Origin of the sequence: Campylobacter concisus (assembly GCF_002165815.1) — a bacterium.
GTDB lineage: Bacteria > Campylobacterota > Campylobacteria > Campylobacterales > Campylobacteraceae > Campylobacter_A > Campylobacter_A concisus_BH.
Genome location: NZ_NDYN01000001.1, coordinates 1 through 57,481 on the forward strand (window position 1 = coordinate 1; position 57,481 = coordinate 57,481).

Sequence of the window (57,481 nt, forward strand, 5' to 3'; positions counted from 1 at the left end):
ATCTATTATTTAATCATAATAGACTGGCTCAATCGATCACTTGTTTAGATTTCAAAGATTGACTAATAGTTTAACAATTGTAAGTTAAAAGAACTTTCTGCTCTGCGTTCTGCAAAACAGAAAGTGAAGTATATAGAAGTGATGCTTAAAAGTAGATAAAAATCAGGCTATTTTTTTTAAAAGCCCATAAATAAATTTTGAAGTCCAACCTTTTCATTAAAAATAATATCTTTTTTATTTGGATCGTACTTAAATTTACTTACTACTTTTTTGCCATCTTCTTTTAAATATCCAGCAGATATAAGTGTTGGCTCGATAAGAGTCATCTCAGGAAAGAGTGTATCAAAAAATTTAGCCAAAGTCTCATCCGCGCTTAGCTCACCATTAAGTGATAGCTTATCAAAGATCGCAAGCTGACTTTCTCCGCTTTTAAAGCCATTGATAGCAGCATCTAGTTTTAAATTTATCGCATTATTGCCATTTTTAAAGCTTAATGTATCCACTTTCACACTTGGATTTTTCTCTAAAATTTGACCCATTACTTCGTCCAAATTTAGCCCAGCAAAGATACTCTCATTTGTATCAACATTTACATTACTTAGTCTATCAAGTATATTATTTATAGTTGGCACGTTGATATTTGCTATTTTACTATCTAAGATAAAATCTGTAAATTTCACTTTATTATCAGCAACTGCACCTATCTTCACCACATCTTTTGAGCTACCAAGATCATTTGAGACTTCAAATTTAGAGCTATACTCAAAATCATCCAAAGCAACATTACTATCTTTTTCATCTAATAATGCTAGTTTTTTGATCTTAACTTTTGCTATGTAAGGGACTAGTTTGTTCTCAAATATCTTTGAAATTTCAACTGGCACAGTGTAGCTTGTATCTATATCGACACCTTCAACATTAGCTTCTACTTTATTTTCTTCATTAAGACCTTTTAAAACAACTTTTTCAACGCCCAAGTTTGCGCTATTTACATTATCTTTTGCGTCCAGTTTCAAGCCAAATTTCACATCCTTTGTATGAACGTTCATAGTTTGCTTGTCACTAAAGTCGATATCGCTAAATTTAACTTTTACATCTTTATCGCCACTCACGCTAGCCTTTGTTTTGGCCGTTGCGACGACGTTTGACCCAAGAAATGAAGCTACGATATTTTTTATCGCTTCATTTTGTATAGAAATTTTTGAGTCGATATCAAAGCCATTTACAAATGCAAGCACTGAGTGAGAAATCTCATTTTCTACCTTAAAATTTAGATCCTCATCTACATCTTTGCCAGCCAAATTTTTCAAAAGATCCTTTGAAACGATAAGATCAAACGATCCTTTTGAGCCAAAAAAGCCTTTTTGATAGCTGTTTTCTGAAACTTTAAAGCCATTTACATCATTTAGTCTATCAACTATCCTTTGATAGTTCTCCTCGACCTTGTTTGAGGCGAAATAAACAGCGCCTGCGACGATCACGATAACTACGATTAGAGCAGATATCACCTTTTTCATGCTTTTCTCCTTTTTGTAATGTGTTGTAAAAACAACCAGATGCCTAATAACAAGCCAACCATGGCAAGTGGCATGATATAGCCATGCTCGCCAAGATAATTGCTCACACTCATGAAATAATCCCCTGCTTTATAGCTAGCAAGACCGACGATCACCGCCCAAAGCACTGAAGAGATCAAATTTATAACGCTAAATTTATAAAAAGAGTATTTTGTAAGTCCAAGTGCAATAGGCACCAAAGTTTTGACGCCGTAGATAAATTTTTTGATAAATATTATCTTATCGCCATGCTTTTTAGCCAAAATTCCAGCGTAGGCAAGCTTTCTTTTGTGATTTTTTACATAAGGCATAAGTGAGCTTTTATTAAACCTTGCAACGTAAAAGATCAAAGTATCGCCGATCGTGTTTGCCACGGCAGCAACGATTATGCTAAGAGTGATGTCCATCTTACCAGCAAAACTTAATATCCCAGCAGCGATAAGCGCTACCATGCCACCGCCGAGGCTGTAAAAAAATAGCACGACGTAGCCGTAAGTTGAAATTGAGTTTATAATATCTTGCATCATTGCCCCAAAAGTTTAGAAGCTGAAGATATTAGCTGCTCGTATGCGTAGCCACTTTGTTTTAAAATTTCATCCTTTGCGCTAATCACTGCTCCGCCAAAACTAGCTCCAGCGAAAAATCCATCATTTGCAGCGTATGCGTAGATGTCGCTTGAAAATTTAAAATCGCTTACTTTATTATAATTGCGTCCAATATCGCCAAATGCCACTGAAAGCTTCGTATCAAGCGTAATCTTGGCGTCTTTTATGTCGTAGATGATGCTATCTTTAAATATAAATAGCACAAGCGAACTATCTTCATAACCAAGCTGTATGCCGATGCTGCCGCCACTTATACTAACTGGCAAAATTTCACTTGGCGAGTTGATGTTGCCAACAACCATGATGCCATCTCCACCCATGCCACCGACCACAAAACCGACTTTTTTTACACTTGGGAAGATGATCGTCGCTTTTGACTGCTCGATGAGCTCTTTTATAGGAGCGTTTCTAGCACCTCTCATCGTCGTTATAAACGAATTTGCCGAGTCTAGCACGAGCTCCTCGCTGGCAAAGCCAAGCGAGAAAAACATTATTATTGATAAAAGAAATTTCATATCTTGCCGTTATTTCGCAAAATCAACAGCGCGAGTCTCTCTGATGACACTTACTTTTATCTCACCAGGATACTGCACCTTGCTCTCGATCTCTTGAGCGATCTCTTTTGCCACAAGCACCGCCTCATCGTCATTTATAAGTTTAGCATTTGCGATGACGCGGATCTCACGGCCAGCGTTGATCGCATAAGCTTGCTTGATGCCTTCTTTGCTTTTTGCGATGTTTTCGATCTCTTCAACACGTTTTAAGAAGCTCTCAAGCACCTCACGTCTTGCTCCTGGACGAGCTGCACTTAGTGCATCAGCCGCGCAAACAGCAGCACTTTCTATACTTGTCGCCTCTTCGTGACCATGGTGAGCATAGATCGCGTTGATGACAACTGGATGCTCCTTGTAGCGTTTGCAAATTTCAGCTCCAAGATCAACGTGGCTACCCTCGTACTCGTGAGTTAGCGCCTTGCCGATGTCGTGAAGTATGCCAGCTCTTTTTGCTAGCTTCTCATCTCCGCCGCACTCAGCCGCGATGATGCCAGCAAGGTGAGCTACTTCAAGGCTGTGAGCAAGGGCGTTTTGACCGTAGCTTGCTCTAAATTTAAGCTTGCCTATTAGTTTTACTATCTCTGGATGAATTTTATTTAGACCAAGGTCCATGACGATGTTCTCGCCCTCTTCTTGTATGCTTTGCTCAAATTCTTCAGTCACTTTTTTGTGAAGATCCTCTATCCTCGCAGGCTGAATTCTGCCATCCTCCACCAAAAGCTCGATCACTCTTGTTGCGATCGCACGTCTGTAAAGATTAAAGCTGCTTAAGATGATCGCATGCGGGGTATCGTCGATGATGATATCAACGCCAAGAACCATTTCAAGGGTTTTGATGTTACGCCCCTCTTTGCCGATGATCCTGCCTTTTAGCTCATCGTTTTTGATATTTACGACATTTATCAGACGTTCAGCCGCAAATTCTCCGGCAAATCTTGACGTAGCCTGCGCCAAGATATAATTAACCCTCTTTTTAGCCTCTCTTTTTGCCTCTTCTTCGTACTTTCTAACGATGTGAGCGATATCGGCGCGTGACTTCTCTTCGACCTTTTTAAGCACAACCTCTTTTGCCTCTTCCTCTGTTAAGCCAGCAGCGTGCTCAAGCACCCTTATCGCCTCTTCTACTTTGTTTTGATAAGTCGCTTTTAAATTTAAGCCCTCTTCGTAAGTGACCTTCGCATCTCGCTTGTCTTTTTCAAAAAGCTCTTTGCTCTCATTTAAAAGCTCTTGCTCATTTAGCAAAATTTTCTCTTTTTTGGTTAGCTCATCAAATTTACTTGCATACTCTTTTTGAAGCTTTGTCGTCTTGTCATCGTATCTTTTTTTAGCCTCAAATTCAGCCTCTTGCACTGAAATTTTAGAGTTTTTAAGCGTTAGCTCAGCTTCATACTCGATGGCTTTTGCCTTTGCTTTTGCCTGCTCTAAAAATATGTTGTAGTTTGCATCATTTATCTTTTTGGCGTAGAGATACCCTGCTCCAACGCCCACCACACCGGCTCCTAAGCCTATTAAAACCTCTATCATTTATTCCTCTTTTTATATAATTTTTGCTTGGGGTTATATAAAAGTCTGCTACCGCATCGTGCGCCTGCGAGAGCACATCTTTGGTGTAGAAGTCTTTTACCTCTAAGAAAACTATCAGTTTTGGCTTAATGGGCAAAGTGTCAAAAAATCTATCGTAAAATCCTTTTCCGTGCCCTATCCTTGCCATAGCTCCATCAACCCCAATCGCTGGAACTACCGCCATATCGAGTTTAACATTATTCATTTTTTTGCCAGATGGCTGCCTGACATTAAATTTATAAGTTATAAATGGCAGTCGCAATCTTACCATCTCTAAGCTAAGACCTACCATAAAAGGGGCAAAAATTTCACATTTATGTGATAAATTTCGCCTTATTTTAAGCACATCAACTTCGTAGTTAAGCGGCAAGTAAAAGAGCACCTTTTTAGAATTTGTGTAATTTATCAAATTTAAAAGCGTTTTTGCTGCCTTGTGATGTGTGCATTTTGCTCTAAATTTAGTAAGCTTTATCAAATTTGCTCTTGCATTTTTTCTAAATTCGTTTTTTTCTAAATTAACGCTCATTTTATGCTCTTTCTTGTATAATCCTGAAACATTTTTCAAAAGGAAATTTATGACACTAAAACACGTAATTATAACATCACTTTGTCTTTTTGCATTTTTCGGATGCGGTGACGACTCTAACAAAAAGAGCGAGCAAAACACTAGCGAGCCAGCTGTGCAAAGTAAAAATTTAGAAGAAAATGCCAGCAAAGATGAAAATTTAAGCAAAGATACGCTCACACCAAAGATAAGTGAGAGCACACAAAGTGACGAAGTAAAAGATATAAGCCTAAAACTGCTTAACGGCACAACTATGCAGATCACAAAAAGAAGCAACGGCTTTGACGTAAAAGATGGCAAAAAAGCGACACTTTATGTATTTTTCGCCACTTGGTGCCCACCTTGCAAGGCTGAGATCCCATCTTTAAACAACCTAAGTGAGAAATTTAAAAACGAGCTAAACATCGTTGCTGTCTTGCTTGAAGACAAGAGCGAGGACGAGGTTAAAGAATTTGCTCAAAAGTATAAGATCAAATACGACATCGCAGTTGGCGAGGGAAATTTCTTATTTGAAAAGGCGATGGGCGGCATCAAAGGACTCCCTGCATCTGCACTTTTTAAAGCAAATGGCGACTACGCTCAAGGTTACATCGGTCTTGTGCCTGAAGAGATGCTTGAAACTGACATAAATAGGGCTATAAAATAATGCTTGAGTTTTTAAAAAGAGGCTTTGAAAAGACCTTTGGAGCGATAAGCTCGGCTAAGAAGTCAAAAAAGATCGACAAAGAGAGCTTAGAAGAAATTTTACTAGAAGCTGACGTGGCCTATGAGATCGTAGAGGAGATTTTATACTATCTGCCGCCACAAGATGAAGTGAGCAAAGCTGATCTTAGACGCGTTATGAGTAGCTATTTTATCTACGAAAACGAGCGCGTGATCGAGCCTGATAAGCCATTTGTCGATCTCATCCTTGGCGTAAATGGCGCTGGCAAGACGACCACTATCGCAAAGCTAGCAAATTTATATAAAAATAATGGCAAAAGCGTCATTTTGGGCGCTTGTGATACATTTAGAGCTGGGGCGATCGAGCAGCTGCGCCAATGGTCAATCAGACTAAATGTGCCAATAGTCGCCACCCAACAAGGGCATGATCCTTCAGCTGTGGCTTACGACACGATCAGCTCAGCCCTTGCAAAAGGCATCGACCGCGTCATCTTAGACACGGCTGGCAGGCTTCAAAACCAGACAAATTTGGCAAACGAGCTTGACAAGATCGTTCGTATCAGCAAAAAAGCCTACGAAAAGGCGCCTCACCGCAAGATCCTTATCCTTGATGGCACGCAGGGCAACGCTGGCGTCGCACAGGCAAAGGCATTTAACGAGATCGTCTCGCTTGATGGCGTCATCATCACAAAGCTTGACGGCACCGCAAAGGGTGGAGCGCTATTTGGCGTGGCAAGAGAGCTTGAGCTACCTATATTTTATATAGGCGTTGGCGAGAGTATGGACGATATCATCAAATTTAACCCAGACGAGTTTTTAGACGAGCTGATGGACGCCATTTTTGAGTAGGGTAAAATTTCTTAGTAAAATTTGCTTTTTCGCTGCTCTTTTGGCGATTGATTTTCTTGCATTTACTCCAAAAAGTCCCGCAATCATCGAAAATTCGTGGGACAAAGCAAATCATTTTTTGGCTTTTTTCGTCCTTTATATACTGCTCTACCTTGGCTATGAGTTTAAAATTTTTAAAAATTTAGCCCTACTTTTAGCCTTTGGCGTGCAGATAGAACTCGTTCAGGCATTTTTGCCAAATAGGAGCTTTAGCTTGCTTGACATCGTAGCAGACATGATCGGAGCGGGATTTGGAGTGATAGTAGTTGAAATTTTAAAAAGGATATATTATGGCAAAAGCAAAGCCAGTTTTTGAGTGTCAAGCCTGCGGTAATCAACAAGCAAAGTGGCTGGGCAAATGCCCACAATGTGGGGCTTGGGATAGCTTTGTCGAGCTTAGCCAGCAAGAGATAAAGATAAGTAAAGAGATAGCAAAAAGCAGTGGCACACCCAGCAAAGCCATAAGCATAGACGAAGTTGAAATTCAAAATTTCACGAGATTTAGCACCAAAGATAGCGAGCTAGACCTTGTTCTTGGTGGTGGCGTGGTCGAGGGTTCGCTTGTTTTAATAGGCGGCAGTCCGGGAATTGGCAAATCAACCCTGCTTCTAAAAATCGGCTCAAATTTAGCAAAAGACGGCAAAAAAACGCTCTATGTAAGCGGTGAAGAGAGCCAAAGCCAGATAAAAATGAGAGCTGACAGGTTAAATGCTGTGGATAAAAATTTATACCTGCTAACTGAAATTTGCCTAGAAGATATCCTGCTAGAAGTGCAAAAAAGCGACTACAAGGTGCTAGTCATTGACTCCATTCAAACGCTTTATAGCCAAAATATAACCTCCGCGCCAGGCTCGATCACGCAGGTTCGTGAGATCACGTTTGAGCTAATGAGACTTGCAAAGAGCCAAAATATCTGCGTTTTCATTATCGGTCACATAACCAAAGAGGGTTCGATCGCAGGGCCTAGAGTGCTTGAACACATGGTCGATGTGGTGCTTTATTTCGAGGGCGACGCGAGCAGGGAGCTGAGGATTTTGCGTGGGTTTAAAAACCGCTTTGGTTCGACGAGCGAGGTTGGCATATTTGAGATGAGCCAGCACGGACTGGTGAGCGCAAATGAGGTATCGAGTAAATTTTTCACACGCGGCGGGGCGATGAGTGGCAGCGCGATCACTATCATAATGGAAGGCTCAAGGGCGCTTAGCATCGAAATTCAGGCGCTTGTTTGCGAAAGTGCCTATCCAAAGCGAAGCTCGACTGGCTTTGAGAGAAACCGCTTAGATATGTTGTTAGCCCTACTTGAGCGAAAGCTTGAAATTCCGCTTGGGCACTACGACGTCTTTATAAATGTTTCAGGTGGCGTTAAGATAAGTGAGACTGCGGCCGATCTAGCCGTCATCGCAGCGATAATCAGCAGCTTCAAAAACCGCCCTATCAGCAAGGACAGCGTCTTCATCGGCGAGCTAAGTCTAAATGGCGAGATAAGAGAAATTTTCAACCTCGATCAGCGCTTAAAAGAGGCAAAAACGCAGAAATTTAAAAATGCGATCATCCCAAACAAACCGCTTGACACGCAAGGTCTAAAGTGCTTTTACGCCAAAGATATCACGCAAGTGCTTGAGTGGATGTAGGGATAGTTTAATATGGTTTTCTCGCAAAATGACAGTGATCTACAAAGCCATAAAGAGATAATTTATGCTTTTGTGTCAAAAGATAAAAGATTTTTTAGAGAATATCAAAAAGAACTCACGCGAAATTTACCACTTTATCCAAGCTTAGAGCTATTGCTTATCGATTTTGCGGTCATTTTGGTGGAAAATTTTGACCAACTAAGCGAGCAAGATAAGCTAGAAATTTTTGACTTAGTTGAAAACAATATTAAGAACGATGACTATATTAGCACAGCATTTTTGACTGGCTTTATTGAGACGATACAAAATGTTTCAAACAAAGAGCAATATAAGAAAATTGAGAAGTATTTTGGTGAAAATACAAAAAATAAGGCAAAGCCATGCTAGCTCAAAAAGACATTTTTATATATGAAGATTTTTTATATATTTTTATATCAAAAGACATTAGATATTTTGCAATTTATCAATCCGAACTTTTAAATTTTGTTCCAGATACCCCAGGGTTACTTACTTTATTGGAAAATTTTGCAAATGTTACAGTTTATATTTTTAATGAATTAAGTGAGCAGGATAAGCTAGAAATTTTTGACTTAGTTGAAAAAAATATTAAGAACGATAACTACGTTGGCACGGCATTTTTGACTGGCTTTATTGAGACGATACAAAATGTTTCAAGCAAAGAACAATATAAGAAAATTGAGAAGTATTTTGGCAAAGAAACTTTATTGATTGCAAATGAGCTAATAGAATTTTTGGGCATATAAGCTTTTATAAAAACATTTAAATTTAATCATCAAGCACCGATATCCCACTTGGACAAATTTTGGCAAGTGGGTTGTTATATTCTTGGTGGCATTTTTCGCACTTTATAACACCTAGTTCTGCGCTTACTTGCTCTGCATTATAACAATGCGGACAAACCACATAGCTATCTTCTTGCGTATCTACTCCGATAGCTTTAATACTTGGGTCTTGATAGTCATTAAAGATTTTTCTAAATTCGCTTTTATAAATTTTAAAATCAATAAAACCAGCAAACTCAACTACATAATTTCTGAACGTAAAACAATATCTCTTCTCTTTCTCTCTAAAATTTAGATCATCTTCAAAAAATTTATTGTAAAAGTGGTTAAAAGTTTTCATAATTAAAATTTTCTATACTAAAACCAAATCTTTTTATGATTGCACCGGCAAATTCTCTTGTTTTTATCCAAGTTTTGTTTGAATAAACTAAAGTTTTATTATCTATTTTTTCTATTTCATTCCAAAAATCTATTCCAAAATTCTTATCCATAAATGATTTGAAGTGACTTATGATTTCTAGCTCTCGCTTTGAAAAATATATTTTATTTCTAGGATATAACGCATATTCGCAAGCGTTATATACATCTTGCACCAAGTCCTCTACTGTTTCATATTTATCTGTAGTTGGATCAACCAAATACTTATCTTGATGCCATAAAGAAGCTATTCTGCATAAATTTAATAAAAAATATCCCTTTTCTGCTAGCATTTTATTTCTCCAAAATAGAATTTCCATAAATTGGTATGTGTGTTTCATTAGCCTTATAGCCACCAATATTTCTAAAATTATCTAAGTAATTTTTATTTTTATCTTGTATTCTTAAAATCCAACCAGAATTTGAATTTGTTCCAATTGGGGCTTTTGGATCAGGTCCATGAATTCTAATTCTTTCAATACCAGCCTCATCAATAAATCTTATACCATTCCCATTTTTTTGAACCAACATTTTCCAATCTTTTGGAACTCTTGAAATAATTTCATCTACTGTTGCTCCCTCTAGCTTTGTAAAATCTCCAACCAAATTTAAAAATTTATTGTTTTATCGGGGCATGTATAGACGGTTTATTTGTTTTTCACCTTTTATAATATTGTCTAGCTCATATCATTTTCAAATTTATACATGCTGATAAATTCTATCAGCACCATCTTCTTGGATTTAAACCTTTTTTTATATAATATTAAATAACTAAATCTTTTACTTGGTAGTTATTTTTAACTTTTCATTTGGTATAAAAAACTCATTATCATTTGTTGGTATCTTTATAAGTGGTGAAAAATCAACTTTCCAAATATCAACACTATCAACAAAATTATTATCGTATGCAAACATAGTAGCCACACAAAGTGTTCCATCAGCATCATAAAACTCTACGTCCGAAATATGCTTGCCGCCACCAATATACTCATTGCTTTCATAAACAAAGCCAAAGCTTCCCATTTTACCATCATCAAAATAAAAAATTTCATCTGAAAATTTATAATCTTTATTATCATTTTGTGAATTTTTAATTAAAATTTCCACCATTTGCCTAATTTGCGCAGTTATATGTCTAACTCGTAATTTTTTATTATATGCATAAATCTCTTTCATTATTTAGTCCTTATTTAACAATAATGGTACCAATATTATATGTGTCATCTTATTCTCTAGTATCCAAGAGTTTTGCAATCCAAGTATTTCCAAATTTATCATTTCCTAAAAACATTAAAGATTTTATTGCAAATTTTGGTTATTTTTAGACACTTGCTTATATTTATTCCAAGCAACTATGACATTGTGTGCTTTTTTAACGACGATCTGCCAATTTGGGTCTTTAATAATCGCTTCATCATCATTATCATCTTCTGCAATATAATTTCTTAGTTCATCTCTAAAATCATGCAATGAATTTATAAGTTCATCCGAAAAACCTAAAGTGAATGCCCTATTTTCTACAAAGTCATCAAATTTTAAATCATCAAAAAGCGAGCACATCAATTCAACATAAGACGATACTCCACCATCAATATTGTCCTCATTTAGCCAATGCATTTTTTGTTGTTTTATATCAGAAGCTTCTTTTATCCAATAATAAATCCATGGTAAAAAATTTTTCTCAATTTTTAAATCTGTCATATTTATTGTTCCATAATTTTATTAAGTATATTCAAGTCAAAATTTTCCAATTCTATATGACTTTCAAAAGATACCGACGGTTTGTCGCTTTTTATTATATTGCCATTTTTATCATAAAACCTAGTATTTAGCGGTTCAAGCATATAAAATTAGATTATTCTTAAAAAAGATAAATTTCACACGATCATCACTGCAGCTACGGCAAATCCGCCGTCGTGAGTTATACTAAGGCTTGCTTCTTTGATATTAAAGCTTGTATAAATTCTTGGGCTAAATTTTATCTTTGGTGCGTTTCTTGCATCTTTACTTAGCACAATGTCTAAAAAGCCACACTCTTTGCTGATGCCCACACCAAGGGCTTTGCTAGCTGCTTCTTTGGCCGCCCAAAATCCAGCCAAAGTCGCATCATTTTTTGCTAGCGCGATCTCGCTATCACTTAAAAATCTTTTTAAAAAAAGCTCGCCGTGACGAGCCTTTAGTCTTGAAATTCTATCTATCTTAACGATATCGATGCCTATCATTGCACCACAAAATCAGTAAAAAATATGTTTTTGATGTAGCCATCATTTAGCACTTCATTTAGCTTGCCGACGATCTCGTCTTTTAGCCTATCCTTGCCCTTTGCAGTGCTTACTTCTTCGTAAGTTTTAGATGAGAGCGTTCTTATGATGATATCTCTTAAAAGTGCCTTTTTCTTATCAAGCTCAGCAGTTAGTAGCTCGTCGCTTTGCTCTAAATCGATCTTAGTTTTAAGAAATCTTGATCCATTTTCACTAAGTAAATTTACGACAAACTGATCAAGCGGATATATCGGTCCCATGTTCGAATAGTCGTTGCCACCGCGTTTTGCTTTGTTTTGAGCGGGTGCTGGTTGAGTTTGAGTCTGAGCTGGTGTTTGCGCCATATTTGCCTCTTTTGGCTCGTCCGAACTAAGCATCCAAAACGCAAATAGCCCTCCGATAACTAGCAATAAAACAAATATCACGATGATGATTATCATCAAAGCGCCATTGCCACCTTTTTTTGCTTTTTTCTCTTCAACTTCTTCAGCCATCTTTCCTCCTTTAAGTTTTGGCTATAATTATACAAAAAATTCGCAAAAATGAGAAAAGATGATACATAAAACAAACGCCGCTAGGCTTTTAGACAAGCTAAAAATAGAGTATGAGATACTTGAATACGAAGTCGATCTAAACGACCTTTCAGCCGTTCATGTCGCAGCTAGCACCAAGCAAGATATAAAGCAAATTTACAAAACTATCGTCTGCCAGTGCGAGCCTAAAAATTTTGTCGTTGCCTGCTTGCAAGGCGATCTGGAGCTTGATCTAAAAGCACTTGCTCATGCATGCGGAGCCAAACGCTGCGAGCTTATAAATTTAAAAGATCTAGAAAAGATCACCGGCTACATCAGAGGCGGATGCTCGCCACTTGCTATGAAAAAGCACTTTGCCACATTCATCGATGAGCGAGTAAAAGAGCAAGAGTACGTGCTAGTAAGCGCTGGAGTAAGAGGCAAGCAGATAAAGATAGCTCCAAATGACCTTTTGAAGGCTTGTGAGGCTAGTTACGCTGATATCGCCAGGCTAGCCCTTTAAAAACTCTATAAATTTAAACTTCTCGCCTAAAAACTCAGGCGAGAGTAGAAATTTTGCCTGCTTGGTGATATTTTCATAGGCTTGCTTGCTGCCTTTTTCAAGCACCAAAGATAAAATTTCATCCACACCAAAGTCGCAAACTAAGGCATCATTTTGTTTTTTAAATTTAAGCATCAAAAAGCCAGCCAGAGAGAAAGCCTCTTTGACCTGTTTAAAACAAAGGCTATAAGTTAGATCTGAGCTTTTAAAATATGGCGCAAGGTTTGAAATTTCAAACAAAGAAAAAACTTGATGATCCTTAAAAACTCTTAGGCTAAATTCATTTTTTGGCTCAAATTCGCCGTAGTCAAAGCTTAAAAATCTCACCTTTTTAGCCGCATTTGCAAGCTGAAGCGCAAATTTAGCATAGCTAGTTGATATCTCGCCCTTTTTTATGCCAAATTTCTTTGCAAGAGCTAGTAAATTTTGATCCGCTTTTTGCCAGTGAAATTTTAGATCGCTATCCACAAAAAGCATATTATCTGCCTCTATCACCTCGCAGCTAAACGCGTCAAGCAGCTCATTTGAGATGACAAAAATTTCATCAAACGAGCATTCGCCCAAATTTTCATAGTGCCCTACTTTAACCTCGTCACCAAAGCGTTTTTTAAATGTCTCAAGCTGTTTTTTGCGTAAAATTTCATGAGGTTCTATAATGATAAACTCTAAATTTGACAAAATTTCTGGCTCAAGCGTAAAGATGCCCTGTGCAAAATCAGCCAGCATATCGCCCGAGTTTGCGCCGATCTCCACGACTTTGCATGAGCTAGAAATTTCGCCGTTTTTAAGTAGCTTTAAAAAGTAGTTTGCAAGGCAAGCGCCAAATAGGTAGCCAACACTTACATTTGTGTAAAAATCACCCTTTTTGCCGATATCCACGCCAAATTTATAGTAGTTTTCATTGACCCAGATATCAAAAAACTCGCTAAATTTCATAGATCAGGCAGCTTCCAGCCTCTATAAAATGCAAACATCCTGACTGTTATGCCAGCAGCAAGCAACAGCATGGTAAAAAATATATTGGTAAGACCTAGATGATATAGGATAAAGTAAGCAAGCCCCACGCCAAGGCTTATCGTGCCGTAAAGTCCGGTGCGCAAAAACCATGGGACTTCGTTTAGCAAGATATCTCTTAAGATACCGCCGCCAACGCCGTTAAAAAAGGCGATCATCATGACGCCAAAGATGTTGTAGCTATACTCAATGGCAACCATCGCTCCAACGATAGAAAAGCAGATAACATCGATCGCATCGGCAAAGATAAAGACAAATTTCTTCTCCAAACCATCTCTTTTTATATGTAAATTTGTGATCCTAGATGCGACAAGCATAAAGATGACGACGCTTACTGGCATGTAGTGAGTAAATGAATAAACTGCCCTGCCAACGAGCATATCACGCACGATACCGCCACCAAGTGCAGTTAAAAATGCGGACAAAAAGACGCCAAGCCAGTCACACTCTCTTTTTACTGCAAACAAAAAGCCACTAAGCGCAGCTGATGCGATACCAACGTATTCTACAAAAAGTATTAAGCTCATATTTTTTCCTTAAAAATGGGCATTTTATAATGAAATCTCATAAAATTTCATTAATAAATTTTTAAATAATAGTTTATTTTAGGCTATAATAACAAAAATTTTAAATAAGGAAATTTGATGAAAAAAATTCTAACTTTGCTCTTTTTGATCGGCTCATTTTTTGCGTTAAATTTAAACGCTGATGTGATCCAAAATCAAAAATTAAAAAATGCTATCAACATTTTAAACGCTTTTGGCACTAGAAATTTAAAACCAAATACCAAATTTACAGGCATCAAAGCCATCGCCATCATCCCAGACGTAACAAAAGCAGGTGCGATCATAACTGGCTCAAAAGGCAAAGGTGTATTTATCGCTAAAAACGACGATGGCGAGTGGTCAAGCCCATTTTTTGTAAATTACACATCTGGCAGCATCGGACTTCAGCTAGGATATAGCTCAGCTGATATGATCATCTTGTTTAAAAACTCAGAAGCCTACGCAAGCTTATTTAACGCAAAAGATACGATCAGCCTAAAAGCAGAAGCGACTGGCGGCGTTGGTAACGAAGTGGCGATAGCTAGCGATTTGCCTGAAATTTCAGCCTTTGTAGAAGAGCGTGGTAAGACAAGTGGGGCTTTCGTGGGCGTTAGCTTAGATGTGGCAAGACTTAAGATAAACGCACAAGATACAAACGACTACTACGATAGAATGTATGAATTTGAAGATATCTACAACAACAGCCCAAAAGCTAGCAAATACACAATCAAATTTAAAGAGATAATCTCAAAATACTTCTTATAATAACCTCTCATCTTGGCTCTTTTAGAAGAGTCAAGCTCTTTTTTACATTTTAAAGATTTTAGAAATTTAGTTTATAAATTTTGCAAGATTATGGCTTAGCCTTTTGCTAAACCATAAATAGTGATACAAAGCGTTTTTTAGGGATTGGAGAAAATTGAGTCATATATTCAAACGCCTCTTCGTAGTCGCCGTCAGTGTATTGCGCGACTTGCTCGATAAGCTCATAAAGCTCTTCGTCATCCATCGAGTCAAAGCTGCCTCTATTTTCCAAAACCTCTAACAAAACGGCGTCTAATTCTAGCTCGTCGTAAGTCATTTCGTTCCTTAATTCTGATTTAAAAAATGCGAAACTATACCAAAAGAAGCTTATAAAATACTTTACTTAGAATTTGTAATAAATTTTATGCATTTTTTAGTAGAAAAGTTGTAAAATCTTTACATTCATTATCAATTTGATAGGGATTTTGTGGAAGACTTTGAACTATTTTACAAGCATTTTAACGAGTTTTTAAAAGCTTTTGGTCAAAAGGGCTCTGAGATAAAAGAGCAAATTTTACGTGTGCTTTTTGTTAGCAAGTCGCATCTAAATGCTCAAGAAATTTGCCAAAAAATTTATGAAACTTACAAAAATGAAATTTCAATGACTTCGATATATACATTTTTAAATTTTCTTGAAGAGCACCATTTGGCAAATAGTTTTGAGCAAAATGGTGTTAAAAACTATGAGCTAAATTTAAAATCCTCTCACGATCACTTGATATGTGAAATTTGTGGCAAAGTGGTTGATTTTGAAGATGAGATGGTAGAGCAAAGACAAGATCAAATTTGTAGCCAAAGATCATTTAGTGCAGAGTCTCATAAGATGATACTTTATGGAATTTGCAGTGATTGTCAAGCAAAAAATGGGATTTAAATTTATCATTTCATTTTACTTTTTGATAATGAAAGACAAAAAAATTTCAGATTTGTTTAAGTTACAGATTAGATAATACGCAGACAAAATAAAAGGATGAAAATGGATATAAAAACACAAACTTTAGCACAAGTTGCAAGCTATTTTTCGATGATAGCTCACACAAATGGCAGACTAAGAGTAAGGGTTAGCCCAAAGATCAAAGAGCTAAGCAGTAGCGTAAATTTGGCCAGTTTAGATGACATGATAGCTCAAATAAATGGCATAAAAAATGTTAAATTTAACAAGCTAATCGGCTCTGTAACGATCGAATATGATCATGAAATTTTCCCTAAAAATCTCTGGGAGGATCTCTTAAAAGGGCAAAATTTAGAAGAAATTTCAGCTAAAGTAAATGAAGTAGCAAGAGAAGTAAAATATGCTTAACGAGCTTTTAAACACCTCTTATACGAGCGAAAAAAACGCACTTAGGCTATATGAAGGTCTGGCTTCATTTGGCGAAGTATTTGATCAAATCGCAAGTGTGAGAAAAAATGCGATCATCTTGATAGAGAAATTTGCAAATGCGCATGAGTATGAGCTTGTTTGCGAAAATGAAGCTATCTTTTTGCCAGCAAAAAATAAAGAAGATGCGCTGATAGAGACACTAAACTATGAAAATGAGCTAAACAAAATGTATGAAAAATTTTGTGAAAGCTTAGATGATGAGGAGCTAAAAGATCTATTTTTTAGACTTTGGGCTACTTCAAATAACGAATACATCACCTCTTTAAAGCACTGCTTAAAAGAAATTTATAGTGGAGCTGGAGCAAAAAATGAGCTAAATTTAAATGAAATTTCACAAAATTTTGAGCAAAATGGCATAACAAACATTTTAGAAAGCTATCAAAATGACTTTAATGAGATAACTAAAAGCTTGCAAAATATCGCAAGTGGCAAGGCTGATAAAAGCGAGTTGGCAAAGATCACAAACAACCCAAATTTCTCGTTTTTTAGTGGGCTTGCGCTTGGGGCATTAGGCATTTCAGTAGTTAGCAAAAATTTAAATAAGGATGAAGAAGATGAATAATTTACAAAATCAAACAAAGAAAGGATTTAAAATGGCATTACCATTTTTAGCAGGTTTAGCAGTAGGCGGTTTAGCAGTAGTTGCTTGGAGTAAAAGAGATAAGATCAAAGAGTGTGCCAAAGATGGCCTAGATAAAGGCAAAGAGGCTGCAAAAGATCTTTATAAAAAAGGCAAAAACGTCGCAAAAGACGCAAAAGACTTCATGGTTAAAGAAGAGAAAAAAGCAAAACGTGGCGTTAAAAAAATAGAAAAAGAGGCTGAAAAAGTAGTTAAAAAAACAAGAAAACCACGTGCTAAAAAGCCAGCAGCTCCAAAAGCTATCACACCAAACGATATAGCTTAAGGATAGAGAATGCAAGAAAATAGTCTTTTTACACTTTCAAACACAAGGCTTCCATTTGATCACTTCATCAGTGGAGCCTTGATCGCTGGTATGGGTGCGGCTGCGCTTGGCTTTAGCGACTATCTAAACAACAGAGCAACTAAAAAAGATGTCGCTAAAAAGATAGCAAAATACGCCGTAACTGGTGGTTTTGTAGGTGCTGTTGGCATTCACGCTTCAAATTTGATAGCACAAAAAAAATATCTAAACGCAGCAGCTTTTACTGCAGCTGGCATCGGCGGTCTTTTGATAGCTGAAGAACTAATAAAATTGGAGAGTAAATAATGAATAACCCTTATATCAATGAAGAAAACGCAAGCGAAGTAGTGGCAAATGACGCAGCAGCAACTCAGCCAAGTGCGGTTGATAATGCGATAAACAATGCAGCTCAAAATTTACCATTTGTACCTGAAAATTTTAACGCAGCTGGCTTTGTAAAAGGCCTACTTTTAGGCGGCATAGCAGCTTATGTGCTAACCAATCCAAAAGCACAAGAGTGCGTATTTAAAGCGATCATCAAAGGTGGCGAGCTAATAAACGCTGGCATAGAAGAACTAAAAGAGCGTTTTGAAGATGTCAAAGCAGAACTTGACTCACAAAAATAAGGTCACTCTAGCTCACAAGAGCAAAAATAGAGCGAGGTTTATTTGCGAGAGCCTAAACGCTAGAAGCGATGTCAGCGCTATCGAGGCTGCGATCTCAGAGCGAACCGATGCAAAAAGCGTGCGCGTAAATAAATACGCAAAAAGCATCGTTGTTGAGTTTGATAAGAGCTATGAGAAAATTTTAGATTTTATAAAAAGCTATGATTTTCCAACCAAGCCAAAAGATGAGAGCCTGCCTAGCAAAGCAAATATCTACAAAGCTGCTGCTGCACTTGGCGTAACGCCATTTATGAGTAACAAAACTCTAAAATCAGCCGTTACTCTTTACGCCACAGCTCCAAATTTAATAGAAGGTGCAAAAGAGCTAAGGTACGATGGCATCACCTCAAAAGTGCTTGAGGCAACTGCTATTGGCACTAGCCTTGCAATGGGCGATCATTTGGCTGCAAATAGCACAAATTTGATGATAAATATCGGCGAATACATGGAAGAAAGTGCTAGCCACAGAAGTGATGATCTCATAAAAGAGCTAGCCAAACCAAACATCGAAGAGGTCTGGGTCGAGCGAAATTTAAACGGCGAAAAGACGCTTGAAAAGGTAAAAACCGAAAATTTAAAAAAAGGCGACATTGTAGTAGTCGGAGCTGGCGAGACGATAGGCGTTGATGGCTACATCGTAGAGGGCAATGCTGATGTTAATCAAGTCTCAATGACTGGAGAAGCAGAACCCGTGGCAAAAGCTAGAGGCGACCGCGTCATAAGTGGCACTGTTGTCGATGAGGGCAGGATCAAAATTTGGGCTGAAAACGTAGGTAGCGACACCGCAACCGCAAGGATCAAAGAGTACATCCAAACTTCACTTAATGAAAAATCAGCCATCGGCGTAAAAGCTCTAAAACTAGCTGATAAGCTAGTGCCAGTTACACTCTCTCTTGCTGGGCTTTCGTATGTTATAAATAAAAATATGAATAGCGTTGCTAGCGTGCTTCAGGCTGACTACTCTTGCGCGCTCAAGCTTGCTACGCCAGTTGCGTTTAAGTCAAGCATCTCAAAAGCCGGCAGAAACGGCATCCTTATAAAAGGTGCAAAGGCGATCGAGGCTCTAAGCTCGGTTGATACATTTGTCTTTGACAAGACCGGCACTCTAACTCACGGACGCCTAAGCGTGGTTGAAATTTACTCTTTTAAAGATGGCTTTTCAGAGGCTGATATCTTAAATTTAACCGCAAGTGCCGAGGAGCACTACTTCCACCCAGTAGCTGAAGCGATAGTTGAGGCTGCAAACAAGCGTGGATTTAGCCATATCCACCACGACGAGGTTGAATTTATCGTGGCTCACGGTGTAAAAACTGCGATGCATGGCAAAGAGGTGGTCATCGGCAGTAGGCACTTTTTAGAAGATGATGAGATGATAAGCTTTAAAGCTCACGAAACGCTCATAAATAAGGCTTTACAAAGCGGACTAACCTTGCTTTATGTAGGATACGACAAAGAGCTTGTTGGCGTGATAGCTATGAAAGATGATATGAGAGCAAACGCTAAAGATATGGTGGCAAAACTGCGAAGTCTTGGCGTCAAAGAGGTCGTTATGCTAAGTGGCGACATCAAGAGCAAGGCTGAAGAGGTAGCGCGCGAGCTAGGGCTTGATAGGGTCTATGCTGAGTGCTTGCCAACGGACAAAGCAGCGATCATCGAAGAGCTAAAGAGTGAGGGCAAAAAGGTCGCTTTTGTGGGTGATGGCATAAATGACGCGCCAAGCTTAACAAAAGCAAATGTTGGCATCAGCATGCACAAAGGTGCTGATATCGCTAAAGCAACAGCTGATATAAGCCTTTTAAAAGATGATATCATGAGCGTAGCGCTTGCAAAAGAGCTTGCTAATAAAACTATGAAGTTAATTAGCTCAAATTTCCGCTCAACCGTTGGCGTAAATACAGCCATACTAAGTGCCGCAACGCTTGGCATGCTAAATCCAATAGCAACTGCTATGCTTCACAATGGCACGACGATCTGGCTTCTGCTCAACTCAATGAAGGGCGTGAAGATCAAGTCAAAATAAATTTGAAAGGATAGATGGTGTTTGAGAATTTCTTAAACTTTTTAAACGGCAAAATGGATGTAGCCAACGACTTTTTATATGGATATTTTTTGGTTATCATCCTTGTAGCTTCAGGAATTTACTTTAGCTACCTTACCCGTTTTGTGCAGTTTAGGATGTTTTTTGAAGCTTGCAGAGTTCTGGTAGAGAAAAAGGATAAGTACAACAAGCACCATCTAACGCCGTTTCAAGCGCTGATGATCTCGACTGCTTCGCGTGTCGGCATCGGCAACATCGCTGGAATTTCAGCTGCCATCGTAGCAGGTGGTCCTGGAGCACTTTTTTGGATGTGTTTGATGGCGTTTTTAGGCTCAGCTTCAGCCTTTATCGAGAGCACTTTGGCTCAAATTTATAAAACTAAAGATGTCTTTGGCTTTAAAGGCGGACCGGCTTATTACATCAAAAATGGGCTTGGCATAAAGTGGCTTGGCTCTTTGTTTGCCATCATTCTTATCATCACCTATGCTTATGGTTTTAATGGGCTTCAAAGCTACACCATGACCTCTGCTTTTGAAATTTACTACGACAAAGCAGGCAGCAACATCACCTTTGCGCAAAGTGGCTTGCCTATTGGCATCGGACTTATCCTTACAGCATTTACGGCTGTGATGTTTTTTAGCAAGAGCCACATCATCGGCAAAGTTAGCTCATATATCGTGCCTTTCATGGCGCTTACTTACATCTTGCTAGCTATCATCGCGATCGTTTTAAATTTCAAAGAAATTCCAGCCGTTATCAAGTTGATCATAGAAAGTGCATTTGATTTTAAAGCGATTTTTGGTGGATTTGCTGGAAGCGTGATCGTAATAGGCATAAAAAGAGGACTTTTCTCAAACGAAGCTGGCATGGGCTCAGCGCCAAATGCAGCAGCTGCGGCGCACACAAGCCACCCAGTCAAACAAGGGCTAGTGCAAGCAATGGCTGTCTTTATCGATATGACGATATGCATCGCCTCTGGCATGATCGTGCTTTTTTCTCAAGCATATCTTACAAAACAAACTGGCGTAAGTGGCGAAGTGCTAACCGCCCTACCTCTTGTTCAAGCAGCGATGAAAGAGTATTTTGGCGACTTTGGGCTACACTTTACGACCCTTGCAGTAGTGCTATTTGCCATCACATCGCTCATCGGCAACTACTACTACGCACAGGCAAATATGAAATTTCTAACCAAGAGTAAAAATTTAACGCTAGCATTTAAGATCACAGCAGTGATTATGATATTTATAGGCGCTCAGATGAACTTAAAACTAGCTTGGAACATCGCTGATATCACGATGGCAGCTATGGCTACGATAAATATCATCGCCATTTTCTTACTATCAAAAGTGGTGATAATAGCGATAAAAGACTACGAAGCACAAAGAAAAGCTGGTAAAAATCCAGAATTTGACCCAGAGAGTCTAGGCATCAAAAACACAAGCTGCTGGAGCAAAAACTAAAGGAGAAAATTTGGCAAAAGATATAAAGATAAGCGGCAAACTACTAGATCTAAACACCCACAGACAAGTAGCAAAGGTCGGCATGAGCGTCACTTTGGCATCTGTTTGCCTAAGCGCACTTTTTATGAAAAATAGATCTGTTAAAAAATTCCACGTAGCTTCTGGCATCGCATTTACATGCTTTGCGCTTTACCACGCTGGACTTTACGACAACGGCATCTTTAAAAAGATGATCGTAAAAGCAAAAACCGCTTCAAAAAAGGGATAAAATGAGACTAAGCGACGCTGAAATTTTAGACTACATAAACGAGGACCTACCCTACTTTGACTTCACAACGTCGCTTCAAGATATCGATAAAAAAGCCTCACTTGAAATTTACTCGCGTGATGAAATTTGCGTTAGCTGCGTAGATGTGGCAGCAAGCATAGCAAGGCTACTTGGCTGCGAGAGCGAAATTTTTGTCAAAAACTCTCAAATTTGCAAGGCTGGCGATGTGATCATAAAAATTTATGGCAGTTACGAAGATGTGCATAAGGCTTGGAAACTAGCCCAAGTCGCACTAGAATATGCTAGCGCCATCGCAACCTACACAAACAAAATAGTAAAAGCTGCAAAAAGCGTCAATGAAAAATGCGAAGTCTTGGCAACCAGAAAGAGCTTCCCATTTGCAAAGAAATTTTGTGTAAAAGCCGTGCTTGAAGGTGGTGGTGGCATGCACAGACTTGGACTTAGCGACAGCGTTCTTTTCTTTAAAAACCACATAAAAGCCTACGCTAGCTTTGATGAATTTCTATCACATTTGTCAGAATTTAAAACCAAAATGGTCGAGCGAAAGATCTGCGTCGAGGCTGAAAATTTAGACGAAGCAAGCAAGCTTTTAAAAGCAAAATGCGACGTCGTACAGTGTGATAAATTTAGTCCAGAGCTTATCAAAAACGTGCTAGCCTTAAGAGATGAAATTTCACCAAATACTATGATACTAGCAGCTGGCGGCGTAAATTTATCAAATGCAAAAGATTATGCAAATGCCGATGCGATAGTCACTTCTGCAATGTATTCAAAAGGCGTTGCTGACATCAGCGCAAGACTTGAAATTTTGTAAAATTTTACATATAAAAATACATATAATTTATATATAAAATAATAAATATCTCTAAAATTTTAAAATTTATGAGCAAACACACCATATCCTAAATTTAAGCTAGAGTTTTAATTCGCATACAGTGCAAAGCACTACTGAGGCATGCCACTTCTAACGTGCAAGGGGGTTTTACTTCGACTTCGTCTCGTAACTGCGAGCAGACGTGGGATCAAAAGGGAGATAAGGGGACAGCTTCGTAACTCTAGTCCCATTGTCCCCCTTTGGATAAAAAAGCTAGAATTTCTTCTTCCTAACCTCTTCAACTATGGCTTTAGCCATCTCATCTACTTCTGATGTTACTTCATTTGCTTGGTTAGCAATTACCACATTCTCTTTTGTTAGATTATCTATTTGAGCAACTGATTGATTGATCATATTTATACCTTCACTTTGCTCTTTTATAGATTCACTCATCTCATTTATTGATTGAGCTAATACATTTGTATTTGCTTCTATCTCACCAAGTGATTTTTGAGTTCTCTCTGCTAGTTTTCTAACTTCATCAGCAACAACTGCAAATCCTCTACCATGTTCTCCTGCACGTGCAGCTTCAATAGCAGCATTAAGTGCTAGTAGGTTTGTTTGATCTGCTATATCTCTAATGATAGTTATGATGTTTTTGATCTCATCACTTTGTCTTATAACATCAGCTGTCTTTTGAGAGATGGCATTCATTGAGCTAGACATTTGCTCAACTGCAGCAGCACTTTCTTGTAAGCTATTTGCTTGAGTATTTGCTGAGCTTGCTACTTTTGATACTGAGCTTGCTAGAAGTTTAGCTTTTTCTTCTAGTACTTGAGCTTGGTTTAGATTGTCATTTAGCATTTTAGATATTTCTATGCCAAGAGAGTTTATGCCACTTGCTATCTTACCATCATCATCAAGTCTTTTTGTAAAGTCTTGGTTTTTATAGGTGTTTAGTAGATCAAGTACATCTTTGCCATTACTTGAGATTGCATTTTTAAGAGCAAGTTGTAGATCTTTAAATGTGCTTTTTAGTTGATTTAGAGCTGGGTTATTAGTATCAGCTTCTAGACTTGCTTCATAGTTGCCATCTTTTATCTCATTTACAAAGGTGTTGGCTTTTTGGATGAAGGTGTTTTCATGCTCTTTTGCCGTCTGGATAACCTCTATATTTTCATTTATAAGCGATGACATGATGCAAATTTCATCTTTACCTTTTAAGCTTAGAAGTTTGGCTGAATTTGTCTTGTTGTTTAGATATAAGAAAAACTCGCCAAGCCCGCCTTTTACGCTATCGATGCCTGAGATGATATTTTTACCGACAAAAAATGAAACCAAAACAAGAAGCAGTATAAAACAGGCAAGTAAAATAACCATAGAAACAGCTAAATTGCCAGCTTCACTCATATCTTGTAAAGCTTTATCTTTCATATCATTTAACAAGTAAAGCTCATAGCTTCTAAAACTATCGATCAAATTTGTGATGCTTTGAAACCAACTAGCCGCCTCGATCTTGCCAGCTGTCTCATCTGGAGTAGCGATAGCACTTTTGATGATATCATCTATCTTTTTAAACTCATCACTTTGCAAGATCTCTTTTTGCAAGCTATCTGCGTATGTGCCCGCATTAAATTTCACATAGTCATTTATGAGATTTTTGATATTTGCGTTAAATGAAACTAAATTTACGTATGTATTTTTATCGATGTTATGTTTTATAAAGGCACCATTTAGCACCGCCCTTGTGATACCAAAATACTCTTTGATCTTTGAGATGCTAAAAATTCTAGCCAAGTTATCTTTCATATCAGACTCAGAACTGTTTGCTATGGAATTTTCAAATATAAGTGTATTTTCGATCATATCGTGAAATTTAGGAGCTATGAGAGCAAAATTTTCTTTGTTATCTACTTTGGCTCTTATGTTATTAAGCTCGTTTGAAAGCTCATCTTTGTTAGAAAGTTTAGACAAAACGCCATCAACTTTAGCTCTTTGCTCTTTTAAATTTTTATCAGCATCTTTGCCATTAGCTATAAAGCCTGCGCTATAACCACGCTCTTTTTGAAGTTCATGGATAAATTCGCTTTGTTTTATGATATCTTCGGCTGTATTAAGGCTTGATGCAGCTTGGCTTCTAGTCTTAAAAACTCCATTTAAAATATAAATACTTGTTGCACTTAAACAAATAAGACTTAAAATTACAATTAGTAAGATCTTTATTTTTATACTTAGATTATTCACTTTTCATTCCTTTGCATTACAAGATACGATATATAGGCTATTTCTCCTAAAAAACAAAGCGGATTTTATTACTTTAATAATTAAATATAACTTGAAAATATAAATTACATTTAAGCAACAATAAATTTACTTTAATTAGTAAATAGCCTATTTTAGGTAGTTTAAGAAATTTTAATTACAAATAAATGATATTAATTAATAAAAAATATTTAAATTTTCTCTAAATTTTATGAAAATAAATAGATAAATTTTGAAAAGTAGTTAAAGATATTTTATAAGCAAAGATGAATTTAAGCAGGAGATCACTCCCCTGCTTTGAAATTATTTAGAAAATTTTGGCTCAGAAAACGCTGTAAGTTTTGGTGCTTCATCGCCTTGATATTTTCTGATATTTACAAGAGCTGTGTGGCTGATGTTGCCGTTTGCTAGCTTACTTGTTGGGATATCTATGGTTAGCACGTTTGCAGAGCCGTTTTTGCAGATGCCACTATCAAAGCCGTCATACCAAGCACCCTCAGCTAGTTTTACAACGCCCTCTTTGATGTTTTTAGTGACATGAGCACCAGCTAGTACCTCGCCACGAGCGTTAAAGACACACACCAAATCACCAGTTTTTACGCCAAGCTCTTTTGCGTCATTTTCGTTTATCCACACTGGCTCGCGGTTAGCGATAGCATACTTCTCACGAAGTGAAGTTTGGCTTAGCTGTGAGTGCAAGCGGTCAGTTGGGTGGGCGCTTATCATGTGGTATTTTGCAGGTTTGTCTTTCATGCCTAGCCACTCGATCGGCTCAAACCAAGTTGGGTGCGCTTTGCAGTCATCATAGCCCATTTTCTCGATAGTATCTGAGTAAATTTCGATAAGACCGCTAGGCGTTCCAAGAGCGTTTAGCACAGGATCTTCTCTAAATTCACCAAGTCTTACCCAGTTATCACTATCTTGAGATGAGGCAAATGTGACTGGTTTGTTTTCATTCCAAAACTCTTCAAATGGCTTCATGTCGCTTGCAAGCTCAGGGATCGCTTTTACTTGAGCGTAGGCTGCGTCGTAGTACTCTTTGATCCAGTCAAACTCGTCTTTGCCGTTATCTGTGTAGGCGATGGCTAAATTTTTAGCATAAGCCTTGCAAAGGTCAGTGAAAATTTGATAGTCATCTTTCGCCTCGCGGTATTTTTCAACGACTTGTTTCATCGGCACTATGTTCATGTTTGAGTAGTCCCCTGTCATCGTGATGTCGTTTCTCTCATACTCTGTAGTGACTGGGAAGACGATATCAGCCATCTTTGCTGTCGGTGTCCAGTATGCTTCGTGAACGACAACCGTTCTTGGCTTTCTCCACGCTTTTAAATTTGTATTAGTATCTTGGTGATGCACAAGTGGGTTGCCGCCGACCCAGTAGATGAAGTCGATGTCTGGGTAGGTGATCTTTTTGCCGTCGTGATCTATCACTTTGCCAGGGTGAAGCAACGCATCAGCGATACGAGCTACTGGGAAAGCGTAGTTGGTTGCTTTTTGTAGCCAGCTTTGACCTGTGCCTGCTACTGCGGCTGCTTTTGCGACGAAGCGACCGTGTTTGTCAAACTCACCTGTATCAGTGCCGATAAACTCGCCTTTTTCGTTAAATTTACCCACACTCGCGCTATTTACACCGCCGATGACTGCGCCTTTGCATGTTGGTGCGCCGCCGTTTGAGTAGTGGTAGCTTAAGCCAAAGCCTCCACCTGGTAGGCCTATCTGACCGATCATCGCAGCTAGCGTTACCATCGCCCAGTGTGGTTGCTCACCGTGGTGAGCGCGCTGCATACCCCAGCCACTCATTAGCATTGTGCGGTTGCTTACAAATGTATTAGCTAGCTCTTTTAAGGTATCTTTGTCGATACCACAAATTTTGCTCGCCCACTCTAAATTTTTAGGAGTGTTGTCTGTCTTACCAAGTAGATATGGGAGGAATTTATCAAAGCCATAAGTGTAGTTTTCGATAAATTCTTTATCGTATTTGCCGCTTTCATATAGGTAGTGCATCATGCCTAGCATCATCGCTGTGTCGGTGTTTGGCACTGGAGCGATCCACTGAGCTTTGTCGAAGTATTGTGCTGTTTCAGATCTGATAGGATCGATCACGATCACTTTGATATCTTTTTTGTTTTTTAGCTCTTCAAAGTATTTAAAGCCTTGCTCATCAGTCGCTGTCCAAGCTATGCGAAGTGTCGCAAGTGGGTTTGCGCCCCAGATGACTACGACTTTTGAGTTTTCTAGCACTACTGGCCAGCTAGTTTGCTGCTCATAGACCTCGATACTACCTACAACGTGAGGCATGATGATCTGGCTAGCGCCTGTTGAGTAGTCGCCTAGCGAGCCAACAAAGCCGCCACTAAGGTTCATAAATCTATGAAGTAAAATTCTTGAGTTATGCACATTGCCGCTTGATTTCCAGCCGTAACTACCTGCAAAAACGCTTTGTAAGCCTTTTTGCGCTCTTGTTTTTTTAAGCTCTTTAGCAACTAGTTTGATGGCCTCTTCGTAAGGCACCTCGACCCACTCATCGATGCCGCGAAGCTCTGGTTTTGGGCTGTCTGGGTTTTCTAGGTAGCTCTTTCTTACCATTGTGTACTTGATACGACTTTTATAGATCATATCTGGCGTGTAGTGCTGAAGTGGGTTGTAAATTTCACTTGTCTTTTGGATAGGCTCTGACTTTACAGCGATGCCGTTTTTGGTTGTCACTTTTAGCATGCCCCAGTGAGCAGCTGTAAGAGTTTCGCCATTTTTTACAACACCCTTTTTAACCTCATCAGCAAACAAATTTGAAGCTGTTACGCCTGAAAGCAAAGGTGTAGCTGCGATTGCTGTTGCACCTTTTTTTAGAAAATCTCGTCTGTTCTCGTTCATTGTTTCTCCTTTTATTATCTTTAACTTCTCGCCTAGGCAAAGCCAAGGCTCCGACAAACCCCATCGGTTTGATCCCGCACTAAAGATTAAGATCGCAATCCAGCGATCTAAATTTTTGTTTTTCTCACTGAGCAGCCACCCATCGCTCGCATCGCTAGCGATATGCTTCGCTCATTCTCTCCCGCACGGATACCAAGTAGTTGGTATCCTCTAAAGGCGGTCGCTCACCAACTCTAAAGCCTAAGATCGCAAGTCTGCGATCTAAGTTTTGGTTTTCTCCGTTGAGCCAGAAGCAAGCGCTATTAAATTCCGCTCACTCTTACAAATTTACAGTCCGATCACACTGAAAATTTTGGCTCTTTAAAGGCGCTAAGCTCTGGTGCTTCGCCTTTAAATTTTTTGATATTAACAAGCGTCGTATGCGAGATATTTGCATTTGAGAGCTTGCTAGCTGGGATATCATTTGTTAAAACGTTTATGCAGCCATTTTTACAAACACCCTTCTCATCTGGGTCGTACCATGCGCCCTCGCAAAGTCTTGCCACGTTGTAGCTCACATCATCGCTCACCACAGCGCCTGCTAAAATTTCACCTCTCTTGTTATAAACACGCACGATGTCGCCCGTTTTGATGCCAAGTTTTTTAGCATTTTTAGTGTTTATCAAGATCGGCTCACGATCAGCCACCGCGTACGTATCTCTAAGCGACGTTATACCTAGCTGAGAGTGCAAGCGCACGCTTGGGTGTGGGTTTAGCAGGTGAATGCTGGCTGATTTTTTCTTCGCACCCAGCCACTCAGTAGGCTCCATCCACATAGCATGACCCTTGCAGTCGTCGTAGTTCATATTTGCTATAGTCTCTGAGTAAATTTCTATAAGACCACTTGGCGTACCAAGAGCGTTTAGGATAGGATCTTCTCTAAACTCAGCGTGTCTTACCCAAGCCTCGTTCTCTGCGGTTGAATCAAATTTAGTAGGCTCGTTTTTCTCCCACCACTCACTAAATTTAGGCATTTTTACGCCAAGAGCTTTGTTCTCATTGATGACTTTAGCGGCGCTATCGTAGTATGACTTGATGAAATCAAGCGGCTCTTTTGCCCCATCAGTGTAAATTTCAGCTACGCCGTCAGCATAAGCCTTGCTTAGATCAGAGAAAATTTGATAGTCGTCTTTTGCCTCGTTTTGTTTGGCTACGACTTGCTTCATCGGCATGATGTATTGGTTAGAGTAGTCTCCAACCATAGTGATATCATCTCTTTCATAAAGCGTCGTCACTGGAAATACAATATCAGCCATCTTCGCTGTTGGCGTCCAGTAAATTTCATTTACCACAACCGTTCTTGGCTTTTGCCATGCACGTTTTAGCTTATTTAAATTTTGCTGGTGACCAAAAGGATTGCCCCCTGCCCAGTAGATAAAGTCGATGTCTGGATAGGTGATCTTCTTGCCATTATGATCTATCGTCTTGCCAGGGTTTAAAAGCACGTCAGCGATGCGAGCTACTGGGAAAGAGGCTGCTTGCATCTCTTCTATCTCCGCTTTCAACCTCTCATCAGCCACATCTTTTGCATATCCTTTAAATTTACCATCTTTGATGACACCGATATCTGCTGGGTTGATACCGCCAACGACCGTTGCTGTGCTAGTTGGCACGCCGCCACCGCTGTAGTGATAGCTAAAGCCAAAGCCTCCGCCTGGTAGGCCTATCTGACCTAGCATCGCAGCTAAAGTGACTAGCATCCAGTAAGGCTGCTCGCCGTGGTGAGCACGCTGCATAGCCCAGCCACCCATTATCATCGTGCGGTTTTTATACATTTTAACAGCAAACTCTTTTATCACCTTTTCGCTGACGCCACAAATTTTGCTCGCCCATTTTGGTGTTTTTGGCTTGCCATCTTTTTTACCAAGTAGATACGGCAAGAATTTATCAAAGCCAACTGTGTAGCTCTCTAAAAACTCTTTGTCGTAGTTTTTGGTCTTATATAGATGATACGCCATGCCAAGCATCATCGCTGTATCGGTGTTTGGCACTGGAGCGATCCATTTTGCCTTGCCGTCAAAGAAATTACCCGTTAGGCTCTTGATAGGGTCAATTATAATGATCTCTTTATCGCTATTTTTTAGATCTTCTAGGTATTTGTACGCTAGCTCATCAGTCGCCGTCCAGCCAACTCTTAGCGTAGCTACTGGGTCACTTCCCCAGATAACCACCACTTTTGAGTTTTCAAGCACCACTGGCCATGTAGTTTGCTGCTCATAGACCTCTATGCCGCCCATAACGTGAGGCATGATCACCTGCCCTGCACCTGTCGAGTAGTCGCCAAGACCGCCGACAAAACCGCCAGTTAGGTTCATAAATCTAGCCAAAAGCGTAGTTGAGCTGTTGAAATTTCCGCTTGATTTCCACGCTGGAGACTTCGCATAAACGCTAGCAAGGCCTCTTTGAGCTCTTGTCTTTTTTAGCTCTCTTGCAACTAGCTTGATCGCGTCTTCATACTTTACCTGCACCCACTCATCTTGACCGCGAAGCTCTGGCTTTGGGCTATCTGGGTTTTCAAGATAGCTCTTTCTCACCATAGGATGCTTGATGCGGCACTTGTATATCATGTCAGCTGTGTAGCCCCTTAATGGGTTTGGTATGCTGCTTAAAACGCTAAGTGGCTTTGAGCCAGTCACAACGCCGTCTTTTACACTAACATCCATCATACCCCAATACGCCGAGGTTTTAACGCTGCCATTTTGTACTAAGCTTGGTTTTACACTGCCATTTCCACTAAAAGCGCAACCGCCTAGAAATGGTGTAGCAGCTAAAGCCAAGCTACCTTTTAAAAATTTTCGTCTTTGCATTAATAAATACCTTTTTTACTTCTCGCCTAGGCAAAGCCAAGGCTGCGAGCGGAAGTGCAAGCACTCCCTGCACCCACCTAAAGTTACTTGTCCGACTACGCGGACTAAATTTGGTTTTCTCTCTAAGTAAAACCATTAAATTTAAGACCTAGTTTTTGATCCTAAATTTTTGTTTTACTTCTCGCCTAGGCAAAGCCAAGGCTACGAGCAGCCACCCATCGCTCGTATCGCTAGCGATATGCTTCGCTCACTCTCTCCCGCACGGATAACTCTAAAGACCAAGATCGCATTTTTTAGCGATCCAAATTTTGGTTTTTCTTAAGTAAAACCTTTAAATTTAAGCCCCTTTAGCTCGCAAAACTGGTTAAATTCCGCTTGCAAAAGTGCCGTTTATTTGCCTAAATTCACATCAGATGAGTGTTTTTGTAGATATTCGATAACTAGCCACTCGTCTTTTTTCTCTATTGCGGTTCTGCCGATCATTGATTTTAAAAGTGACGGCCATTGATTTGCGTTAAAGTGCGTAGTTTGAGGCAACGCATGGCAAACGCCACAGCTCTCTTTATACATCTTATCAGCTTTTGCAAACATCGCATTTACATCGGTGCTAAAGCCATCTTTTTGAACAAAAACTGTCGTTTCTACCTCGTTCCATTTGCCGTTTTTGCCCTCTTTTATCACTTTGATATCAAAAGGTGCAGTTTTTGCAAATGCAACTGAGATGATCCTCGCGCCATCAGCAAAATAAACTACGTTGCTAACGGCCGGGTTTTGATAGCCTTTTACTTTGATCTGCGCTCTGTCGCCACTTGTTTGCAAAATTTCAACTGCATTGGTTGGTAGCAGCCTGCCTATGCTCTTAGCTGAGTTTGCGTCAGCATATACGTCCTTTACGACATCTGTGTAGTTCATACCCGCACCAAATGCAGCACAAACCACGATGGCTGATAGAATAATTTTTTTCATATTTCTCCCTTCAAAATGAAATCGTTAAAATTCTAGGGGCTTTTTGATTAATTACAAATTAAAATTAAAAATATGCTTTAAGAATAATGCAGAAAAAATTTATTTAAAAATGAGTAGAAATACGCCAGATACGATAAGGCAGAGGGCTAAAATTTCTTTTAAATTTAGCCTCTCACCAAGAAATATAACAGCCAAAATGACAGCTAACACAACGCTAAATTTATCAACTAGTGCCACTTGATATACCTTGCCCGCTTGCATCGCTTTAAAATACATAAGCCACGAAAGCCCAGTTGCCATACCACTTAGTATGAGAAAGAGCCAGTTTTTAGGGCTTAGTGAGCTTAGTGGTTGCCATTTTTTAGCCACGCTTAAAAGCAAAACAAGCATAAAAACGACAACGATCGTTCTTATAAATGTCGCAAAATCGCTATCGATATCCTTTACGCCTAGCTTTGCAAAGATCGCGGTAAGTGCAGCAAAAACAGCCGAAAGAGCTGCATAGATAAACCACTCTGGCATCTTTATCCTCTTAAATTTAAAGGGGCAAATTTGCTTTGCCCCAAGCTAAATTTATCCCTCGTAATCACCAAGCATATCAAGCGTAGGAGCAAAAAAGAGAGCCCCAGTCACTGGCGTACTAAAGTCAAGCAGCCTATCTGAGTTGCCTTTTGGCTCGCCGATAAACATCTTTTTAAGCATAAGTTCAACCGTTGAAAATGTGCTCGCATAAGCGATAAAGTAAGTGCCTGTTTTGCTACCTTCAGTAAATGGCATATTGCCACGCACGACCTTTTTATCGTCGCCTACATTTGCAGCAGCTGAGTGTGAATTTGTAGGTTTTACGCTCTCGTCCATCTCGATGTCATACTCTTTTGAGCGGCCTATCACCTTTTCTTGCTCGCTCACGCTTGTGGCGTTCCACTCTTGCATTTTATGGAAGTATTTTTGCACGAAAACGTAGCTACCGCCTTTAAATTTAGCATCCTCTTTGCCAACTTTTGCAAAAAGATCTCTATCTTCGCCATCAGGATTTTCAGTGCCATCGACAAAGCCAATTATCGCCCTGCCGTCGTGATACTTAAAGCCTTGAGTCTCATCTGTAAGCTCTGCAAATTTAAATAAAACTTCTTTGATATTTTGCGCCATGTCAAAACAGTCAGCCGCATTTAGCGCGCGGATGTGGATGTGGATATCGCCCTTTGTGCTAACAGCTTCATGTTTATCGCCTTTGATAGCTTTAAAATTTACAAGCTCTTTTGGCAATTCTTTTGAAATTTCAAGCTTTTTCCAAGCATCATGACCCACGCCAAGGACGCAATTTACATTTTCATTTGCGCCAAATCTAACTTTGGCAGTTTTATTTAAATTTACAACCAAAGCACAAAGCTTAGCAAAGCCCTCTTTACATGCCTTTTTGTCGCCTTTTAAGACCCATGTTTGAAAGACTGTGTTGTTACCAGGTGTTTGTGTGACCTCTTGTGAATTTACACTCATTTTTTCTCCTTTCAATTTAATTTTTATGCGATATTTTCTAAATTTAGTTGCTCATTTATCTGCTCGTCACTATCGTCAAAGACAAACTCGACCTTATTTGCACCAAAGCTCTTAGCTATCGCCTCAAGCGTGTCGCGAGCTGATTTGTGGATTTTGCTTTGAAGCTGCGAGATAAGGCGAACGCTCATCTTTTTGACCTCATTTCTAGCCTCTTCGATTAGTCTATTTTTATCTTCTTCTGTAAATGTGCTACCAAAAAAGCCATTTAGCGAGTCAGGCAACAAAAATGGTATAAATTTGCCATTTTTTTCATCGTAAAATTTCATATCTGCGATTGAAAATTTATACTTACATGGAGGCATTTTTATCTTGTAGCTAGAGTTTGCGATCTGCATGATCTCAAGTCTAGGGCTAGTTAGATCGTAGATGAAATTTATCTCAAACTCAAATATCATCGAAAGTTTCTTCTCACTCACTAGCCACCTTAGATACTCTTTGCCGAAATTTCCAAACGCATGATCTGTCTTTGTGACGATCTCTTTGCTATACACCTGAAAAACAGATAGTTCGCCGATGCTTTTAAGCTGCGAAATTTCAGTGCTGACTGAGACATTTTCGCTATCGTCTTTTGCCTTTTTTAGCGCCTTGTTTGACCTATAAAATGCAAATGCCAAAATAGCTAGCAAGATAGCTAATATCAAATTTGCGTATTCGCTCATATTTTCTCCTTTAAAGCCCGCATTTTATCCTAAATTTGTAAAGCAAAAGAAATTTATCACTCTGGCAAGGTGATAGGGCTCTTATAAGGCATGTGAGCTCCCACTATCTTAGTAGTCTCGTCCTCCAATCCATCAAGCACCTTTTCTCTCGTTTTGGCAGCTTGGGCTGGATCTATATCATAAGTGATAGATATGCTCGGCTCGACCTCTTGCACTGCTAGGACGTGAAGAAGGTCAGCTATAAAGATGATCTTGTCGTTATCTGACTCAAAGCTTATCATGTTGTGCCCTGGAGTGTGGCCGTAGGCTGGGATAGCCATGATCTTTAGTGCCCCGTCAAATAGTGGCTTTTTATGGTCAAAAAAGCTCTTATCATCCTTGTAAAGCGATAAAATTTCTTTTGTCCTCTCATCTTTGCCCTTCATCCAGTAGTCCCACTCCTTTTCATCTATAAGAAGCCTGGCATTTTTAAATGTCTTTTTGCCGCCATCTATGAGCCCACCTATGTGATCAGGATGAGCGTGCGTGATGATGACGTAGGTTAGATCCTCTGGCTTTATATTTCCAAAAGTTTGCAGATCATACTTTAAAACCTCCAAGCTATCTTCATAGCCACTATCTATGAGCGCCGTGTAGTCATCGCACTTTGCAAACATTACGTTGTGTTTGTTTGGTAAATTTTTAGTATTTGCCACAAGCTCTTTTTGCGCCTCATCTTTGGCTATTAGCTTATCTACTGGCGCATCAGTCGTCTTTAGTGAAAACACATAAAGCTTGCATCCACCCATAGATCCTATCCATACTTGATCGTTTTGCTTGCTAACCACCTCATCATCGGCACAAAAAGCCAAAGTGCAAAACAACGCAAGGCTTAATAAACACTTTTTCATATCTCATCCTTGAATAAATTTGCGAAATTTTAGTCCTGTAAATTTAATGAAAAATAATAATCCTTTAAAAAAATATATAAATAATAGTTTTAAAAATGGTAATAAAAAAAATTATATTTAAATAACTAATTTTAGATGAACTCTTTTATAAGATTTCTCTTTAAACGTAAAACTAGCGTAAATAACGTATATTTTTGTAAATTTAGCCTACGATTTTTCATTAAATTATTATTATTTTAATTAATAATTTATTTTAAGAATTTTAGAATTGGTTTAAATTTTATGTAAAGGACGAGATATGAAAAGATCCGTTTCAAGCAAAAAGTGTATCCTTTTAAGCGTTGCTTGCTGCACTCTTTTGCTTGCTAATCAACTAAGTGCTAGTGAGCAAAACAGAGGTAAATTTGGCGATATAAAAAGCTGGCAGAGCGATGAGTACAAAGCCGACTGGGGTTTAGTGAGTATGAACGCAGCCGTTGCGTATGCTCTTGGAGCAACTGGCAAAGGAGTAACGCTTGGTGTGATGGACTCTGGAGTGCTACTTAGCCATCCAGAATTTAGTGATGGCAGGGTAAGTGCGCTAAAGGTTTCTGGTAGCTACTATAAAGATGGTCAAAGATACCCTGACACCGCGTATGGCAACTCGCCATTAGTTGGAAAAGGTAGCGGAGATAAAAATAAAAAAGACTTTGGTGACTTTAAAAAAGGCGAGGAATTTAGCATAGATGGTGACTGGATAGCTGGAGTAAATGACTCTCACGGCACTCACGTAGCTGGCAGCATAGCTGCTTCAAGAGATGGCGTTGGCATGCACGGCGTAGCATTTGATGCAAGACTTATAATGGGCAATACTGGCGGCACTGACGGTATGACATATGGTCCAAATCAAGACTACAACTTCTTTTTAAAATCCTACGAGGGACTAGCAAAGAGTGGAGCTAGAGCGATAAATAACAGCTGGGGCTCAAACCGTAAATTTTACAAAGCCTACGAAGGTGCTACTGGGTATGATGGCGGCAATAACCTAGATATCAAAGATCTTGATGCTGCATATAAAAGCTACTATCCATTTGTAGTAAATGGCAAAAATTTCTTAGATGCAGCCTATGAGGTCGCTACAAGATATGGCGTCATCCAAATTTTTACTGCTGGCAACAGAGACGGGATGAAAGAGTCATATACAAGAGCGATGCTCCCATACTTTAGACCTGATGCTGAGAAGTACTGGCTAAATGTCACTGGTCAGCTAGAGGGCGACACGCAGCGCTACAACACACCTGGTCACTCAAAATGGTGGAGCGTAGCAGCGCCTGCAAAGCCTATATACTCAACCGTCGTTGATCTAAAAACTGGCAAAGCAGACTACGGCACAAAAGGCGGCACATCAATGGCAGCTCCACACGTCACTGGCGCACTTGGTGTCATCATGCAAAGATACCCATATATGAATAATGCTCAGATAAGAGAGGTACTACTAACTACTGCAAGGCAGATTCATGATGATTTCAAAGAGCCAGCTGATACTAGAAGAATTTCAGGCTTTAGTGCTGCGCTTGGAGTGCCTGATGAGCGCTGGGGCTGGGGCGTAGTGGATCTATATAAGGCGATGTTTGGACCAGGTCAGCTTCTAGGAGTGTTTGATGTAAATTTAAATAGCGATGATATCTACTCAAACAACATAAGCGATGTGGCTATCAAATTTAGAAAGACAGAAGATGATGCAGAGGTTAAAATTTGGACCGAGCGCAAGGCTGAGCTAGAGAAAATAGCAAATTTAACACCAGAGCAAAAAGCTGAACTTGAGATAGGTAACGCTAGAGAAAGAGCAAGAGAGCTAAGGGCAAGTGAGGGCTACGAAGGTACTCTTATAAAAAGAGGTCAAGGCACACTAAGCCTAGCAGGAGACAACTCTTATACTGGCAAAACCATAATAAAAGGCGGCAAGATCACAGCTCTTAATCAATCTCTAAAATCAAGCGACGTGATAGTAGAAAATGGCGGCGCACTAGAAATTGTAAGGCAAATGAGCGTGCCAAAGGTTAGTAGAAATAAATTTACCTTGCAACTATCTTTAGGAGAAGTGACCAAAAAAAGCTCAAATGACGTAGTAAAAGCCACTATAAAATCAGGCGGTAGCTACATCGTCTCAAACGGCGCTTCAAATTTGGATCTAAACTTTGAGAAAAACTCATTTATAAACATAAGTGAGCCAAGCTTAGAGATCATGCAAAGGCTCTATAACGACAGCACAAAATCAAAGACATTTACTGCAACTGGAAATTTCAAAGGCTATGAAGATACCCTTTCAAAAGAGTATGCATTTTTTGATCTTAGCAAAAACTATAGCGACAACAAGCTAGAGTTTACTCTTAAAAAATCAAAAAATACAATGACAAGCATCGCAGCTAATGACAACCAAAAGAAAGTTGCAGAGCTCATAGAAAGTACAGCAAGCAAGCCAGCGCTACTTCCTTCGCCATTTAGAAGCAGGCCAGCAGTTATCACAAGCGATCTTTATAGACACTTCATCTACACTACACCAAAAGAGGCAAAACAAACTCTAAAAACATTTGCAAATGAGGCAAATTTAGCTCAGCACAATGCATTTTTACTAGAAAGCATTATGCTTAAAAATGCAATTATCAACCACGAATCTGACCCATTTGGCATAAGAGCAAGCGACTCAAATGGTATGAAATTTTGGTCAAATACCATGTTTGACGCTATGAAATTTAATGACATAAAAGCAAACTCTATGACACAGCTTTTTGGATTTGACGGCAGTGTAAATGACGCATTTGTACTTGGCGGTGTTCTTGGTGCTAGCACAGAAAAAGTAAAAGAAGACGGCGATGATGCCTATAAGACAAAAGGCAAAAGCATCGGTATCTACGGCAAAAGCGAGATCGCTAACACTAAATTAGACCTTGGCGTCCTATACACAGATGCTAAGCGCAAAACTCAAAATGGTGCAACAATCGCAAGCTTTTACTCAAACGATCATATAAAAAGCAAAGAAAAAGCGCTTAATGCTTATGCAAATTTAGCCTTAACTAGCTTTAACACAGAAAATTTCTCGCTAAATCCTTATGTGGGTGCAAGCTATCTACGCATGAAAACTGATAGCACAAGCCAAAATGTAGGAATTTTCAAAATGGATGTTGATGAAAAAACTAGAAATTTAGGTATTTTTAGCCTTGGTCTAAACCCTAGCATACCATTTAGCCTAGGTAGCACCAAGATGAAATTTGAAGCTGATCTAGCATACAACAGACTAGTTGGCGACACAAAACCAACTATCGGTGTAAATGTCGCAAATGCTGGATATCTAGAGCTAGAGGGCAAAGAGGTTAAAAACCTTGGCACAGCTAGCCTTGGCATAAAAGCAAATGTCTATAAAAATGTAAATTTAGGCCTTTCTTACACTGGAGCTTTTGCTAAAGATGTAAGATCAAACAGCGTAAATGCTAAATTTGAGATATTGTTTTAGTTGATTTAAAGCTCGCTGCTTTAAATGGTAGCGAGCTTTTGAATTTAGAAGAGTTGAGTGAAAGAAAAGCCATTTTTATTAAGCGTATCTTTGATCTTTTCTTGATGCTCAAGACCCTTTGTCTCAAGCGTGATAGTGATGCTTGCATCGCCATAGTCAAGCTTAGTAGAGAAGCGATCGTAGTCGATCTTAACGATGTTTGCATTTGCTGATTTTAGGCTATCAGTTAGGCTCATGAGCGCTCCTGGCTTATCTACAAGTGTGATTTGCAAGGTCATCTTGCGGTGAGACTTGATAAGACCCTTTTCGATGATGATAGAAAGCACCTGAACATCGATATTTCCGCCACTTAGCACCACGCCTATCTTTGCGCCTTTTTTAAATTTGATCTTATCATGCATAAGTGCTGCCACGCCAGCTGCGCCAGCTCCCTCAACTACGATCTTTTGCGTCTCTAGCAAGAACAAAATCGCAGTTGCGATCTCCTCATCATCGACCTGAACAAACTCATCCACGCACTCAACGATATTTTTAAGCGTTATCTCGCTCGCATCACGCACAGCGATGCCGTCAGCTATGGTGCGAACTGACTTTGAGTTTATGCTCTTTTTAGCGCCGTAGCTGTTAAACATCGCTGGAGCGCCCTTTGCGCCGACGCAAACGACTTTGGTTTTTGGATTGACTTGTTTTATACAGCTTGCCACGCCGCTAGCTAAGCCACCACCGCCAACTGGCACTACAACCATATCAAGGTCGCTTATCTCATCAAGCATCTCAAGACCCACAGTGCCCTGCCCTGCCATGACGTACTCATCGTTAAATGGATGAACAAAGGTCATATCTTTTTCTTTGGCGTAATTTACTGCAAATTCATACGCCTCATCAAAGTTATCACCTTTTAAGATCACTTCAGCGCCAAGATCCTTTGTGCCAGCTACCTTTAGAAGTGGGGTTGATTCTGGCATGACGATGCAAGCATGCACGCCAAATTCTTTTGCACTTATCGCCACGCCTTGAGCGTGATTGCCAGCGCTTGCGGCCACGACGCCACGTTTTCGCTCCTCCTCGCTTAGGCTAGCTATTTTATTGTAAGCGCCCCTTATCTTGTAAGCTCCAGTTCGCTGTAAATTTTCTTCTTTCAAATAGACATTTGCGCCTAAAATTTTGCTAAGTTTTGCACTTAGCGCAAACGGGGTTTTATTTACAAAGTGACCGATCGTTATCTTTGCTTGGATTATTTTGTTTAATGAAACCATTTTTAACTTTCCTTTTAAAATTTATCTTTTGCCCTTAGTAATACGCCGCACTCGATGTGACACGAGTCTAAACCATGAGTTACAAGGTCGCATTTTACTTATTCTTCAGTTCGTTGAAATAAATCAACCCCTTAATTACCTAAATATCTATTCTTAGAAACATATCCACTCCACAAAAATTGAATTATTCAGGATAGTAATATAAACTTAGCTTTTTATTTATTAAAAAAATTGGTTTTTCATACATTTTACATCTGCCTCATGAAATATCTTGCAGTGAGAGATGACTGGCATTTTATCAGATCTTCTGGAACACCGGTGAAAATCACTTGCCCACCTTCACTTCCTCCACGAGGCCCCATCTCAATAATCCAGTCTGCCTCCGCAATCATTTCCAGGCGATGTTCAACGATAATTACCGTATTTCCTCTGTCAGCCATCTTTCGAAGAACCTGCATTAGATTCTCAATATCCTTATAATGAAGACCTGTTGAAGGCTCATCCAAAATATAGATATTCCCTTTTTTATTGAGTTCGCTTGCCAGTTTCAGTCGTTGGTTTTCTCCGCCAGACATACTGTTTGTTGACTGTCCCAGCGTCATATAGCCAAGGCCTACATCTCGAAGGCCTTTCAGTTTTTTGCTAATTTCCGGGTCATCAAAGAATTCCACAGCCTGATTTACGGTCAATGACATGACTTGTTCGATATTTTTCCCATTATAGCAGTAGCTAAGGGCCGTTGGATTAAATCGTTTCCCTCCACATTCTTCACAGACGATTTCTACCGGATCTGCAAATGCAATTTCCGGTTTAATAACGCCTCGTCCTCCACACACAGTGCAGGCCCCCTTTGAATTGAAACTGAACCATTCCATACCAATATCATTTACCTCTGCAAATTTTTTGCGAATCATATCACCAATACCAGAATAGGTCGCAGGTGTTGAACGTGAAGAGATACCAATTGGTTTCTGATCGATTACGACAGCCTCAGGATACTTCTCGGTAAGTTCACATCGAATCAGACTAGACTTTCCTGAGCCAGCCACACCACATACTGCCGTGATAACTCCCATCGGAATATCTATGCTAACATTTTTCAAATTGTGAAGTTTGGCATGTTCGATATGTAGGCTCTCTATCCACTCTTTTGGTGTTGTATTTAGTTTGATTTTCTGACGCATCGCCTTGGCAGTGAGCGTATCTGTCTTTTCAAGATCCTCCACTCCACCTTGGAAAACAATTTGACCGCCATTCACGCCAGCAAGCGGACCAAGCTCGATAATTTCATCCGCCAACCGGATAATATCACGGCTATGCTCCACAACAAGTACTGTATTATGCTTATCTCGAAGGCTTAGGAGCAGTTTTGCAATCCGATCCGCGTCCGCGGGATGTAACCCTGCAGTCGGTTCATCAAAGATATAAGTAATATTGGACAGACTACTCCCTAGATGACGGACAATCTTCAGACGCTGAACTTCACCACCTGAGAGCGTATCTGTCCGTCTCCCAAGTGTCAGATAACCTATACCTACATCTATCATACGCTGCAGGGTTTCAATAATCTGTCTGGATATAGATTTTCCGACCGGGTTGTCAATTGTTTTCAGCACACCAATCAGCTCACTTACTTGGATATCCTGCATATCTGCAATGTTATAACCGTTAATCTTTGAAGCAAGAGCTGCAGGGTTCAGACCAGTCCCCCCACAAGTTGGACAAGGCCCATCTACTATATACTTCGAAATCTCCTGTTGCAATCCCTTCTTCAGCTTGGATATGTCACGGTTTATATAGAGCCTTTTAAACCGTGGGACAACCCCTTCATAATCCACCTTATAAGTTCCTCCGGTACCATTTCCAATCATGGTGATTACTTCATTATTGTCCTCACCATACTTTAACAAATTCCATTCTTCATCCGTAAAATTTTTCAATTTCTTATCTGAATCAAGCTTTGAATGCTGCGTATACAGTACATTCTGCCATCCAGCAGCAAATTGGCTGAAAGTAAGACCTCTATCACTAAGTGTTCCTTCTAGATTAAATAATCTATCCTCAATCAAGGTCAATCTTTTCCCCAAACCAGTGCAATCTGGACACATCCCATGAGGATGGTTAAAGGAATAGGCCATCGAACCACCAGCACTCGGATTTCCAACACGGGAAAACAACAACCTAAGTAGTGGTGCTACATCGACTGCGGTCCCAACCGATGACCTTGAATTAGTTCCCATAGGTTTCTGGTCAACAATTATGACAGGCGTCAAACCTTCAATTGTTTCAAATGCCGGACGCTCATAATTCGGCATTTTGTTCCTGAGATAATAAGAATAACCCGCCTGCCACTGTCTTGAGCTTTCCACCGCAATTGTATCAAAGGCAAGTGAGCTTTTCCCTGATCCTGAAACACCTGCTAATACAACCAACTTACCTTTTGGGATTTTTATATTAAAATGCTTCAGATTATTCTCCGAAACACCTATAATTTCAATATAATCATTCATAGTACAACCTCAATAGAATAGAAAACTTAATCATTAATAAGCAATACGCCACACTCGATGTGATGAGTGTTGGCAAACTGATCAAAGAGCGCAAATTTTATCACTTTATGGCTTTTAGTAAGCTCATTTAGATTTTCTTTTAATGTCTCTGGGTTGCACGAGATGTAGATGATGTTTTTGAAATTTCTAATGAAATTTATGACGCTTTCACTTAGTCCTGCGCGAGGCGGATCGACAAGAACGTGCGAGAAGTTAAAATCGCTTAAATTTATCTCTTTTAGCCTATTAAACTCCCTAACGCCAGCAAATGCGCTCATCAGCTCATCAGCGTCCATGCGTAAAAATTTGATATTTTCTGCCCCATTTAGCTCGCAGTTTTTAAGGGCATTTGCGATAGAGCTTTTTGAAATTTCAGTGGCAAGGACGTTTTTAAATTTAAACGAAAGTGGGATGGTAAAATTTCCATGTCCGCAGTAGAGCTCAAGTAGGTCAGCGCCACCCTCAACGCACTCTTTTGCCCAAGCTATCATCTTCTCATTTACCGCTTTATTTGGCTGGATAAAGGCATTTTCACTTAGGCTAAATTTATAAATTTGCCCATCAACTTTTAGCTCATCAACTAAATTTAGCTCACCACTTAGCAGTTTTTGACCGCGAGATCTAGCTAGGATCATCACATCAAGCTTGCTAGCTAGAATTTTCATCGCCGCTTCAAACTTATTATCAAGCTTTTTGTGATAAAGAAGCGTGACTAAGGTGCCGCTTTTACAGGCGATAAACTCCACTCCAAAGAGCTTTGTGCGTAAAATTTCATCATCTTGCAAGCTCTCAAGTAGCCTTGGCATGAGATGTGAAATTTGCTCGCAAACCTTTGGGCACTCATCTATGAAGACTTTTTTGCCTTTTTCGCTTGCGTGCATAGTATAGCTAAGCTTGCTACCCTCGTGCCAGATGCCAAACTCAGCCCTCGTGCGGTAGTGCTTTGGGCTTGAGCTAAAAACATCAAATTTACCCTCGTAAAAGTGGGAGAAATTTTGCTTGATAAGATCAGTTTTAAATGAAATTTGCTCACTATAAGGGGTAAAAAGAGTGCATGATCCGCACTCTTTTAGGTATTTGCAGTCCAAATTTATGCTGCTTTCTCTTCGACTTTTTTACCGACAAATCTAACCAAAGCCCAGATCGCTAAAAATCCGCAAGGAAGTGCGATCCAAACGCTAAGACCAAGTGCGACCGGCAAGTAGCCAACAAGCACACAAACCGCACAAACGCTAAGTGCGTAGATCATCTGCGTTGAGACGTGATCGATGTGGCTACATCCTGCGCCCATTGATGAAAGTATCGTAGTGTCTGATATCGGCGAGCAGTGATCACCAAAGATAGCGCCAGTTAGAACGCTTGAGATATTTACGATCATATAAGCGTGCATCGCATCGCCATCTAAGCCGTAGTTTTTGCCCACTGCATAAGCTAGCGGGATAGCAAGAGGCATCAAAATGCCCATCGTGCCGTAGCTGGTGCCAGTTGAGAAACTGATAAATGAGCCAAGGATGAAAACAGCCACTGGCAAGATAAATTTAGGCGTTGAATCACTTAGTAGATCAACCAAATATCTTGAAGTGCCAAGCTCTTTTATAACCGCGCTAAGGCTCCAAGCAAGAAGCAAGATGACGACCGTGATGATCATAGTTTTCCAGCCCTTTACCCACGTGCTAATAGCCTCTTTTACATCAAAAATTTTGCGCCAAACGCCCATGACGATAGCTACTATGCTAGCGAGCAATGCTGCTTGAAATAGCGATGTAGCAGAGTCAGCTGCGCCAAAAGTATCTTTAAATGTTGAAAATGAAAGTGGATTTGCAAGGGCATTTTTAAGAGTATCGCCCTCAAGTGCAGCAAGACCGCTAAAATAAAAGCTAGTAAATGCGCCGATAACTAGCACAAGAAGTGGCACTATCGCATTTGAAGCGCTTAGTTTTACACCCTCTTTTGGCTCAAGAGTTTTATCTTCAAGGTCTTGAATTTGAGTTTTGCCTGAGTGAAGCTCGCCTCTTCTAGCGCGTCTTTCAGCTGCTAACATAGGGCCATACTCGCGCTGCATCAAGGCTGTGCAGACGATGAAAAACAAGATAAAGAGGTTGTAAAATCTATATGGAATGGTCTCGATAAATATAGAATAAGCGTTTATGTCAGTCTCGCCGATAAGCTCGTAGCCCTTTTCGATGAGCGAAACCTCAAGTCCGACCCATGTAGAGATGATAGCGATACCAGCAATCGGTGCTGCAGTAGCGTCGATGATGAAGGCTAGCTTTTCGCGGCTGATTTTAAATTTATCGCTTATTGGTCTCATGATAGGACCAACGATTAGGGCGTTTGCGTAGTCATCAAAAAACACAAAGATACCCATAAGCCAAGTTGAAATTTGAGCTGAAACGCCAGTTTTTGCCTTTTTGCTAAGCCAAAGAGCAACCGCTTTTGTGCCACCCATCTTTGTGATAAGTGCGACCACGCCACCTATGCAAAGCACTTGAAGCAAGATGCCTGAGTCGGTCTTGTCAGCCATCGAGTCAACGACCCTTGAAACGATGCCAGTAAAGCCTTTTACGATGCCCATAAAGACGTTTTCATTGATGATATTTATGAGAAACGTTCCGCTAAAAACACCGATAAATAGCGACAAGATAACGTCTTTTGTGATAAAAGCAAGCGCTATGGCCACAACTGGCGGTATAAGCGTGAAAACGCCGTAAATTTGTGCGTTTCTTTTGGCGACTTCTGGATCAACGCCAAAAAGAACGGCACTAAAAAATAGTAACAATAAAATTTGTCTCACATAAACTCCTTAAAATTTTTCTATCGCAAGTCCAGCCCAAGTCTGCGTGTTTGCCATGACTTCGACCCTGTTTATATTTACGCTCTCAGGCATATTTAGACAATTTACCAAAATAGTCGCGATATCCTCAGACGTGATAAAATTTGTATTTTCATAAAGACTATCCGCCTTTGCCTTATCTCCTCTAAATCTAACCTCGCTAAATTCAGTCTTGCAAAGCCCTGGCTCGATGTTTGTCACTCTGATATTTGTGCCAACTAGATCGTTTCTTAAATTTAGACTAAACTGCTTTACAAAGGCCTTTGTAGCGCCATAAACGTTACTGCCAGGATACGGCCACGAGCCAGCTGTTGAGCCAAGATTAAAGATATAGCCCTTTTCTTGCTTGTAAAGTAGCGGCAAAACCGCCTTTGTAGAGTAGATAAGACCCTTTACGTTGGTATCTATCATCGCCTCAAAGTCCTCTACCTTCGCATCTATCGTCTTTTCAAGTCCAAGCGCCATGCCAGCGTTATTTACAAGCACTTCTATGTCCTTAAATTTATCAGGCAAGCTCTCTACCGCCTTAAAAACAGCCTCTTTATCGCGTATGTCAGCTACGATGATATGCGTATCGCCAAGCTCGCTTGCAAGCTTTTTTAGCCTATCTTCGCGCCTTGCAAGAGCGACTATCTTATAGCCCTCTTTAGAAAGTCGTCTAGCGATCGCCTCGCCAAAGCCAGATGTCGCACCTGTCACAAAAGCTGTCTTTTTCATATCTCTTCCTAATTAAAATTTGGTTTTAAACCAAGCTCTTCTAAAAATTTAATATTTTTTTCGTTTTTATCTTTAATCGCATAATCAAGCGCGTTAAATCCAGCATCGTCAGTGGCATTCATATCGGCACCGTTATCTATCAAAAGCTTTAAAATTTCTGGCGTCGCGTGAGCTGCTGCATGCATGAAAACGCTTCTGTTTGTATGCTCCAAACCACACGTATCCTCTACTTGCATCATGCCTAAATTTATCATATTCATCTTAGATTGCTCGTCGATGTAGCTCTCGTTCGCGTTTGCCCCGCTCTTTAGCAAAAGCTCACAAAGAGGCGCATCCTCAAACTGCACAGCATAAAAGAGCGCACTTTTGCCAAAGAAATTTTTGTGATTTACATCGGCTCTATTTTTAAGCAAAATTTTCACATTTTCTAAATTTTTAAGAGCAAAAAATAGCGGCGTTTCATCGCCTAAATTTACGTCAGCCCCGCGCCTTATGATCTCTTCTATCATCTCGCTACTTTTGTCATTTAGCAGTGCGATATCAAGTAAATTTGTAAGCTCAGCGGTGGTGAAATTTTTAGAATAAAGCAAATTTGCAAGCTCGTCTTGGCTTAGCTTTTGAGCCATCATCTTTTGCTCAGAAGTTAGAGCCTTAGCCTTATTTACCTTTTTGCCGACACTAAAGCTTAAAAACTCATTTATCACGCTAGTTGCGTAGTAAGCGGCACTTGCACTATCAATGCCTAAAGCCTCATAAAATTTAACTAGCGGAGTTTGAGCGTTTTTATAGGCTTCGCTGAATTTTTTATATTTTAAGAAGTTAAACAAGCTCTCATTCGCCCAGTACCTAAAATACTCCATCTGAGCATCTTTTTGAGCCTCAGCTATCTCTGGCTTTGCAAGCTCTTTTTGATAGATATCAGGGGCAAATGAAGCTTTTAGCAATATCCATCTAAATTTATTTAAATTTTCTCTATAAACGCCCTCGCCAACGCAGCTTTGAGACTCACTTCTCACAGCCACACTCGCATCAAAAAGTTCTTTTACCTCTTTTAAATTTAAAAGCGAGCCATCACAAAAAAATAGCCCCTCATTCGCGTAAGCAAGCTCGTTTGGAGTAGTTTTAAAGATCTCTTTTTTAGCAAGGTCACTGCACTCTAATGCGTGTAAATTTACAAAAAGAAAACTGCTAAAAAATAGAAAAAAAGCTACTTTTTTCATCAAAGCTCCTTAAAATTTCGCGATATTGTAACAAATTTATATACTAAACTCGCTTATTTCATTAAAATTTAGGTATTTATAAATTTGATCTTTGTTTAAACTAAGACTATCTCTTACTATTTTTTTATACTCGCTAACGCTTGGCAAACGCCCAAGCAGCGCGCATACAGCGGCTAGCTCGGCACTTCCTAGATAGACCTTTGCGCCCATGCCCATTCTGTTGTCAAAATTTCTAGTCGAGGTCGAAAAAACAACAGCATTGTCATTAACTCTTGCTTGATTTCCCATGCAAAGCGAGCAGCCTGGCACCTCTGTCCTAGCCTCCAGCCTTCTAAATATCTCATAAACGCCCTCATCTTCAAGCGTCTTTTTATCCATCTTTGTTGGCGGAGCGATCCAAAGCCTAGTAGTAAGCTTGCTCTCACGCTCTAAAATTCTAGCAAGAGCCCTATAGTGGCCGATATTTGTCATACAGCTACCCACAAAGACCTCGTCGATGTTGTGCGCTCTTTTGCTATCAGCTAAAATTTCACTTAGCGTCGCCACATCGTCTGGGTCGTTTGGACAGGCGAGGATCGGCTCATCTATCTGCGACAAATCAATCTCTAAAATTTCAGCGTAACTTGCATCCTTGTCAGCTCTTAAAAGAGTTGGGTTTTCTAACCATTTTTGCATCTTCTCTTTTCGCCTGGCAAGCGTTTCACGGCTCTCGTATCCTGCTTTTATCATAGCTTCAATTAGCGCAACGTTTGAGCGAACATACTCCGCGACGCTTTCAACGCTTAAATTTACCACGCAAGCCGCTGCCGAGCGCTCAGCCGAAGCGTCACTTAGTTCAAACGCCTGCTCCACTTTTAGGCTCTCAAGCCCTTCTATCTCTAAAATTTTACCCGCAAAAATGTTCTTTTTATTCTTTTTCTCAACGCTTAAAAGCCCTTTTTTGATAGCAAAATATGGTATCGCATTAACTAGATCTCTAAGCGTCATGCCCTCTTTTAGCTCGCCTTTAAATTTGATCAAAACTGACTCTGGCATATTTAGCGGCATCATTCCAAGCACCGCTGCAAACGCCACTAGGCCGCTACCTGCTGGAAAGCTAATACCAATAGGAAATCTCGTGTGACTATCGCCGCCCGTGCCAACGCTGTCAGGCAAGACCATGCGGTTTAGCCACGAGTGGATGACGCCATCACCTGGCCTTAGGCTCACGCCACCACGTAAATTTATAAATTTTGGCAGGCTCTCGTGCATCTCAAGGTCACTTGGCTTTGGATAAGCAGCCGTGTGGCAAAAGCTTTGCAAGACAAAATCCGCGCCAAAACTAAGGCTAGCAAGCTCTTTTATCTCATCTCTAGTCATCGGCCCTGTGGTGTCTTGCGAGCCAACGGTCAAAATTTCAGGCTCCACGTAGGCGCCAGCTCTCACGCCATCCACGCCACAAGCCTTGCCAACCATCTTTTGAGCGAGCGTATAGCCACCGCCTAGCTCTTTTGGCTGATCTGGCTTTATGAAAATTTGCTCTTCGCCAAGCCCCAAGGCCTCTCTAGCCTTTTTGGTCACTTGCCTACCTATTATCAAAGGTATCCTGCCACCTGATCTTATCTCGTCACTTAGGGTGTTTGGGCTAAGTTTAAAATTTGCCACGAGCTTTTTTTCGTTGCCTGCAAGCTTATAAATTTCACCTTTAAATGGATAAATTTCTATCTCATCGCCCATTTCTAGCTCATTTACGTTTACAACTATCGGTAGTGCGCCACTATCTTCAGCGGTGTTGAAAAATATCGGAGCTATGGTCGTGCCGATCACGATGCCACCAGTTTTTTTGTTTGGCACGCCCTCTATCTCATCGCCCAAGTGCCACTGGATAGAGTTTATACCGCTCTTTCTGCTGCTACCAGTGCCAACCACGTCGCCAACGTATGCCACGCTCTTGCCAAGGCTTTTTAGCTCTTTTAGGATTTCTAGCCCCTCAGGCATCTTTTTAACCAGCATCGCCTTTGCGTGAAGCGGTATATCAGCCCTTGTATAGGCCTCGCTTGCAGGGCTTAGATCATCTGTATTTGTCTCGCCAGGCACCTTAAAAACCACTGCATTTATGCACTCATCAAGTGGCTTTTTATGCGTAAACCACTCAGCATTTGCCCAAGAAAGAAGCACCTCTTTTGCAAATTTATTGCTATTTGCTAGCTTTGCGATCTCGTCAAAATGCTCATGCACCAAAATGATATTTTTTAGCTCATTTGCCGCAGCTTGCGCGATAGTTTCGTCGCTATTTTTTAGCGCTCGCACCAAAATTTCCACGTTATATCCGCCAAGCATCTTGCCTAAAATTTTAATGGCACAAACTGCGTCAAGGCCGTCTATTTTAAGCCCTTCTATCACCTTGCCAAGAAATTCTGCCTTTATCTTTGCTGCGTCATCAACACCTGGATTTACGCGGTTTGCGAGCAAATTTATAAGAAATTTTAGCTCGTTTTGCGCCTTTTCATCACCACTAGAGTTGCCAGCAAGTTTTATCAGCTCGCAAATTTCGCTTGTTTGCTTGGCATTTAGCGCAAGCGGTGGCACGCCCTCTTTTTCTCGCTCACTCACGTGTTTTTCGTAGTCGGTAAAAAAGCTCATAAATTTCCTTTGTGATTTTGCCAGTTTTAGTCCAAAATCGCTGATTTTGCTTGCATTTTATCAAAAAGCAAAACAATCTAAAGTAAAATTTGCCCAAAATTTCAAATTTCAAGGAGCAAATGTGTCAAAAGCCTACTTAAAATCACCCATTGGAATTTTAGAGATCATTGCTAGTGAAAATGGAATTTGTGAGATAAATTTTGTAGATAAATTTGAAAAAGTTGCGGTAAAAGATGAAAATTTAAAGCTTTGTTTGGATGAACTGGAAGCCTATTTTAACGGAGAGCTTAAAAAATTTAGCGTTAGACTTGATCTAAAAACAACCAAATTTAGAGCCAAAATTTATGAAAATTTGCAAAAAGTGCCGTACGGCGAAACGACCACATACGCAGCTCTTGCACTTGCCGCTGGTCACAAGAACGCTTACCGAGCAGCAGGCTCAGCAAATGCCAAAAACCCACTGCCTATCATCATCCCCTGCCACAGAGTGCTAGCCAGCAGTGGCCTTGGTGGCTACTCAGGCGGCGAAGGTTTGCCAACTAAAATTTGGCTTTTAGAGCACGAAGCAAAGCATAAATAAGCCAAATGCAATATAAATTTTGCTTCAAAGCACCCCTTAAACCGACGAGCCAACCTCTTTAAATTTATCAACAAAATGCGATATCTCATCGATCACTTTTTGCCTTATTATTGGATAGTTTTTATTTAAAGGGCTGATCTTAGGCAGTATCTCGCCTATTTGTGTTCCGCTTTGACTAACAAAGCCACTCTTTAAAGACGAGCTTATAAACCTTCTTGCTCCAGCCTCATCTAAATTTAAAGAGGCGATAAGCTCGTTCGCCTCTTTTTTCATCACACCTTTTGCAAATTTAAAAAACTCTTCTATCACGCTGGCTCGGTCTTTAAATTTATCCAAGTTGCTTTGGTTTATAAAATCAACTATCAACCCCTCTTTTGAGCGATTTTCCAAGCTCGAGCGGATGATACGACGCACCTCATCAGTAAGGGCTGCTTTATCTTTTATCTTTTTATTATGCTCAAATATCAAACCCAAAATATAGTCTAAATTTATCTCCTGAGACTTTAGTAGATCAACCTCAAATACCACATCATCCCAGTTTATCCTCTCTTTTTCCTTCTCTTCGCCAGCCTTTTCTTTTCTTAGCCACTCTCTTATATCATTATACGTTCCGCGGTAGTCTTGCAAAGCCCTTGCGTTTGGCACTTTTATGCTTTGCATCTCTTTGATTTGTTCATCACTTAAGCCAAATTTATCCCTAAACTCACAAACTGCTTTTTCATCGTCTAAATTTACATCTTGCAAAGCCCTTAGAGCCACAAATTCATCGTAGTTTTGCAAAGCATTTTCCACCCTTAGATACTCTCCAAAAAGCTTTACAAATTCTTTCTTATCTTTTTGCGTCTCTATCTTAGTAGGATCAGGAAATTTCGCCTCTAGCTCGCTTACTACATCCACAAAGCCCCTTCTTGCCTCGCCAGATACCGCATCTGTAAAGCCATCCATATACTCTTTATAGCTTTTTTCGAGTATGACGCTTTTGGTGCTGCCTTTACCAAAAAGAGTTATAGCATCTTCTGTCGCTTTTTCTAGATCTCTAAATGTCACGATATTGCCAAAAGTTTTTGTAGCACCATAAATTCTATTTGTCCTAGAGTATGCTTGTATGAGCCCGTGATAGCGTAAATTTTTATCCACAAAGAGCGTGTTTAGACAAGGCGCGTCAAATCCTGTCAAAAACATGCCCACAACTAAAAGTAGATCGATCTCTTGCTTCTTTGTGCGCTCGCTTAGATCTCGGTAGTAGTCTTGAAACGACCCACCATCAACGCTAAAATTTGTCTTAAAGTAGGCATTGTAGTCTTTTATCGCGCTGTTTAAAAACTCTTTTGAGCTAACGTCCATCGACTCTGGCTCAAAGCCCTCATCAGCTATCTCGCCAACCATATCTTGCTCTTCGTTTTGTGAAAAAGAAAATATTGTCGCTATCTTTAAAGCTCGCTCTTTGTTACTTTGTAAATTTTTAAATGCTTCATAATAAAGCTTTGCTGCATCTACCGAGCTTACTGCAAACATAGCGTTAAAGCCCTTGCTACTTGCGTTTAAGCGGTGGGTTTTTTGATGAAATTTCTCTAGCACATACTCTGAAATTTCTTTGATACGCTCAGGGTGCAAAAATGCACTTTTATTCTCAGCCGCACTTAGCTTTAGCTCGTCTTTTTCTGTCTCTATGCTCTTAAATTTAGGCACGACGTTGTTATAATCAACCTTAAATTTAAGCACCTTCTCATCTCTTATGGCATCAACTATCACATATTCATGAAGCGAGCTTCCAAAGACACTTTGCGTAGTCTCTGCTCCGATGGCATTTTGAGGAAATATCGGCGTTCCAGTAAAGCCAAACTGATAAAATTTCTTAAATTTCTTCTTTAAATTTTTCTGCGCTTCGCCAAACTGAGACCTGTGGCACTCGTCAAATATAAAAACAACCTCTTTTTGATATATGCTTAGATCATCTTCGTTTTTCATCAGATTGTTTAGCTTTTGTATGGTTGTTACGATGATCTTTCCGTCATCTTTTTGAGTGTTTCGCTTTAGTTCTGCTGAGCTAACTGAGCCATTCACGCTATCTTTTGAAAATTTTTGATACTCCTTCATAGTCTGATAGTCAAGGTCTTTTCTATCCACTACAAAAAAGACTTTATCTATAAATTCAAGCTGCGTAGCAAGCCTAGCTGCTTTAAAACTAGTTAGCGTCTTGCCAGATCCTGTCGTATGCCATATAAAGCCGCCACCCTCTGGCTTTGCGTAGCATTTAGCATTATGCGAGCTATTTATCTTCCAAAGTATGCGCTCAGTCGCTGCTATCTGATAAGGACGCATTATGAGCAAGGTGTTATTTGTGTCAAAGATGCAGTATTTGCTCAGTATGCTAAGAAGTGTATTTTTCGCCAAAAATGTAGCTGTAAAGTCCTTTATATCTTTTATGGCTTCGTTTTTTGAATTTGCCCAGTTTATAGTAAAGTCAAAGCTGGTTTTATCCCGCTTGGTTGTATTTGCAAAGTATCTTGTATCTGTGCCATTTGAGATGATAAAAATTTGCAAGTATTTAAAGAGAGAATTTGATGAGTTAAAGCTCTCTTTGGAGTAGCGATGAATTTGATTAAAGGCTTCTCTTATCGCCACGCCTCGCTTTTTAAGCTCTATTTGCACAAGCGGCAAGCCATTAACAAGTATAGTGACATCATATCTGTTGTGCGATGAGCCAGTTTGCTCAAACTGATTTATCACCTGCAAGCTGTTTTTAGCGATATCTTTTTTATCGATAAGGCAGATATTTTGTATATGTCCATCATCAAAAACAAAGTCATATATATGATCATCTTGTATCTTGCGGGTCTTTTCCACTATGCCATCGTTTGGTTTATCGATATACTCTTCAACTAGCCTTTTCCACTCTGAGGGGCTAAATTTAACGTTATTTAATCCCTCTAACTGCTCTTTTAAATTTAGTAAAAGTGCTGTTTTAGAGCCTATATCTTTTTTATCATAGCCTTGTTTTATAAGATCAGCTATAAGCTCACGCTCCATATCCGCTTCGCTTTGGTAGCTTGAGGGCTGGATTGTCTTTTCATAAACATCCAAGACTATAAAATTTTTACTCTCAGCTATCGGCTTGATTTCGGTCATTTTCTTCCTTTGTTAGTTTCTTATTTAAAATGGTATATTGAGCTAATTTCCTGAATTAAAAATCCTAATACTCTTTTGTCGTTATCGTTTGGCTCAACACTCTCTTCGGCAGAATGTTTAGAATGACTTGAAATATTAATCAGTCTTGTTTCATACGGTTTTGAATCTCCGTCTGGAGTATTCGGCAAGAGATCGCCCCAGCTTTTATAACCAAGAAAAGTAGAAGTCTTTTCCAAAATATTTCTTAGAAAATTAAAATGGTACTTCTTGATTTGATTGCTCTCAATGGCTTTTTCTATCTCGGCTTTTAAATACAGATGATAAGCAAAGGGCGAATCGTTTTCTTGTTCTTCTAAAATATACACCCCGTCTTCATTGTTTTTTAAAACAAATTTATAGGCATTTAGTCCATTGTGCAAAACATTATAAAATAGGGGATTATGCGTAGTAATGATAAATTTTATATCAGATTCGCTCTCCTTTATTCTCTCAGCTAAATTCACAGCTATTTCTATTAGATTGTTCTCGTCCAGCGAACTAACTGGATCGTCTATAAAAATATATTTTAGATCATCAAATTCGTGAGTTGATCGGTTGTCTACTTCAGCAATATTTAATTCATCTATTACTTGTTTTATTAATACATAAAAAATACTCCAAACAAAAATACTTTCTTCTCCTTTTGAAATTTTAATATTATCTTCGGAGGCATTGTCATCTATAAAAGAAAAAGAAACTTCTGAAAATTCTGCATCAAATTTAGGTTCAAGTTTTTTACCCGCATAAAGCTGAAAAGTATCAATAACCTCTTTATCCAATCCTTGTTCTTCAAATATCCATCTAGTAAAAGAATTTGGCTGTATTTTTAATTTTGGCTCAGCATCATTATTCCAATAAAATAAATCCTGCGTAAAGGCATTGTAATAAATAATTTTCTTTTTATCGGAGTAGTCGTTTTCGTCAGTTCTTGGTTCTATTAAATTTTTAAATTCTACAGATAAGCGGGTCTTGCCCGTACCATTAAAAGCATAAATTAATTGTGCTTTTTTATTCAAATTTTTAAGCTTATTTGCTATTTCGTTAAGAGTACCAGCAAACACCACTATATCTCCTTTTCAATTTCTGTAAAATTTAATAGCTTTTCTCTGTAATACTCATACTGCTTTTGCCTTAACTCTATCTCGCACGGTAGACCCTCGGCTATAGAGTTTACGAGCGTGTCAAATTTGTCGAGTATTTCGACGATTTTGCGCTGGGTTGGTAGTGATGGTATAGGAATTTTATATTCCAAAATAGCATTCTTATTTCCTCGTGGCATTTTTGCGCCTTTTGCATTTTTCATATTATAATCGAAAAATTTATCATCAGCCAAAATTTGATACAAATATCTAGAATTGACACTTTCATCGTTTAAACGCAAAACCAAAACGTCGCCACTTGCTCCACCGGTGCAGTCAGCTTGCCAAATTTTCTTTAAATAAGGGCGAATATTACCTATCAAAATATCTCCGATTTCAAATTTAGTCCAATTTCCACTACTAGGAACGCATTTTGAAGGTATTTTTCCGGCTTTATCTTGGAGTAAATTTTCAACACTTACATAATTTAATTCATTCAAAGCACTAAAGCTAATTCTACTACTTGAATAATCTGCAATTTTTCCAAGCATTTTTAGCTCACACCCCCCCCCATTTTTATTGAGCTCGTCAAAGCTTAAGAGGCGGTCGCGGTAAAATTCGTATTGCTTTTTTCTAGCTGTAAGCTCTGCTGTAAGCTCTGCTGTAAGCTCTGCTGTAAGCAGCGTGAAACAGTCCAAAATACGGACTATTTCACGCTGTACTTCTATCCGAGGTACAGGAATTTTAACTTTATCAATATCGCTTTTGTTGAGCGCAGGAATACTTCCTCTAGCAACCAAAATATCCATATTTTTCTTTTCAATCGACTTTAAAAAATAGAATATAAATTTAGTTAAAACATACTCCTCGTCTTTTGAAGTATAAGGATAGCATAATCCACCAGCCCAAAATTTACAATCAATAAATTTTACAAAACCCGCATATTCGCCTCGTGAGGCAATTGTAAAAGCATTGGCTTCATTATTGTACTTATCATAAAAGCCGTAGTAGTCCCTACTTGAATTAACAACGGGATATGCTCCTTTGTCCACTAAATCTTCTTGTTTAAGCGTACCTTTTGCTAAACTATTGCAAATATCCCCAAGCTCTCTAAATTCAACCCCATTCGAACAAAGCTCATTTATAAGATCAAAAATTTTACTCATCTCTCGCCATCCAGCTCTATCTGCGCGATGATCTCGTCTATCTGCGAGCGTAAATTTGAGATCTTAGCCACGGTCTCTTTTATCTGTAAATTTAGCTCATTTATATCTATCTTTTCGCGTGTATCTTTTGGCTCGACATAGGAGCTAACTGCTAGGTTGTAGTCATTTTGGGCGATAGTGTCATTATCCACCGATGTAGCCACGTGAGCGATCTCTTCTTTGCTAGCAAAAATTTCTACTATCTTTTTAATGTGCTCATTTGTTAAAACATTATTATTTGTTCTTTTCTCAAAAAACTCACTAGCGTCTATAAACTGCGTTTTGTTTTCACTTTTGTGCTTTGAGAGCACAAGGATATTTACAGCGATCGATGTGCCGTAAAAGAGATTTGGCGCTAGGGCGATGATGGTTTCGACGAAATTTTCTTTTACAAGATACTCACGTATCTTCTTTTCTGCGCCACCTCTATAAAAAATGCCAGGAAAGCTAACGATAGCGGCTCGCCCCTTTGCAGAGAGGTAGCTAAGAGCATGCATGATAAAGGCAAAGTCTGCCTTGCTTTTAGGTGCTAGCACGCCAGCTGGGGCAAATCTAGCATCATTTATAAGCGTGGGATCATCGCTGCCGATCCAGTTTATAGAGTAAGGAGGGTTTGAGACGATGGCGTCAAATGGCTTATCCTGAAGCTTTGGGTCTAAAAGCGTATCGCCAAGCTCGATGTGAAATTTAGAGTAGTTTATGTTGTGTAAAAACATATTCATGCGAGCAAGGTTAAATGTCGTGTGATTGATCTCTTGTCCAAAAAAGCCCTGCTCTACCTCATGCTTGTCAAATCTCTTTTTAGCTTGCAAAAGTAGTGAGCCTGAGCCACAAGCTGGATCGTAAATTTTATTTACGCTTTCTTGTCCATGCATGGCTAGCTCAGAGATGAGCTTTGAGACATTTTGCGGAGTGAAAAACTCACCACCTGACTTACCGGCATTTGCGGCGTAGTTTGAGATGAGAAACTCATAAGCATCGCCGAAAAGATCAATGTGGTTATCTTTAAAGTCACCAAAATCAAGCCCAGCAACTCCATTTAAAACAGCAGCAAGCCTTCTATTTTTATCTGCGACGCTATTGCCAAGCCTGTTGCTTGTCGTATCAAAGTCAGCAAAAAGACCTTTGATGTCTTGCTCTGACTCAAACCCAGCGGCTGAGCCCTCGATGCTTTTAAAAATTTGATCCAGATCGGTATTTAAATTTTCATTATTTGAGGCATTTTTTACGACATTTTTAAAAAGCTGACTAGGATAGATAAAGTAGCCTTTTTCTTTTATAATGACCCTTTTTTGCTCGTCATCTATCTCATCATCGCCCATGCTAGCGTAGTCGATGCTATCATCCCCGGCCTCTATGTAGTCGGTAAAATTTTCGCTGATAAATCTATAAAACAAAGTTCCGAGGACATACTGCTTAAAGTCCCAGCCATCAACAGCACCCCTTACTTCATTTGCGATGCTCCAAATTTGATTTTGTAAGGCTCTGCGTTGTGCCTCTTCGCTCATTTTATCTCCTTTAAATTTCCTTATAACCAACTATATTTAGCCCAAAACCGGCTAAGCTTACAAATTCTTTATTTTTATTTGAGCTTAGAAGCTCGATATCCTTTACGCCAAAGTGATTTAAAATTTGCGCTCCGATGCCGTAGTCTTTGCTTGTGTTTGAGTTGTCGCTATCTAAAAAGATCAAAATTCCACCATTTTGGCTTAGAAATTTGATAGTTTTTAAAAGCTCTTCGTATTTTGGACTGCTTAAAAGCTCGTGATCGGCAAGGATCTTTTGAAATTTGACATTTGCCTTGCTCTTTGGCTCGCCAAAAAGATAGGCTGAGTGGATTTTGCCTTTGTGATCGGTGATATCGTATCTTATAGCCGCGCAGTCTGCGATCTTGACGTCACTTTTTTCGCCAACTCTTATGAGGCTTTCATGGCTTAGCCTATACTCAACCAGGTCAGAAACGCTGATCATATTTAGTCCAAATTTCTCACAAAACTCCTCCAAGTAATCACGCCTTGCCATTGTGCCATCTTCTTTTACGATCTCACATATCGAAGCCATCGGACTAACGCCAGCAAGCTTGCAAAGATCGACCGAGCCCTCGGTGTGACCTGTGCGAACGAGCACGCCGCCATTTTTGGCGATAAGTGGGAAAATGTGTCCAGGACGCACAAAGTCCTCAGGCTTTGAGCTGGCCT

At 39.6% G+C, this 57,481-nt stretch carries 55 protein-coding genes and 1 pseudogene (1 of these 56 cut by a window edge); 20 read left to right on the forward strand and 36 right to left on the reverse strand.

All coding sequences use genetic code 11. From position 1 onward, the window contains the following. Positions 1-176 precede the first annotated feature (176 nt). From B9N65_RS00005 to B9N65_RS00025, 5 genes are read right to left on the reverse strand one after another with little or no spacing between them, the layout of a single operon-like run. The gene (locus B9N65_RS00005) at positions 177-1,517 is read right to left on the reverse strand and encodes a DUF945 family protein (protein ID WP_087582286.1); all 1,341 of its coding nucleotides are present in this window, start codon (positions 1,515-1,517) and stop codon (positions 177-179) included. After that, the gene (locus B9N65_RS00010) at positions 1,514-2,080 is read right to left on the reverse strand and encodes a DedA family protein (protein ID WP_180385100.1); all 567 of its coding nucleotides are present in this window, start codon (positions 2,078-2,080) and stop codon (positions 1,514-1,516) included. Before B9N65_RS00010 ends, B9N65_RS00005 begins: the two co-directional genes overlap by 4 nt. Further along, a complete protein-coding gene (locus B9N65_RS00015; protein WP_087582288.1) occupies positions 2,080-2,676 on the reverse strand; it encodes a lipid-binding SYLF domain-containing protein in 597 nt (198 codons plus the stop codon). The genes B9N65_RS00010 and B9N65_RS00015 overlap by 1 nt, the downstream gene beginning before the upstream one ends. A gap of 9 nt (positions 2,677-2,685) precedes the next feature. Further along, positions 2,686-4,239, reverse strand: coding sequence for a ribonuclease Y (gene rny, locus B9N65_RS00020; protein WP_087582289.1), 1,554 nt, complete (start codon positions 4,237-4,239; stop codon positions 2,686-2,688). Next, a complete protein-coding gene (locus B9N65_RS00025; RefSeq protein ID WP_087582290.1) occupies positions 4,160-4,804 on the reverse strand; it encodes a 5-formyltetrahydrofolate cyclo-ligase in 645 nt (214 codons plus the stop codon). Before B9N65_RS00025 ends, rny begins: the two co-directional genes overlap by 80 nt. A 49-nt stretch (positions 4,805-4,853) precedes the next feature. On the opposite strand from B9N65_RS00025, the gene B9N65_RS00030 reads away from it, so the two are divergent. Genes B9N65_RS00030 through B9N65_RS00055 form a run of 6 tightly spaced genes read left to right on the forward strand, consistent with a single transcriptional unit; the run spans position 4,854 to position 8,789 of the window. After that, positions 4,854-5,489 (forward strand): TlpA family protein disulfide reductase, encoded by a 636-nt coding sequence (locus tag B9N65_RS00030; RefSeq protein WP_087582291.1) that lies wholly within the window; start codon positions 4,854-4,856, stop codon positions 5,487-5,489. Then, the gene (gene ftsY, locus B9N65_RS00035; RefSeq protein ID WP_087582292.1) at positions 5,489-6,355 is read left to right on the forward strand and encodes a signal recognition particle-docking protein FtsY; all 867 of its coding nucleotides are present in this window, start codon (positions 5,489-5,491) and stop codon (positions 6,353-6,355) included. The genes B9N65_RS00030 and ftsY overlap by 1 nt, the downstream gene beginning before the upstream one ends. Beyond that, positions 6,348-6,710 carry a VanZ family protein gene (locus B9N65_RS00040; RefSeq protein WP_087582293.1) on the forward strand — a complete coding sequence of 121 codons (363 nt, stop codon included), beginning with the start codon at positions 6,348-6,350 and terminating at the stop codon, positions 6,708-6,710. The genes ftsY and B9N65_RS00040 overlap by 8 nt, the downstream gene beginning before the upstream one ends. Continuing rightward, positions 6,685-8,025, forward strand: coding sequence for a DNA repair protein RadA (gene radA, locus B9N65_RS00045; protein ID WP_087582294.1), 1,341 nt, complete (start codon positions 6,685-6,687; stop codon positions 8,023-8,025). Before B9N65_RS00040 ends, radA begins: the two co-directional genes overlap by 26 nt. Before the next feature lie 12 nt (positions 8,026-8,037). Continuing rightward, complete coding sequence (locus tag B9N65_RS00050; RefSeq protein WP_087582295.1) at positions 8,038-8,412, forward strand: DUF7674 family protein; 375 nt, start codon at positions 8,038-8,040, stop codon at positions 8,410-8,412. Beyond that, a complete protein-coding gene (locus B9N65_RS00055) occupies positions 8,406-8,789 on the forward strand; it encodes a DUF7674 family protein (protein ID WP_087582296.1) in 384 nt (127 codons plus the stop codon). The genes B9N65_RS00050 and B9N65_RS00055 overlap by 7 nt, the downstream gene beginning before the upstream one ends. 22 nt (positions 8,790-8,811) lie before the next feature. On the opposite strand, the gene B9N65_RS10935 is transcribed toward B9N65_RS00055, so the two are convergent. From B9N65_RS10935 to fliL, 7 genes are all read right to left on the reverse strand, one after another. Next, positions 8,812-9,168 carry a hypothetical protein gene (locus B9N65_RS10935; RefSeq protein ID WP_180385101.1) on the reverse strand — a complete coding sequence of 119 codons (357 nt, stop codon included), beginning with the start codon at positions 9,166-9,168 and terminating at the stop codon, positions 8,812-8,814. Further along, a complete protein-coding gene (locus B9N65_RS00065) occupies positions 9,155-9,538 on the reverse strand; it encodes a hypothetical protein (protein WP_141083823.1) in 384 nt (127 codons plus the stop codon). The genes B9N65_RS10935 and B9N65_RS00065 overlap by 14 nt, the downstream gene beginning before the upstream one ends. A 1-nt stretch (position 9,539) precedes the next feature. Then, positions 9,540-9,851 (reverse strand): polymorphic toxin type 30 domain-containing protein, encoded by a 312-nt coding sequence (locus B9N65_RS00070; protein ID WP_141083824.1) that lies wholly within the window; start codon positions 9,849-9,851, stop codon positions 9,540-9,542. A 174-nt stretch (positions 9,852-10,025) separates the two neighbouring features. Then, positions 10,026-10,421 carry a DUF6984 family protein gene (locus tag B9N65_RS00075; RefSeq protein WP_087582299.1) on the reverse strand — a complete coding sequence of 132 codons (396 nt, stop codon included), beginning with the start codon at positions 10,419-10,421 and terminating at the stop codon, positions 10,026-10,028. A gap of 123 nt (positions 10,422-10,544) precedes the next feature. Beyond that, complete coding sequence (locus B9N65_RS00080; protein WP_087582300.1) at positions 10,545-10,946, reverse strand: hypothetical protein; 402 nt, start codon at positions 10,944-10,946, stop codon at positions 10,545-10,547. A gap of 176 nt (positions 10,947-11,122) precedes the next feature. Then, positions 11,123-11,467, reverse strand: a complete 345-nt coding sequence (acpS, locus tag B9N65_RS00085) for a holo-ACP synthase (protein ID WP_087582301.1) — start codon at positions 11,465-11,467, stop codon at positions 11,123-11,125. Continuing rightward, the gene (gene fliL / locus B9N65_RS00090) at positions 11,464-12,000 is read right to left on the reverse strand and encodes a flagellar basal body-associated protein FliL (RefSeq protein ID WP_087582302.1); all 537 of its coding nucleotides are present in this window, start codon (positions 11,998-12,000) and stop codon (positions 11,464-11,466) included. The genes acpS and fliL overlap by 4 nt, the downstream gene beginning before the upstream one ends. A gap of 58 nt (positions 12,001-12,058) precedes the next feature. Here fliL and ybaK point away from each other — a divergent pair, with 58 nt between their 5' ends. Continuing rightward, positions 12,059-12,541: a Cys-tRNA(Pro) deacylase gene (ybaK, locus tag B9N65_RS00095; RefSeq protein WP_087582303.1), complete on the forward strand. Its 483-nt coding sequence runs from the start codon at positions 12,059-12,061 to the stop codon at positions 12,539-12,541. Here the strand turns inward: ybaK and B9N65_RS00100 are convergent. After that, positions 12,530-13,516, reverse strand: coding sequence for an SAM-dependent methyltransferase (locus B9N65_RS00100; RefSeq protein WP_087582304.1), 987 nt, complete (start codon positions 13,514-13,516; stop codon positions 12,530-12,532). The genes ybaK and B9N65_RS00100 overlap by 12 nt on opposite strands. Then, positions 13,513-14,121: a trimeric intracellular cation channel family protein gene (locus B9N65_RS00105; protein WP_021088495.1), complete on the reverse strand. Its 609-nt coding sequence runs from the start codon at positions 14,119-14,121 to the stop codon at positions 13,513-13,515. Before B9N65_RS00105 ends, B9N65_RS00100 begins: the two co-directional genes overlap by 4 nt. A gap of 117 nt (positions 14,122-14,238) precedes the next feature. Between B9N65_RS00105 and B9N65_RS00110 the strand changes: the two genes are divergently transcribed. Further along, the gene (locus tag B9N65_RS00110) at positions 14,239-14,904 is read left to right on the forward strand and encodes a lipid-binding SYLF domain-containing protein (RefSeq protein ID WP_087582203.1); all 666 of its coding nucleotides are present in this window, start codon (positions 14,239-14,241) and stop codon (positions 14,902-14,904) included. 106 nt (positions 14,905-15,010) lie between these two features. On the opposite strand, the gene B9N65_RS00115 is transcribed toward B9N65_RS00110, so the two are convergent. Then, positions 15,011-15,220, reverse strand: a complete 210-nt coding sequence (locus B9N65_RS00115; RefSeq protein ID WP_002942234.1) for a hypothetical protein — start codon at positions 15,218-15,220, stop codon at positions 15,011-15,013. A 150-nt stretch (positions 15,221-15,370) separates the two neighbouring features. On the opposite strand from B9N65_RS00115, the gene B9N65_RS00120 reads away from it, so the two are divergent. The 10 genes from B9N65_RS00120 (at position 15,371) to modD (ending at position 22,513) form a co-directional block, all read left to right on the forward strand. Then, positions 15,371-15,817: a Fur family transcriptional regulator gene (locus B9N65_RS00120; protein ID WP_087582305.1), complete on the forward strand. Its 447-nt coding sequence runs from the start codon at positions 15,371-15,373 to the stop codon at positions 15,815-15,817. 102 nt (positions 15,818-15,919) lie between these two features. Then, on the forward strand, positions 15,920-16,243 hold the full coding sequence (locus B9N65_RS00125) for an HMA2 domain-containing protein (RefSeq protein WP_009293946.1): 324 nt from the start codon (positions 15,920-15,922) through the stop codon (positions 16,241-16,243). After that, on the forward strand, positions 16,236-16,886 hold the full coding sequence (locus tag B9N65_RS00130; protein WP_087582306.1) for an aminotransferase: 651 nt from the start codon (positions 16,236-16,238) through the stop codon (positions 16,884-16,886). Before B9N65_RS00125 ends, B9N65_RS00130 begins: the two co-directional genes overlap by 8 nt. Before the next feature lie 31 nt (positions 16,887-16,917). Beyond that, on the forward strand, positions 16,918-17,229 hold the full coding sequence (locus B9N65_RS00135) for a hypothetical protein (RefSeq protein WP_257640001.1): 312 nt from the start codon (positions 16,918-16,920) through the stop codon (positions 17,227-17,229). A 9-nt stretch (positions 17,230-17,238) separates the two neighbouring features. Further along, complete coding sequence (locus tag B9N65_RS00140; protein ID WP_009293949.1) at positions 17,239-17,553, forward strand: hypothetical protein; 315 nt, start codon at positions 17,239-17,241, stop codon at positions 17,551-17,553. Next, entirely contained in the window at positions 17,553-17,873 is a 321-nt protein-coding gene (locus tag B9N65_RS00145; protein ID WP_087582308.1) for an oxidoreductase, read from the forward strand. Before B9N65_RS00140 ends, B9N65_RS00145 begins: the two co-directional genes overlap by 1 nt. After that, positions 17,842-19,932, forward strand: a complete 2,091-nt coding sequence (locus B9N65_RS00150) for a heavy metal translocating P-type ATPase (protein WP_374220064.1) — start codon at positions 17,842-17,844, stop codon at positions 19,930-19,932. Before B9N65_RS00145 ends, B9N65_RS00150 begins: the two co-directional genes overlap by 32 nt. A gap of 14 nt (positions 19,933-19,946) precedes the next feature. Then, positions 19,947-21,410: an alanine/glycine:cation symporter family protein gene (locus B9N65_RS00155; RefSeq protein ID WP_087582310.1), complete on the forward strand. Its 1,464-nt coding sequence runs from the start codon at positions 19,947-19,949 to the stop codon at positions 21,408-21,410. 10 nt (positions 21,411-21,420) lie between these two features. Next, a complete protein-coding gene (locus B9N65_RS00160) occupies positions 21,421-21,678 on the forward strand; it encodes a helicase (protein ID WP_087582311.1) in 258 nt (85 codons plus the stop codon). A 1-nt stretch (position 21,679) separates the two neighbouring features. Continuing rightward, entirely contained in the window at positions 21,680-22,513 is an 834-nt protein-coding gene (modD, locus tag B9N65_RS00165; protein WP_087582312.1) for a ModD protein, read from the forward strand. 273 nt (positions 22,514-22,786) lie between these two features. Here the strand turns inward: modD and B9N65_RS11365 are convergent, their stop codons facing one another. The 9 genes and pseudogenes from B9N65_RS11365 to B9N65_RS00205 all read right to left on the reverse strand — a co-directional run bounded on the left by B9N65_RS11365 (position 22,787) and on the right by B9N65_RS00205 (position 34,564). After that, positions 22,787-23,947 (reverse strand): methyl-accepting chemotaxis protein, encoded by a 1,161-nt coding sequence (locus tag B9N65_RS11365; RefSeq protein WP_374220066.1) that lies wholly within the window; start codon positions 23,945-23,947, stop codon positions 22,787-22,789. A 9-nt stretch (positions 23,948-23,956) separates the two neighbouring features. After that, positions 23,957-24,757, reverse strand: a pseudogene (locus B9N65_RS11370) (nitrate- and nitrite sensing domain-containing protein); the annotation flags it as partial. A gap of 321 nt (positions 24,758-25,078) precedes the next feature. Next, entirely contained in the window at positions 25,079-27,646 is a 2,568-nt protein-coding gene (locus B9N65_RS00175; RefSeq protein WP_087582314.1) for a molybdopterin-dependent oxidoreductase, read from the reverse strand. A 338-nt stretch (positions 27,647-27,984) separates the two neighbouring features. Then, a complete protein-coding gene (locus B9N65_RS00180) occupies positions 27,985-30,492 on the reverse strand; it encodes a molybdopterin-dependent oxidoreductase (protein ID WP_012139887.1) in 2,508 nt (835 codons plus the stop codon). 390 nt (positions 30,493-30,882) lie between these two features. Then, positions 30,883-31,458, reverse strand: coding sequence for a cytochrome C (locus B9N65_RS00185; protein ID WP_087582315.1), 576 nt, complete (start codon positions 31,456-31,458; stop codon positions 30,883-30,885). 99 nt (positions 31,459-31,557) lie between these two features. Beyond that, positions 31,558-31,980, reverse strand: coding sequence for an EamA family transporter (locus B9N65_RS00190; RefSeq protein ID WP_087582316.1), 423 nt, complete (start codon positions 31,978-31,980; stop codon positions 31,558-31,560). A gap of 51 nt (positions 31,981-32,031) precedes the next feature. Next, positions 32,032-32,955 (reverse strand): Dyp-type peroxidase, encoded by a 924-nt coding sequence (locus tag B9N65_RS00195; RefSeq protein WP_087582317.1) that lies wholly within the window; start codon positions 32,953-32,955, stop codon positions 32,032-32,034. 23 nt (positions 32,956-32,978) lie between these two features. Next, a complete protein-coding gene (locus B9N65_RS00200; RefSeq protein ID WP_087582318.1) occupies positions 32,979-33,674 on the reverse strand; it encodes a DUF4230 domain-containing protein in 696 nt (231 codons plus the stop codon). Between the two features lie 56 nt (positions 33,675-33,730). Then, positions 33,731-34,564 carry an MBL fold metallo-hydrolase gene (locus B9N65_RS00205; RefSeq protein ID WP_087582319.1) on the reverse strand — a complete coding sequence of 278 codons (834 nt, stop codon included), beginning with the start codon at positions 34,562-34,564 and terminating at the stop codon, positions 33,731-33,733. Positions 34,565-34,862: 298 nt separating this feature from the next. On the opposite strand from B9N65_RS00205, the gene B9N65_RS00210 reads away from it, so the two are divergent. After that, entirely contained in the window at positions 34,863-38,054 is a 3,192-nt protein-coding gene (locus B9N65_RS00210; protein ID WP_087582320.1) for a S8 family peptidase, read from the forward strand. A gap of 44 nt (positions 38,055-38,098) precedes the next feature. Here B9N65_RS00210 and ilvA read toward each other — a convergent pair whose 3' ends face one another. The 7 genes from ilvA to B9N65_RS00245 form a co-directional block, all read right to left on the reverse strand. Then, the gene (gene ilvA / locus B9N65_RS00215; RefSeq protein WP_009293964.1) at positions 38,099-39,310 is read right to left on the reverse strand and encodes a threonine ammonia-lyase; all 1,212 of its coding nucleotides are present in this window, start codon (positions 39,308-39,310) and stop codon (positions 38,099-38,101) included. Between the two features lie 248 nt (positions 39,311-39,558). Further along, positions 39,559-41,820: an ATP-binding cassette domain-containing protein gene (locus B9N65_RS00220; protein WP_087582321.1), complete on the reverse strand. Its 2,262-nt coding sequence runs from the start codon at positions 41,818-41,820 to the stop codon at positions 39,559-39,561. Positions 41,821-41,846: 26 nt separating this feature from the next. Further along, entirely contained in the window at positions 41,847-42,947 is a 1,101-nt protein-coding gene (trmA, locus tag B9N65_RS00225) for a tRNA (uridine(54)-C5)-methyltransferase TrmA (RefSeq protein WP_087582322.1), read from the reverse strand. Positions 42,948-42,949: 2 nt separating this feature from the next. Further along, on the reverse strand, positions 42,950-44,653 hold the full coding sequence (locus B9N65_RS00230; protein ID WP_087582323.1) for a Na+/H+ antiporter NhaC family protein: 1,704 nt from the start codon (positions 44,651-44,653) through the stop codon (positions 42,950-42,952). Between the two features lie 9 nt (positions 44,654-44,662). Beyond that, positions 44,663-45,409, reverse strand: a complete 747-nt coding sequence (locus B9N65_RS00235; protein WP_087582324.1) for an SDR family NAD(P)-dependent oxidoreductase — start codon at positions 45,407-45,409, stop codon at positions 44,663-44,665. 8 nt (positions 45,410-45,417) lie between these two features. Next, the gene (locus B9N65_RS00240; RefSeq protein ID WP_087582325.1) at positions 45,418-46,629 is read right to left on the reverse strand and encodes an ankyrin repeat domain-containing protein; all 1,212 of its coding nucleotides are present in this window, start codon (positions 46,627-46,629) and stop codon (positions 45,418-45,420) included. 36 nt (positions 46,630-46,665) lie between these two features. Beyond that, positions 46,666-49,251, reverse strand: a complete 2,586-nt coding sequence (locus B9N65_RS00245; RefSeq protein WP_087582326.1) for a bifunctional aconitate hydratase 2/2-methylisocitrate dehydratase — start codon at positions 49,249-49,251, stop codon at positions 46,666-46,668. Positions 49,252-49,372: 121 nt separating this feature from the next. Between B9N65_RS00245 and B9N65_RS00250 the strand changes: the two genes are divergently transcribed. Then, positions 49,373-49,831, forward strand: a complete 459-nt coding sequence (locus B9N65_RS00250; RefSeq protein ID WP_087582327.1) for a methylated-DNA--[protein]-cysteine S-methyltransferase — start codon at positions 49,373-49,375, stop codon at positions 49,829-49,831. 36 nt (positions 49,832-49,867) lie between these two features. Here B9N65_RS00250 and B9N65_RS00255 read toward each other — a convergent pair whose 3' ends face one another. The 5 genes in view from B9N65_RS00255 to B9N65_RS00275 are tightly spaced (at most 20 nt apart) and all read right to left on the reverse strand, a layout consistent with a single transcriptional unit that may run on beyond the window. After that, positions 49,868-52,960, reverse strand: coding sequence for a type I restriction endonuclease subunit R (locus B9N65_RS00255; protein ID WP_087582328.1), 3,093 nt, complete (start codon positions 52,958-52,960; stop codon positions 49,868-49,870). Between the two features lie 20 nt (positions 52,961-52,980). Next, positions 52,981-54,063 (reverse strand): AAA family ATPase, encoded by a 1,083-nt coding sequence (locus B9N65_RS00260; RefSeq protein ID WP_257640002.1) that lies wholly within the window; start codon positions 54,061-54,063, stop codon positions 52,981-52,983. Then, positions 54,063-55,244 (reverse strand): restriction endonuclease subunit S, encoded by a 1,182-nt coding sequence (locus B9N65_RS00265; RefSeq protein ID WP_087582329.1) that lies wholly within the window; start codon positions 55,242-55,244, stop codon positions 54,063-54,065. Before B9N65_RS00265 ends, B9N65_RS00260 begins: the two co-directional genes overlap by 1 nt. Beyond that, positions 55,241-56,791 (reverse strand): type I restriction-modification system subunit M, encoded by a 1,551-nt coding sequence (locus B9N65_RS00270; protein WP_087582330.1) that lies wholly within the window; start codon positions 56,789-56,791, stop codon positions 55,241-55,243. Before B9N65_RS00270 ends, B9N65_RS00265 begins: the two co-directional genes overlap by 4 nt. Before the next feature lie 10 nt (positions 56,792-56,801). Beyond that, positions 56,802-57,481 carry the 3' portion of a bifunctional 3,4-dihydroxy-2-butanone 4-phosphate synthase/GTP cyclohydrolase II gene (locus B9N65_RS00275; protein WP_087582331.1) on the reverse strand. It continues 334 nt past the right edge of the window, so the window shows 680 of its 1,014 coding nt (coding positions 335-1,014); its start codon lies beyond the right edge, outside the window; its stop codon occupies positions 56,802-56,804.

What these genes read in the sequence shown, in the direction of transcription:
- B9N65_RS00100 (WP_087582304.1), bottom strand. Translation starts at nt 13,516, where the DNA reads ATGAAATTTAGCGAGTTTTTTGATATCTGGGTCAATGAAAACTACTAT.
- B9N65_RS00140 (WP_009293949.1), top strand. Translation starts at nt 17,239, where the DNA reads ATGCAAGAAAATAGTCTTTTTACACTTTCAAACACAAGGCTTCCATTT.
- fliL (WP_087582302.1), bottom strand. Translation starts at nt 12,000, where the DNA reads ATGGCTGAAGAAGTTGAAGAGAAAAAAGCAAAAAAAGGTGGCAATGGC.
- B9N65_RS00055 (WP_087582296.1), top strand. Translation starts at nt 8,406, where the DNA reads ATGCTAGCTCAAAAAGACATTTTTATATATGAAGATTTTTTATATATT.
- B9N65_RS00030 (WP_087582291.1), top strand. Translation starts at nt 4,854, where the DNA reads ATGACACTAAAACACGTAATTATAACATCACTTTGTCTTTTTGCATTT.
- ybaK (WP_087582303.1), top strand. Translation starts at nt 12,059, where the DNA reads ATGATACATAAAACAAACGCCGCTAGGCTTTTAGACAAGCTAAAAATA.
- B9N65_RS00210 (WP_087582320.1), top strand. Translation starts at nt 34,863, where the DNA reads ATGAAAAGATCCGTTTCAAGCAAAAAGTGTATCCTTTTAAGCGTTGCT.
- B9N65_RS00105 (WP_021088495.1), bottom strand. Translation starts at nt 14,121, where the DNA reads ATGAGCTTAATACTTTTTGTAGAATACGTTGGTATCGCATCAGCTGCG.
- acpS (WP_087582301.1), bottom strand. Translation starts at nt 11,467, where the DNA reads ATGATAGGCATCGATATCGTTAAGATAGATAGAATTTCAAGACTAAAG.
- radA (WP_087582294.1), top strand. Translation starts at nt 6,685, where the DNA reads ATGGCAAAAGCAAAGCCAGTTTTTGAGTGTCAAGCCTGCGGTAATCAA.
- B9N65_RS10935 (WP_180385101.1), bottom strand. Translation starts at nt 9,168, where the DNA reads ATGAAAACTTTTAACCACTTTTACAATAAATTTTTTGAAGATGATCTA.
- B9N65_RS00145 (WP_087582308.1), top strand. Translation starts at nt 17,553, where the DNA reads ATGAATAACCCTTATATCAATGAAGAAAACGCAAGCGAAGTAGTGGCA.
- B9N65_RS11365 (WP_374220066.1), bottom strand. Translation starts at nt 23,947, where the DNA reads ATGAAAGATAAAGCTTTACAAGATATGAGTGAAGCTGGCAATTTAGCT.
- ilvA (WP_009293964.1), bottom strand. Translation starts at nt 39,310, where the DNA reads ATGGTTTCATTAAACAAAATAATCCAAGCAAAGATAACGATCGGTCAC.
- B9N65_RS00185 (WP_087582315.1), bottom strand. Translation starts at nt 31,458, where the DNA reads ATGAAAAAAATTATTCTATCAGCCATCGTGGTTTGTGCTGCATTTGGT.
- B9N65_RS00240 (WP_087582325.1), bottom strand. Translation starts at nt 46,629, where the DNA reads ATGAAAAAAGTAGCTTTTTTTCTATTTTTTAGCAGTTTTCTTTTTGTA.
- B9N65_RS00110 (WP_087582203.1), top strand. Translation starts at nt 14,239, where the DNA reads ATGAAAAAAATTCTAACTTTGCTCTTTTTGATCGGCTCATTTTTTGCG.
- B9N65_RS00150 (WP_374220064.1), top strand. Translation starts at nt 17,842, where the DNA reads ATGTCAAAGCAGAACTTGACTCACAAAAATAAGGTCACTCTAGCTCAC.
- B9N65_RS00255 (WP_087582328.1), bottom strand. Translation starts at nt 52,960, where the DNA reads ATGACCGAAATCAAGCCGATAGCTGAGAGTAAAAATTTTATAGTCTTG.
- B9N65_RS00065 (WP_141083823.1), bottom strand. Translation starts at nt 9,538, where the DNA reads ATGCTAGCAGAAAAGGGATATTTTTTATTAAATTTATGCAGAATAGCT.
- B9N65_RS00015 (WP_087582288.1), bottom strand. Translation starts at nt 2,676, where the DNA reads ATGAAATTTCTTTTATCAATAATAATGTTTTTCTCGCTTGGCTTTGCC.
- B9N65_RS00265 (WP_087582329.1), bottom strand. Translation starts at nt 55,244, where the DNA reads ATGAGTAAAATTTTTGATCTTATAAATGAGCTTTGTTCGAATGGGGTT.
- B9N65_RS00155 (WP_087582310.1), top strand. Translation starts at nt 19,947, where the DNA reads ATGGTGTTTGAGAATTTCTTAAACTTTTTAAACGGCAAAATGGATGTA.
- B9N65_RS00235 (WP_087582324.1), bottom strand. Translation starts at nt 45,409, where the DNA reads ATGAAAAAGACAGCTTTTGTGACAGGTGCGACATCTGGCTTTGGCGAG.
- B9N65_RS00125 (WP_009293946.1), top strand. Translation starts at nt 15,920, where the DNA reads ATGGATATAAAAACACAAACTTTAGCACAAGTTGCAAGCTATTTTTCG.
- rny (WP_087582289.1), bottom strand. Translation starts at nt 4,239, where the DNA reads ATGATAGAGGTTTTAATAGGCTTAGGAGCCGGTGTGGTGGGCGTTGGA.
- B9N65_RS00050 (WP_087582295.1), top strand. Translation starts at nt 8,038, where the DNA reads ATGGTTTTCTCGCAAAATGACAGTGATCTACAAAGCCATAAAGAGATA.
- B9N65_RS00075 (WP_087582299.1), bottom strand. Translation starts at nt 10,421, where the DNA reads ATGAAAGAGATTTATGCATATAATAAAAAATTACGAGTTAGACATATA.
- B9N65_RS00115 (WP_002942234.1), bottom strand. Translation starts at nt 15,220, where the DNA reads ATGACTTACGACGAGCTAGAATTAGACGCCGTTTTGTTAGAGGTTTTG.
- B9N65_RS00175 (WP_087582314.1), bottom strand. Translation starts at nt 27,646, where the DNA reads ATGAACGAGAACAGACGAGATTTTCTAAAAAAAGGTGCAACAGCAATC.
- B9N65_RS00270 (WP_087582330.1), bottom strand. Translation starts at nt 56,791, where the DNA reads ATGAGCGAAGAGGCACAACGCAGAGCCTTACAAAATCAAATTTGGAGC.
- B9N65_RS00005 (WP_087582286.1), bottom strand. Translation starts at nt 1,517, where the DNA reads ATGAAAAAGGTGATATCTGCTCTAATCGTAGTTATCGTGATCGTCGCA.
- B9N65_RS00180 (WP_012139887.1), bottom strand. Translation starts at nt 30,492, where the DNA reads ATGCAAAGACGAAAATTTTTAAAAGGTAGCTTGGCTTTAGCTGCTACA.
- B9N65_RS00135 (WP_257640001.1), top strand. Translation starts at nt 16,918, where the DNA reads ATGGCATTACCATTTTTAGCAGGTTTAGCAGTAGGCGGTTTAGCAGTA.
- B9N65_RS00200 (WP_087582318.1), bottom strand. Translation starts at nt 33,674, where the DNA reads ATGAGCGAATACGCAAATTTGATATTAGCTATCTTGCTAGCTATTTTG.
- B9N65_RS00130 (WP_087582306.1), top strand. Translation starts at nt 16,236, where the DNA reads ATGCTTAACGAGCTTTTAAACACCTCTTATACGAGCGAAAAAAACGCA.
- B9N65_RS00245 (WP_087582326.1), bottom strand. Translation starts at nt 49,251, where the DNA reads ATGAGCTTTTTTACCGACTACGAAAAACACGTGAGTGAGCGAGAAAAA.
- B9N65_RS00010 (WP_180385100.1), bottom strand. Translation starts at nt 2,080, where the DNA reads ATGCAAGATATTATAAACTCAATTTCAACTTACGGCTACGTCGTGCTA.
- B9N65_RS00195 (WP_087582317.1), bottom strand. Translation starts at nt 32,955, where the DNA reads ATGAGTGTAAATTCACAAGAGGTCACACAAACACCTGGTAACAACACA.
- ftsY (WP_087582292.1), top strand. Translation starts at nt 5,489, where the DNA reads ATGCTTGAGTTTTTAAAAAGAGGCTTTGAAAAGACCTTTGGAGCGATA.
- B9N65_RS00205 (WP_087582319.1), bottom strand. Translation starts at nt 34,564, where the DNA reads ATGAAAAAGTGTTTATTAAGCCTTGCGTTGTTTTGCACTTTGGCTTTT.
- B9N65_RS00190 (WP_087582316.1), bottom strand. Translation starts at nt 31,980, where the DNA reads ATGCCAGAGTGGTTTATCTATGCAGCTCTTTCGGCTGTTTTTGCTGCA.
- modD (WP_087582312.1), top strand. Translation starts at nt 21,680, where the DNA reads ATGAGACTAAGCGACGCTGAAATTTTAGACTACATAAACGAGGACCTA.
- B9N65_RS00080 (WP_087582300.1), bottom strand. Translation starts at nt 10,946, where the DNA reads ATGACAGATTTAAAAATTGAGAAAAATTTTTTACCATGGATTTATTAT.
- B9N65_RS00025 (WP_087582290.1), bottom strand. Translation starts at nt 4,804, where the DNA reads ATGAGCGTTAATTTAGAAAAAAACGAATTTAGAAAAAATGCAAGAGCA.
- B9N65_RS00220 (WP_087582321.1), bottom strand. Translation starts at nt 41,820, where the DNA reads ATGAATGATTATATTGAAATTATAGGTGTTTCGGAGAATAATCTGAAG.